At 67.4% G+C, this 56,203-nt stretch carries 55 protein-coding genes, 1 tRNA gene and 1 pseudogene (2 of these 57 running past the window's edge); 35 read left to right on the forward strand and 22 right to left on the reverse strand.

Annotated elements, in window-relative coordinates:
• A protein-coding gene (locus tag TEF_14080; GenBank protein ID ANK81797.1) for a hypothetical protein crosses the window boundary here: on the forward strand, nucleotides 1-693 show its 3' portion. It extends 180 nt beyond the left edge of the window; 693 of the gene's 873 nt are visible here — the last part of the coding sequence; the start codon falls outside the window, past its left edge; it ends in the stop codon at nucleotides 691-693.
• A gap of 88 nt (nucleotides 694-781) precedes the next feature.
• Nucleotides 782-1,333, forward strand: a complete 552-nt coding sequence (locus TEF_14085; GenBank protein ANK81798.1) for a hypothetical protein — start codon at nucleotides 782-784, stop codon at nucleotides 1,331-1,333.
• On the opposite strand, the gene TEF_14090 is transcribed toward TEF_14085, so the two are convergent.
• Entirely contained in the window at nucleotides 1,311-2,147 is an 837-nt protein-coding gene (locus TEF_14090; GenBank protein ANK81799.1) for a taurine dioxygenase, read from the reverse strand. The genes TEF_14085 and TEF_14090 overlap by 23 nt on opposite strands.
• Nucleotides 2,148-2,281: 134 nt before the next feature.
• Between TEF_14090 and TEF_14095 the strand changes: the two genes are divergently transcribed.
• From TEF_14095 to TEF_14105, 3 genes are all read left to right on the forward strand, one after another.
• Nucleotides 2,282-2,725, forward strand: a complete 444-nt coding sequence (locus tag TEF_14095) for a hypothetical protein (GenBank protein ANK81800.1) — start codon at nucleotides 2,282-2,284, stop codon at nucleotides 2,723-2,725.
• 72 nt (nucleotides 2,726-2,797) lie between these two features.
• On the forward strand, nucleotides 2,798-3,094 hold the full coding sequence (locus TEF_14100; protein ANK81801.1) for a hypothetical protein: 297 nt from the start codon (nucleotides 2,798-2,800) through the stop codon (nucleotides 3,092-3,094).
• A 5-nt stretch (nucleotides 3,095-3,099) separates the two neighbouring features.
• Nucleotides 3,100-3,519, forward strand: a complete 420-nt coding sequence (locus TEF_14105) for a hypothetical protein (protein ANK81802.1) — start codon at nucleotides 3,100-3,102, stop codon at nucleotides 3,517-3,519.
• A gap of 9 nt (nucleotides 3,520-3,528) precedes the next feature.
• Here TEF_14105 and TEF_14110 read toward each other — a convergent pair whose 3' ends face one another.
• Nucleotides 3,529-3,993: a glutathione S-transferase gene (locus tag TEF_14110; protein ID ANK81803.1), complete on the reverse strand. Its 465-nt coding sequence runs from the start codon at nucleotides 3,991-3,993 to the stop codon at nucleotides 3,529-3,531.
• 43 nt (nucleotides 3,994-4,036) lie between these two features.
• A complete protein-coding gene (locus TEF_14115; GenBank protein ANK81804.1) occupies nucleotides 4,037-5,026 on the reverse strand; it encodes an AraC family transcriptional regulator in 990 nt (329 codons plus the stop codon).
• 355 nt (nucleotides 5,027-5,381) lie between these two features.
• Here TEF_14115 and TEF_14120 point away from each other — a divergent pair, with 355 nt between their 5' ends.
• From TEF_14120 to TEF_14150, 7 genes are all read left to right on the forward strand, one after another.
• Nucleotides 5,382-6,632 (forward strand): sarcosine oxidase subunit beta, encoded by a 1,251-nt coding sequence (locus TEF_14120; protein ANK81805.1) that lies wholly within the window; start codon nucleotides 5,382-5,384, stop codon nucleotides 6,630-6,632.
• Between the two features lie 16 nt (nucleotides 6,633-6,648).
• Nucleotides 6,649-7,020, forward strand: a complete 372-nt coding sequence (locus TEF_14125) for a sarcosine oxidase subunit delta (GenBank protein ANK81806.1) — start codon at nucleotides 6,649-6,651, stop codon at nucleotides 7,018-7,020.
• Nucleotides 7,017-10,037 carry a sarcosine oxidase subunit alpha gene (locus TEF_14130; protein ANK81807.1) on the forward strand — a complete coding sequence of 1,007 codons (3,021 nt, stop codon included), beginning with the start codon at nucleotides 7,017-7,019 and terminating at the stop codon, nucleotides 10,035-10,037. Before TEF_14125 ends, TEF_14130 begins: the two co-directional genes overlap by 4 nt.
• A complete protein-coding gene (locus TEF_14135) occupies nucleotides 10,034-10,657 on the forward strand; it encodes a hypothetical protein (protein ID ANK81808.1) in 624 nt (207 codons plus the stop codon). Before TEF_14130 ends, TEF_14135 begins: the two co-directional genes overlap by 4 nt.
• 68 nt (nucleotides 10,658-10,725) lie before the next feature.
• Entirely contained in the window at nucleotides 10,726-11,769 is a 1,044-nt protein-coding gene (locus TEF_14140; protein ANK81809.1) for a hypothetical protein, read from the forward strand.
• 4 nt (nucleotides 11,770-11,773) lie between these two features.
• Entirely contained in the window at nucleotides 11,774-12,871 is a 1,098-nt protein-coding gene (locus TEF_14145) for an S-methyl-5-thioribose-1-phosphate isomerase (protein ID ANK81810.1), read from the forward strand.
• A complete protein-coding gene (locus tag TEF_14150) occupies nucleotides 12,864-13,508 on the forward strand; it encodes a fuculose phosphate aldolase (GenBank protein ID ANK81811.1) in 645 nt (214 codons plus the stop codon). The genes TEF_14145 and TEF_14150 overlap by 8 nt, the downstream gene beginning before the upstream one ends.
• Here TEF_14150 and TEF_14155 read toward each other — a convergent pair whose 3' ends face one another.
• Entirely contained in the window at nucleotides 13,509-13,946 is a 438-nt protein-coding gene (locus TEF_14155) for a hypothetical protein (GenBank protein ID ANK81812.1), read from the reverse strand.
• 1 nt (nucleotide 13,947) lies between these two features.
• On the reverse strand, nucleotides 13,948-14,376 hold the full coding sequence (locus TEF_14160; GenBank protein ID ANK81813.1) for a thioesterase: 429 nt from the start codon (nucleotides 14,374-14,376) through the stop codon (nucleotides 13,948-13,950).
• Between the two features lie 126 nt (nucleotides 14,377-14,502).
• Here TEF_14160 and TEF_14165 point away from each other — a divergent pair, with 126 nt between their 5' ends.
• On the forward strand, nucleotides 14,503-15,066 hold the full coding sequence (locus TEF_14165; protein ID ANK81814.1) for a hypothetical protein: 564 nt from the start codon (nucleotides 14,503-14,505) through the stop codon (nucleotides 15,064-15,066).
• A 117-nt stretch (nucleotides 15,067-15,183) separates the two neighbouring features.
• Here the strand turns inward: TEF_14165 and TEF_14170 are convergent, their stop codons facing one another.
• From TEF_14170 to TEF_14180, 3 genes are all read right to left on the reverse strand, one after another.
• Entirely contained in the window at nucleotides 15,184-16,158 is a 975-nt protein-coding gene (locus tag TEF_14170; GenBank protein ID ANK81815.1) for a dimethylhistidine N-methyltransferase, read from the reverse strand.
• Entirely contained in the window at nucleotides 16,155-17,429 is a 1,275-nt protein-coding gene (locus TEF_14175; GenBank protein ID ANK83492.1) for a hypothetical protein, read from the reverse strand. Before TEF_14175 ends, TEF_14170 begins: the two co-directional genes overlap by 4 nt.
• A 466-nt stretch (nucleotides 17,430-17,895) precedes the next feature.
• The gene (locus TEF_14180; GenBank protein ANK81816.1) at nucleotides 17,896-21,501 is read right to left on the reverse strand and encodes a 5-oxoprolinase; all 3,606 of its coding nucleotides are present in this window, start codon (nucleotides 21,499-21,501) and stop codon (nucleotides 17,896-17,898) included.
• 205 nt (nucleotides 21,502-21,706) lie between these two features.
• Here TEF_14180 and TEF_14185 point away from each other — a divergent pair, with 205 nt between their 5' ends.
• Entirely contained in the window at nucleotides 21,707-22,399 is a 693-nt protein-coding gene (locus tag TEF_14185) for an oxidoreductase (GenBank protein ID ANK81817.1), read from the forward strand.
• On the opposite strand, the gene TEF_14190 is transcribed toward TEF_14185, so the two are convergent.
• Nucleotides 22,396-23,901 carry a hypothetical protein gene (locus TEF_14190; protein ID ANK81818.1) on the reverse strand — a complete coding sequence of 502 codons (1,506 nt, stop codon included), beginning with the start codon at nucleotides 23,899-23,901 and terminating at the stop codon, nucleotides 22,396-22,398. The genes TEF_14185 and TEF_14190 overlap by 4 nt on opposite strands.
• A 149-nt stretch (nucleotides 23,902-24,050) precedes the next feature.
• On the opposite strand from TEF_14190, the gene TEF_14195 reads away from it, so the two are divergent.
• The 4 genes from TEF_14195 to TEF_14210 all read left to right on the forward strand — a co-directional run bounded on the left by TEF_14195 (nucleotide 24,051) and on the right by TEF_14210 (nucleotide 27,206).
• Nucleotides 24,051-24,641 (forward strand): hypothetical protein, encoded by a 591-nt coding sequence (locus TEF_14195; GenBank protein ID ANK81819.1) that lies wholly within the window; start codon nucleotides 24,051-24,053, stop codon nucleotides 24,639-24,641.
• A gap of 118 nt (nucleotides 24,642-24,759) precedes the next feature.
• Nucleotides 24,760-25,530 (forward strand): amino acid ABC transporter, encoded by a 771-nt coding sequence (locus TEF_14200; GenBank protein ID ANK81820.1) that lies wholly within the window; start codon nucleotides 24,760-24,762, stop codon nucleotides 25,528-25,530.
• A gap of 123 nt (nucleotides 25,531-25,653) precedes the next feature.
• Nucleotides 25,654-26,367, forward strand: coding sequence for an ABC transporter permease (locus TEF_14205; GenBank protein ANK81821.1), 714 nt, complete (start codon nucleotides 25,654-25,656; stop codon nucleotides 26,365-26,367).
• Complete coding sequence (locus tag TEF_14210) at nucleotides 26,364-27,206, forward strand: amino acid ABC transporter permease (protein ID ANK81822.1); 843 nt, start codon at nucleotides 26,364-26,366, stop codon at nucleotides 27,204-27,206. The genes TEF_14205 and TEF_14210 overlap by 4 nt, the downstream gene beginning before the upstream one ends.
• Before the next feature lie 2 nt (nucleotides 27,207-27,208).
• Here TEF_14210 and TEF_14215 read toward each other — a convergent pair whose 3' ends face one another.
• Nucleotides 27,209-28,216: an NADP-dependent oxidoreductase gene (locus TEF_14215; protein ID ANK81823.1), complete on the reverse strand. Its 1,008-nt coding sequence runs from the start codon at nucleotides 28,214-28,216 to the stop codon at nucleotides 27,209-27,211.
• Between the two features lie 32 nt (nucleotides 28,217-28,248).
• Nucleotides 28,249-29,397, reverse strand: a complete 1,149-nt coding sequence (locus TEF_14220; protein ID ANK81824.1) for a glycosyl transferase — start codon at nucleotides 29,395-29,397, stop codon at nucleotides 28,249-28,251.
• Between the two features lie 79 nt (nucleotides 29,398-29,476).
• Here TEF_14220 and TEF_14225 point away from each other — a divergent pair, with 79 nt between their 5' ends.
• Nucleotides 29,477-30,244, forward strand: coding sequence for a hypothetical protein (locus TEF_14225; GenBank protein ANK81825.1), 768 nt, complete (start codon nucleotides 29,477-29,479; stop codon nucleotides 30,242-30,244).
• On the opposite strand, the gene TEF_14230 is transcribed toward TEF_14225, so the two are convergent.
• On the reverse strand, nucleotides 30,236-31,102 hold the full coding sequence (locus tag TEF_14230; protein ID ANK81826.1) for an NAD(P)-dependent oxidoreductase: 867 nt from the start codon (nucleotides 31,100-31,102) through the stop codon (nucleotides 30,236-30,238). The genes TEF_14225 and TEF_14230 overlap by 9 nt on opposite strands.
• Before the next feature lie 53 nt (nucleotides 31,103-31,155).
• On the opposite strand from TEF_14230, the gene TEF_14235 reads away from it, so the two are divergent.
• Nucleotides 31,156-31,899, forward strand: coding sequence for a hypothetical protein (locus tag TEF_14235; protein ID ANK81827.1), 744 nt, complete (start codon nucleotides 31,156-31,158; stop codon nucleotides 31,897-31,899).
• On the opposite strand, the gene TEF_14240 is transcribed toward TEF_14235, so the two are convergent.
• Together TEF_14240 and TEF_14245 are read right to left on the reverse strand one after the other, a co-directional pair.
• Nucleotides 31,896-33,029, reverse strand: coding sequence for a tRNA epoxyqueuosine(34) reductase QueG (locus TEF_14240; GenBank protein ID ANK81828.1), 1,134 nt, complete (start codon nucleotides 33,027-33,029; stop codon nucleotides 31,896-31,898). The genes TEF_14235 and TEF_14240 overlap by 4 nt on opposite strands.
• Nucleotides 33,010-33,681 carry a glutathione S-transferase gene (locus TEF_14245; GenBank protein ANK83493.1) on the reverse strand — a complete coding sequence of 224 codons (672 nt, stop codon included), beginning with the start codon at nucleotides 33,679-33,681 and terminating at the stop codon, nucleotides 33,010-33,012. Before TEF_14245 ends, TEF_14240 begins: the two co-directional genes overlap by 20 nt.
• Before the next feature lie 102 nt (nucleotides 33,682-33,783).
• Between TEF_14245 and TEF_14250 the strand changes: the two genes are divergently transcribed.
• Together TEF_14250 and TEF_14255 are read left to right on the forward strand one after the other, a co-directional pair.
• Complete coding sequence (locus TEF_14250) at nucleotides 33,784-34,590, forward strand: undecaprenyl-diphosphatase (GenBank protein ID ANK81829.1); 807 nt, start codon at nucleotides 33,784-33,786, stop codon at nucleotides 34,588-34,590.
• 116 nt (nucleotides 34,591-34,706) lie between these two features.
• The gene (locus tag TEF_14255; protein ANK83494.1) at nucleotides 34,707-35,231 is read left to right on the forward strand and encodes a hypothetical protein; all 525 of its coding nucleotides are present in this window, start codon (nucleotides 34,707-34,709) and stop codon (nucleotides 35,229-35,231) included.
• A 4-nt stretch (nucleotides 35,232-35,235) separates the two neighbouring features.
• Here the strand turns inward: TEF_14255 and TEF_14260 are convergent, their stop codons facing one another.
• On the reverse strand, nucleotides 35,236-35,946 hold the full coding sequence (locus TEF_14260; GenBank protein ID ANK81830.1) for a haloacid dehalogenase, type II: 711 nt from the start codon (nucleotides 35,944-35,946) through the stop codon (nucleotides 35,236-35,238).
• 128 nt (nucleotides 35,947-36,074) lie between these two features.
• Between TEF_14260 and TEF_14265 the strand changes: the two genes are divergently transcribed.
• The 5 genes from TEF_14265 to TEF_14285 all read left to right on the forward strand — a co-directional run bounded on the left by TEF_14265 (nucleotide 36,075) and on the right by TEF_14285 (nucleotide 43,210).
• The gene (locus TEF_14265; GenBank protein ID ANK81831.1) at nucleotides 36,075-37,328 is read left to right on the forward strand and encodes an alkane 1-monooxygenase; all 1,254 of its coding nucleotides are present in this window, start codon (nucleotides 36,075-36,077) and stop codon (nucleotides 37,326-37,328) included.
• 153 nt (nucleotides 37,329-37,481) lie between these two features.
• Complete coding sequence (locus tag TEF_14270; protein ANK81832.1) at nucleotides 37,482-38,813, forward strand: hypothetical protein; 1,332 nt, start codon at nucleotides 37,482-37,484, stop codon at nucleotides 38,811-38,813.
• 2 nt (nucleotides 38,814-38,815) lie between these two features.
• Nucleotides 38,816-39,979, forward strand: a complete 1,164-nt coding sequence (locus TEF_14275) for a hypothetical protein (protein ID ANK81833.1) — start codon at nucleotides 38,816-38,818, stop codon at nucleotides 39,977-39,979.
• 202 nt (nucleotides 39,980-40,181) lie between these two features.
• Nucleotides 40,182-41,864, forward strand: coding sequence for a glycine/betaine ABC transporter permease (locus tag TEF_14280; protein ANK81834.1), 1,683 nt, complete (start codon nucleotides 40,182-40,184; stop codon nucleotides 41,862-41,864).
• Between the two features lie 8 nt (nucleotides 41,865-41,872).
• Entirely contained in the window at nucleotides 41,873-43,210 is a 1,338-nt protein-coding gene (locus TEF_14285; GenBank protein ID ANK81835.1) for a Na+/H+ antiporter NhaA, read from the forward strand.
• A gap of 288 nt (nucleotides 43,211-43,498) precedes the next feature.
• On the opposite strand, the gene TEF_14290 is transcribed toward TEF_14285, so the two are convergent.
• The 3 genes from TEF_14290 to TEF_14300 are packed head-to-tail and all read right to left on the reverse strand — an operon-like array spanning nucleotide 43,499 to nucleotide 45,341.
• Nucleotides 43,499-44,362 (reverse strand): hypothetical protein, encoded by an 864-nt coding sequence (locus TEF_14290; protein ANK81836.1) that lies wholly within the window; start codon nucleotides 44,360-44,362, stop codon nucleotides 43,499-43,501.
• Complete coding sequence (locus tag TEF_14295) at nucleotides 44,359-45,129, reverse strand: hypothetical protein (protein ANK81837.1); 771 nt, start codon at nucleotides 45,127-45,129, stop codon at nucleotides 44,359-44,361. The genes TEF_14290 and TEF_14295 overlap by 4 nt, the downstream gene beginning before the upstream one ends.
• Before the next feature lie 5 nt (nucleotides 45,130-45,134).
• Nucleotides 45,135-45,341 carry a hypothetical protein gene (locus TEF_14300; protein ID ANK81838.1) on the reverse strand — a complete coding sequence of 69 codons (207 nt, stop codon included), beginning with the start codon at nucleotides 45,339-45,341 and terminating at the stop codon, nucleotides 45,135-45,137.
• A gap of 128 nt (nucleotides 45,342-45,469) precedes the next feature.
• Between TEF_14300 and TEF_14305 the strand changes: the two genes are divergently transcribed.
• On the forward strand, nucleotides 45,470-46,489 hold the full coding sequence (locus TEF_14305) for a farnesyltranstransferase (protein ID ANK81839.1): 1,020 nt from the start codon (nucleotides 45,470-45,472) through the stop codon (nucleotides 46,487-46,489).
• A gap of 78 nt (nucleotides 46,490-46,567) precedes the next feature.
• Nucleotides 46,568-46,644, forward strand: a tRNA-Pro gene (locus TEF_14310).
• A 294-nt stretch (nucleotides 46,645-46,938) separates the two neighbouring features.
• On the opposite strand, the gene TEF_14315 is transcribed toward TEF_14310, so the two are convergent.
• The 4 genes from TEF_14315 to TEF_14330 all read right to left on the reverse strand — a co-directional run bounded on the left by TEF_14315 (nucleotide 46,939) and on the right by TEF_14330 (nucleotide 51,110).
• Entirely contained in the window at nucleotides 46,939-48,654 is a 1,716-nt protein-coding gene (locus TEF_14315) for a hypothetical protein (GenBank protein ID ANK81840.1), read from the reverse strand.
• A gap of 40 nt (nucleotides 48,655-48,694) precedes the next feature.
• Nucleotides 48,695-49,144 (reverse strand): hypothetical protein, encoded by a 450-nt coding sequence (locus tag TEF_14320; protein ID ANK81841.1) that lies wholly within the window; start codon nucleotides 49,142-49,144, stop codon nucleotides 48,695-48,697.
• A 244-nt stretch (nucleotides 49,145-49,388) separates the two neighbouring features.
• Nucleotides 49,389-49,916: a hypothetical protein gene (locus TEF_14325; protein ANK81842.1), complete on the reverse strand. Its 528-nt coding sequence runs from the start codon at nucleotides 49,914-49,916 to the stop codon at nucleotides 49,389-49,391.
• 384 nt (nucleotides 49,917-50,300) lie between these two features.
• Nucleotides 50,301-51,110 (reverse strand): transposase, encoded by an 810-nt coding sequence (locus tag TEF_14330; GenBank protein ID ANK81843.1) that lies wholly within the window; start codon nucleotides 51,108-51,110, stop codon nucleotides 50,301-50,303.
• 1,066 nt (nucleotides 51,111-52,176) lie between these two features.
• On the opposite strand from TEF_14330, the pseudogene TEF_14335 reads away from it, so the two are divergent.
• The 6 genes and pseudogenes from TEF_14335 to TEF_14360 all read left to right on the forward strand — a co-directional run.
• Nucleotides 52,177-53,399: pseudogene (locus TEF_14335) on the forward strand (copper oxidase).
• 33 nt (nucleotides 53,400-53,432) lie between these two features.
• Nucleotides 53,433-53,885, forward strand: a complete 453-nt coding sequence (locus TEF_14340) for a hypothetical protein (protein ID ANK81844.1) — start codon at nucleotides 53,433-53,435, stop codon at nucleotides 53,883-53,885.
• A 235-nt stretch (nucleotides 53,886-54,120) separates the two neighbouring features.
• Nucleotides 54,121-54,711 (forward strand): thiol:disulfide interchange protein, encoded by a 591-nt coding sequence (locus TEF_14345; protein ANK81845.1) that lies wholly within the window; start codon nucleotides 54,121-54,123, stop codon nucleotides 54,709-54,711.
• 70 nt (nucleotides 54,712-54,781) lie between these two features.
• Entirely contained in the window at nucleotides 54,782-55,429 is a 648-nt protein-coding gene (locus TEF_14350; GenBank protein ANK83495.1) for a hypothetical protein, read from the forward strand.
• Between the two features lie 148 nt (nucleotides 55,430-55,577).
• Entirely contained in the window at nucleotides 55,578-55,892 is a 315-nt protein-coding gene (locus TEF_14355; protein ID ANK83496.1) for a hypothetical protein, read from the forward strand.
• A gap of 104 nt (nucleotides 55,893-55,996) precedes the next feature.
• Nucleotides 55,997-56,203: the 5' portion of a hypothetical protein gene (locus TEF_14360; protein ID ANK81846.1), read on the forward strand. 81 nt of this gene lie beyond the right edge of the window; only the first 207 of its 288 coding nucleotides appear in the window; it begins with the start codon at nucleotides 55,997-55,999; its stop codon lies off the right edge, out of view.

The following is a 56,203-nucleotide window of genomic DNA, read 5'->3' on the forward strand; positions in this document are numbered from 1 at the left end:
GACCTCTCTGACGCGGCGGGCGCCTACCCCTTCGCCATCGCGCCGCAGGACCGGATCGACCGCGTTCTCTCGGAAATCGGGATCGAACGCGGCGACACGGTGGTGCTCTACGGCGCCGGCACGCCGGTCGCGGTGACGCGGGCCTGGTGGGTGCTGACGGTCTCCGGGCTGGACGACGTCCGCATCATGGACGGCGGCTGGCAGCGCTGGATCGCCGAGGGCCGGCCGGTCGCCACGGGCGAGGAGCGCTTCACGCCCTCCCGATTCCGGGGCGCGCGCGACGAGGCGGCGGTCGCCGGCCGGGCGGATGTCCGGCAGGCCATGGAGACCGGCGACGCCCTGCTGCTCAATGCCCTCTCACGACCGCAATTCGAGGGCACGGGCGGCACCCATTACGGCCGGCCCGGCCGCATCCCCGGCAGCGTCAGCCTGCCCGCCAACGAACTGCTGGACCCGGCGACGGGGGCCTTCGCCAGCCCGGAGCGGATGCGCGAACTGCTGGGCGGCATCGACCCGGACCGGCCCGTGATCACCTATTGCGGCGGCGGCATCGCGGCGGCGGCGGCGCTGTTCGCGCTGCGCGTGGCGGGACACGGCAATCTCCGTCTGTATGACGATTCCCTGCTGGAATGGTCCGCCGACCCCGACCTTCCGATGGAGACCGGTGCGGCCGGCGACCCGGCGGCGGAATAGGCGGCATCCGCCTCGTCTTCTTGCATTCCGGCGGGCGCTGGGCGAGGAAGAGTGTGAACGACGCAAAATCAGGCGGAGAAACGCGCTCATGTCCGCGCAGTTCCGGGCCCGCCTACAGGATCCGATCCTGGAGCGGCTCTATGACTACTGGTCCGGAAAGCGCTCGGCGGAGCAGCGGCCGGGCCGCCGCGACATCGATCCCGTCGAGATGCGCGACCTCCTGCGCTATGTGGTTCTGGCGGACCTGATCGACGGAGAACGCATCCGCTTCCGGCTGGTGGGCACCAACATGGTCGACCGCTGGGGCAGCGACTTCACGGGCCGCCACCTCGACGAGATCATGTTCGGCGACTACCGGAGGTATCTGGAACAGCTGTTCCTCGAGACCGCGCGGGATGCCCTGCCGATCTTCTCGACCGGCCGTTTCCGCTGGGACGTCGGCCGGGCGGCCGAGACCAGGCGGCTGTTCCTGCCGCTGGCGAGCGATGGCCGGACCGTCGACAAGATCCTGGTCGGTCAGACCTTCACCGACGAAATCGCGCCGCCCGATTCCCTGAAGATCTCCGAGGCCCGGCCGGAGGAGGGCGAAACCTTCCGCGCCCGCGACGACGGCGACGCTATCGCGGCCGGTCGCCCTTGAGGGTGATCCGGTGCATCAGACGCCGGAAGCCGTGATAGTCGTTGATCGGGTTGTGCATCGCGCAGCGGTTGTCCCAGAAGGCGATGGTGCCCGGCTGCCAGACCAGGCGGCAGGTGAACTCCGGCTTGACCTGATGTTGATGCAGGTACTGCAGGATCGGCTGGCTCTCGGCTTCGGTCATGCCGTCGAAACGCACGGTGTGGGCGGTGTTGACGTAGAGCGCCTTGCGCCCTGTTTCCGGATGCGTCCGCACCGCCGGATGATGCGAGAGATATTCCTTGCCGGCTTCCGCCGTGCCCGACGTGCCGATCCGGTCCTCCCGGGTCTTGGAGACGTCGGCCCGGGCCGACGAGTGCACCGCGACCAGCCCGTCGAGGATGTCCCTGAACCGTTCCGACAACGCCTCGTAGGCGAGATACTGGTTGGCGAACAGCGTGTCGCCGCCATAGGGCGGAATCTCCCGGGCGAGCAGCATCGAGGCCATCGGCGGCTCTTCGAGATAGACCGTGTCGGAATGCCAGACGCCGCCGAAATTGGTCTTCTCGTGCGCCAGCTTCATCACCTCGATGATCTCGGGGTGATCGTCCAGGCCCTTCACGAAGGGATAGCGGTCGGCTTCCCCGAAGGCCTTCGCGAAGCGCAGGAACTGCTCGGCGGTAAGGTCCTGGTCGCGGAAGAAGATGACCAGATTGTCGAGCCACGCCTGACGGATGGCGCGTGTCGTCGCCTCGTCCAGCGGTTCCCTGAGGTCGACGCCGGTGATCTCCGCGCCGAGCGCGCCGGCGACCCGGCGAACATCCAGATTGGCGATCATCGACGCGGCCTCCGGATGACGGTTTTCGAAACAAGTGGCATCGAACCCTCCCCTAAATGTCCGATGGCTGGATAATAGGGGCCGCTAGGGGAGGACGCCAAGCAATGCCAGTGAGCCAAATCGTCATCCGTCCCATGCGCGACGAGGACGTCCCGGTGGTGCATGCGATTCACGAACGCGCGGTCTCGATGACCTGCGCGCCGTTATTGCCCGAGGCGGTGGTCGCGGCCTGGCTCAGGGACCGCACGCCGGAGGGATATCTGCGCGCTCGCGACGAGCGCGGCGAGCGGTTCTGGATAGCGGAACACAGAGGTTTGCGGGCCGGCTTCGCGAGCTGGCGCGGCGAATGGCTGATGGCGCTCTTCGTCGATCCCGACCATCAGGGCAATGGCATCGGGCGCCTGCTGCTCGACGCCTGCGACCGGGACGCGGCGGATGGCGGCGGGAAGATCGCACGGCTCGATTCCACCCTGAACGCCCGGGACTTCTACGAACGCCTGGGCTTTCGCGTCACCGGCGAAGGCTACGAGGAGAAGTTCGGCGAACGCGTGCCGCATCTGGAAATGCTGCGCCTGTGAAGCATGGGAAGATTTCGGTCCGGGGGCCGATTCGGGCTATACGGTGCCAGGGGCTGCAAAGCGGAGAACGGCATGACGAGCGATACCGACGTGACCGACGCACAGATTGCGGGGCTGCTGCTGGCAGTGGCGGCGCTGATGGGCGAGATCCGCCGTAAGGGCGTCCTGGATGGCGGCGAGATCGACGGCGCGCTGCAGCGCCTGGCCGACGACATCGGCGGCTCGAAGCTGGCGCAGGCCACGCCCGAGGATCCGATGATCCGCGCGACGCTGGCGCCGCTGGAGCAATTGCGCCGCATGAATACCCTGTTCAACGAGGAATCGGGCCGGTTTCCCGGCTGGATCTCGAAAGGTGATGAGGACGCGTAGAGACCATGGCGTTGATCGGCTTCACTGCGGCCTGGTTCGTCGCCGGCGTCATCGGCACGCTGCTGGGCCACCAGATACTGCTCACCCTTCTGCACGGCATCGGCTTCGCGCCCTTCGCGCCGTGGCAGATGCAGCCGGTCCAGCCTTTGGGCGTCCCGCAACTCGTCTCGACCGCCTTCTGGGGCGGTGTCTGGGGCATTGTCCTGGGGTTGGTTTCGCCGCTGTTCGGCAAGGGCCTGCGCTACTGGCTGCTGACCGCCCTGTTCGGCGCGGTGGCGCCGACGCTGGTCGCAGTGGCCGTCGTCCTGCCGCTCAAGGACATGCAGCCATCCGGCGATCCCGTCGCGGGGCTGGTCACCGGTCTCGCCGTCAACGCCGCATGGGCCCTGGTCACGGTGGTCTCGCGCCGTGTCTTCCGGCGATAGATCGCCGCCTCAGATTCCCAGCGCCGCCAGCAGGGCGCTGACGGTCATGTAGATCAGGATCAGCGAGCCGACCGTCCAGAGCGTCGCCCGCATGTCATGGGTCTGCGCCGTCAGATAGGCCGCGAAATGCAGCAGCCTGGAGACGACATAGCCATAGAGCAGGAGCTGGGCGAGCAGCAGCGGCGGTCCGCTGAGCACATAGAGGAACCCCGCCGCCAGGAAGAAGGGAAGGTTTTCCAGGTCGTTCTGATGGATCCGCCGGATGCGCTCGACCCGCTCGTCGGGCTCGATCTGCTTCGGATCCGGATCGGGATTGAGCGGGGTCTTCCTGATGTCTTCAGGCGCGCGGAAACCGCCCTTGACCTGCATCATCCGCGCGACAGTCAGCCAGGACATGGCCACCGCCTTCAGGATCATCAGTGCCGCGGCGACAGCGTACGTCGCGAATACCGGGTTCTGGAGACTGAGTTCCATGGCAATACCCCCCTTGCGCCCGCGCACCGAGCCGGCGTCAGACTCAGAGATAGGCCTCGGCCTGCGCCCGCTCCATCTGCGGCGAGCGCCCGTACATCTCCCGATAGCACTTGGAGAAGTGCGACGCCGAGACGAAGCCGCAGGCGATGGCGACGTCCACGATCGGCATGTTCGACTGCAGCAGCAGGTGCCGCGCCCGGTCGATGCGGATTTCCAGATAGTAGCGCGCAGGCGAGCGGCCGAGATGGCGGCGGAACAGACGTTCGACCTGCCGCCGGGACAGGCCGACATATTCCGAAATCTCCGCCAGCGACAGCGGCTCGGAGACGTTCGCCTCCATCAGTTCGATGATCAGCAGCAGCTTGGCGTGATGCAGGCCGAGCCGCGCCTGCAGCGGCAGACGCTGGCGGTCGCGCTGGTTCCGGATGCGGTCGATCAGGCAGTATTCGCAGACCTTGGTCATGACCGACTGACCGAAATGCTCTTCGATCACGTGCAGCATCATGTCGAGCGCGGCAGTGCCGCCGGCGCAGGTGTAGATGCCATCGTCGATCTCGCAGAGGTCGGCGTGCACCTCCGCCATGGGAAATTTCTCGGCGAAGGCCGGCAGCGTCTCCCAGTGGATCGAGCAGCGCTTTCCCTCGAGCAGATCCGCCTGAGCGAGCAGCCAGGCGCCGGTGCACAGACCCCCCACGGCGATGCCGCGCCGGTGCATGGATCTGAGCCACCCCTCGAACTGCGCGTTGCGGAAGTTCTCCACCTTCACGCCGGAGCAGACCAGAACCATCTCGGGCTTCATGTCGTCCAGCATGCGGTGCCGGGCCTGGTCCAGGGACAGATCAACGCCCACCGCGAGACCGTTCGACGCCTTCACGGGCTCCCCGTCCGCCGAAACCACGGTCCACTCATAGGCGGTCTTGCCCAGGGTGCGGTTGGTCAGCCTCAGCGGCTCGAGCGCCGAGGCGAAGGCGATCATCGAGAAGTTGGGGACCAGGAAAAAGACGATCCGGTGGGGGATTATCGACTGGTCCATTCGGGCGACTCGCGTCCTACCGTCGGCCATGCGCGGCTGAGATATGGTTTTACCGTCAAGGGCCTAGAACCGCATACCGCGCCCTCGGATTCGGGGCATCTTGCTCAGAATTCAAGGCGGCGTCTCCCCATTTTTTTCAGCCATGTGACAAAACCATATCGACCGTCACTTCAGGGCCGCGCGAAGGGCCGGTGTCGCGGCTGGAAAAGACGGCGTCGCGGCGCGCGCTCCCGCCGCGCGGCCGTTCCGCGAAACTCCGCGACTTCCGGGGTCCGCGGGGCCGCGGCCGGCCCTTGCGCGAACCGTCCGAACCGGTTTCGCTGGGACAAGGTCAAACGCGTTCGGGGGGCGCCGCATGAAACGCTATTCTGCCCTGGAGCTGCTGCGCGAGGGCCTGCGCGGCCATACCGGCTGGCGGAAGGTCTGGCGTCATCCGGAACCGAAGCCGTCCTATGACGCCGTCATAATCGGCGGCGGCGGGCACGGCCTGGCGACCGCCTACTATCTGGCCAGAGAGCATGGCATGACGAACATCGCCGTGATCGAGAAGGGCTGGATCGGCGGCGGCAACGCCGGGCGCAACACCACGATCATCCGCTCCAACTATCTCTTCGACGAGAGCGCGGCGCTCTACAACCACGCCTTCGGGCTGTGGAAGACGCTTGGGCGGGAGCTGAACTTCAACATCATGATGAGCCATCGCGGCGTTCTGAACCTCGCCCATGACGATGGCGAGATGCGGCAGCTCAAGCGCCGCGTCGAGTCCAACCGGCTGAACGGCGTCGAGGCCGAATGGCTGGACGCGAAGGAGGTCAAGGGCTTCTGCCCGGCGATCAACATCTCCCCCGACATCCGCTATCCGGTGCTCGGCGCGACCCTGCAGCGATCGGGCGGCGTCAATCGTCATGACGCCGTGGTCTGGGGCTATGCCCGCGCCGCGGACGCCATGGGCGTGGACATCATCCAGCAGACCGAGGTCACGAACATCCTGACCGAGAACGGCGAAGTCACGGGCGTGGAGACCACGCGCGGGACCATCCGCACGCCCAGGGTCGCGTCCGTCACCGCCGGCCATACCTCGGTGATCGCGAAGATGGTCGATCTGAGACTGCCGATCGAGAGCCACCCCTTGCAGGCGCTCGTTTCGGAGCCCATCAAGCCGGTACTCGACTGCGTGGTGATGTCCAACGCGGTCCATGTCTACTGCAGCCAGTCCGACAAGGGCGAACTGGTCATCGGCGCCGGCATCGACGCCCAGCTCTCCTACACCCAGCGCGGCAACCTCGACATCATCGAGCACCAGATGGCCTCGCTGATGGAGCTGTTTCCGATGTTCTCGCGGCTCAGGATGATGCGGCAGTGGGGCGGCATCGTCGACGTCTGTCCGGACGCCAGCCCGATCATCTCGAAAACGCCGGTGAAGGGCTTCTACGTCAATGGCGGATGGGGCACCGGCGGCTGGAAGGCGACCCCGGGCTCGGGTCACGTCTTCGCCGACCTGATCGCCCGCGACGAACCCAACGCCATCGCCGCGCCTTTCGCCGTCGAGCGTTTCGTCACCGGCGCGCTTGTCGCCGAGCACGGCGCCGCCGCCGTGGCGCACTGAGGGAGCCCGACCGCCCATGTTCGTGATCGATTGCCCCCATTGCGGCCCGCGAGACCAGGCGGAATTCGCCTATGCCGGCGAGGCCCATATCGCGCGCCCCGCCAACGCTGACGAACTCACCGACGCGGAATGGGCCGGCTACGTCTTCATGCGCAGGAACGATAAGGGGCTCTACGCCGAGCGCTGGTGGCACGCGGCCGGATGCCGGAAGTTCTTCAACATGTTGCGCAATACTGCGACCGACCAGATCCACGCCGTCTATCGCATTGGAGAACGGCCGCCCGAGGTGAGGGCCGACCTGCCGCGGACGCCCTCGGGGGAATCCTCGATCGGCTCCGGCAACGACGCGGTGAAGCTGGTGCGCGGAACAGAGGCTGAAGACGCATGAGCCAGTCGCACCGCATCGAGGGACGCGGCCTGATCGACCGCGCCCGCCATGTCAGCTTCCGCTTCGCCGGGCGGGACTATTTGGGCCATCAGGGCGACACCATGGCCTCCGCGCTGCTCGCCAATGGCGAGATCATGGTCGCCCGCAGCTTCAAGTATCACCGCCCGCGCGGCATCGTCGCCGCCGGCGTCGAGGACCCGGCAGCCATGGTCCAGCTCGGCGGGGGCGCGGCGACCGATCCGAATGTCCTGGTCACCGATCAGGAAATTCACGACGGCCTGGTCGCCGAGGCGCAGAACGCCTGGCCCAGCCTGAAATACGACATCGGCGCCGCCAACGACGCGCTCAGCCGCTTCTTCCCGGCCGGATTCTACTACAAGACCTTCATGGGCGGGCCTGGCTGGATGCGCTTCGAGCCCTTCATCCGGCGCGCCGCGGGCCTGGGCCGGGCGCCGGAAGGACCCGATCCGGACCGCTACGAGGCGGTGAACCGCCATTGCGACGTGCTGATAGCGGGCGCGGGGCCGGCGGGCCTGATGGCGGCGCTTTCGGCCGCCCGCTCCGGCGCGCGGGTGATACTGGCCGAAGGCACACCGCATGCCGGGGGCAGCCTGCTGTCGGCGGCGCCGGAGAGCGTCGCCCTCGACGGCCAGCCCGTGTCTCAATGGCTGTCGGCGGTCCTGGAGGAGCTTCGCAGTCACCCGGAAGTGACCATCCTCACGCGGACCACGGCCTTCGGCTATTACGCACAGAATTTTGTCGGCCTGCTCGAGAAGGTGCAGGACCACCTGCCCCGCCGCGAACGGGACGGCCGCCTGCCCCGTCAGCGGGTCTGGCGGGTGCGGGCGAAACAGGTCGTGCTGGCCACCGGCGCGCTGGAGCGCCCGCTGGTGTTCCACGAGAACGACCGCCCCGGAATCATGCTGGCCGGTGCGGCGCGGACCTTTCTCAACCGCTACGGCGTCATTGCGGGAAAGCGCGTTCTGATCTTCGCCAACAACGACACGGCCTGGCAGACCGCCTTCGACCTGCACGACGCCGGCGCGGAGATCGCCGGGATCGTCGACCTCCGGCGAGATCTCGACGAGCGGCTGGCGCTGGGCGCGCTGAAAAAGGGCATCGCCGTCCATCCCTCGACCGCCGTGGTCGGGACGACGGGCCGCCATCGTGTCAACGCCGCGTGCCTTGCGGGACTCGACGGCCAGCAGCGGATACGTGGTTCCGTCTCCCGCATCGACTGCGACCTGATTGCGGTCTCCGGCGGCTGGAACCCCAATGTGGCGCTCTTCGCCCAGTCGCGCGGCCAGCTCCGCTGGGACGAGACGCTGACGTCCTTCCGGCCGGGCCGGTCCTGGCAGGCGGAACGCTCCGCCGGGGCCTGCAACGGCGTCTTCGACCTTGCCGAGGCGATGGCGGAGGGCGCCCGCGCCGGCGTCGATGCGGCCCGCGCATCCGGCTTCACCGTGCGTCCGAAGAAGCAGCCGGAGGTGGAAACTACCAACGTCCAGAGCCTGAATGTCAGGGCGTTCTGGGAAGTGCCGGGATTGAAGTCGGGCGTGAAGGCCAAGGCCTTCGTCGACCTGCAGGACGACGTGAAGACCTCCGATCTGAAGCTCGCCATTGCCGAAGGCTATGACAGCGTCGAGCATGCCAAGCGCTACACCACCCAGGGCATGGGCACCGACCAGGGCAAGATCTCCAACGTCAACGCTTTCGGGATCATGGCCGAGGCGCGCGGCATCTCCATCCCGGAGGTCGGCACCACCACCTTCCGCCAGCCCTATCGGCCGGTGACGATCGGCGCGCTGGCGGGCCAGCATGTCGGCCCGCATTTCGTGCCGCGGCGGACCACGGCGATGCACGACTGGCACGTGAAACGCAAGGCGGTCTTCGAGCCGGTCGGCGACTGGCTGCGCGCCCGCGCCTACCCGAAGACGGGCGAGAGCTTCCACGACGCCGTGCAGCGGGAGGCGCTGGCCGCACGGACCACGGCCGGCATGCTCGACGCCTCGACGCTGGGCAAGATCGATATCAAGGGACCGGACGCCCGGACCTTCCTCAACCGCGTCTACACCAACGCCTGGAAGAAGCTGCCGGTGGGCGCGTGCCGCTACGGCCTGATGCTGGGCGAGGACGGCATGATCGTCGATGACGGCGTCACCGCCTGCCTGGCCGACGATCATTTCCACATGACGACGACCACGGGCGGCGCGGCCGGCGTGCTGCGCACGCTGGAGGACTATCTGCAGACCGAGTGGCCGGACCTCAAGGTCTGGCTGACCACGACCACGGAGCAATGGGCGGTCTGCGCCGTCTGCGGCCCGAACGCGAAGAAGATCGTCGAGCAGGTGGTCGACGGCGTCAACCTCGATCCGGAGACCTTCCCCTTCATGACGTGGCGCGAAGGCAGCGCGGGCAGCGTGCCGGTCCGGGTCTTCCGCATCTCCTTCTCGGGCGAGTTATCCTACGAGATCAACATTCCGGCGACCTACGGCCTCTGGCTGTGGGAGCGGCTGATCGAAGCCGGCGAGCCGCACGGCCTCGTGCCCTACGGCACCGAGACGATGCACCTGCTGCGCGCCGAAAAGGGCTTCATCATCGTCGGCCAGGAGACCGACGGCACCAACACGCCGCAGGACCTCGCCATGCCCTGGGCGATCGCCTGGAAGAAGGGCGACTTCATCGGCAAGCGCTCGCTCAGCCGGCCGGACACAGCGCGCGACGACCGCCGGCAGCTCGTCGGTCTGTTCACGGACGACCCGGCCTTCGTCGCCATGGAGGGCTCCCAGATCATCGAGACGCCGGAGGAACCCAAGGCCCGGCCCATTCCGATGATCGGCCATGTCACCTCGAGCTACATGAGCCCCAACCTGAAACGCTCGATCGCCCTCGCCGTGGTCAGGGCCGGTTCGCGGCGCATGGGAGAGACTGTCTATATCTCCCGCGATGGCGACAGACCCATGCCGGCGAGGATTGTCGGGCACGACTTCCTGGCGGCGAAGGAGAGCAGCCAATGAACGCGCCGGTCCGCCGCTCCCCCCTCGCCCATCGCGAACCGCTCGACGCCGCCGACGAACTGCTCCGTCTGCGGGAGCGGCCCTTCGAGGCGAAGCTGATCCTCCGCGCCCACGCCGGCGACGCCGAACTGGCGTTGAGAGCAGTGGCCGGCCTCGATGCGCCCGGCAACTGCCGTTTCCTCGATGCCGACGGAATCACCGCCGCCTGGCTGTCGCCGGACGAGTTTCTGGTTCTCGGCGGGGAGGGCAAGGAACACGAGCTGGCGGAAAGTCTCGCGTCAGCGCTCGACTGGCGGCATCACCAGGTGGCGAACGTCACCGACTACTACACGACGCTGGAGTTCGCCGGGCCGAAGGCGCGCGAGGCGCTGATGAAGCTGACGACCCTGGACATGCACGCCCGCAGCTTCGTTCAGGGCGACGCCCGGGGCACCGTTTTCGGGCACTGCAACGCCTGGATCCTGCAGCGCAGAGATGACGGCGCGGCGGGCGGGCCGTCCTTCGATCTGATCGTGCGCTGGTCGCACGCGGACTACCTGTTCTGCGCCCTGGCCCATGCGGGCCGCGAATGGGGCATGCCGGAGGCAACGCCGCGCGGTGGCGAAAACCTGCTGGCCTGACAGTCCGAGTTGCGCGAACCCCGGCCGGGCGGCAGACTCGCCGCCCGCATCCTGGGGAGGACAAGTACATGCGCGCAGCCATCTTCCGCGAACCCGGCCGGCCACTGGAGGTCGGCGCCATCGAGGATCCGACACCGCAGGCCGGCGAACTGATCCTGAAGGTGGAGGCCTGCGGCATCTGCGGCTCCGACCTGCACATCTCCGACAACCATGACGGCTCCGGCGGCATGCCGCCGCTGAAGCCGGATTCGGTGATGGGCCACGAATTCTGCGGCGAGATCGTCGCCATCGGCCCGGGCACCGAGACCGCACTGAAGGAAGGCGACCGCGTCGCCGCGCTGCCGACCATCGGCTGCGGGACCTGCGACAAGTGCCTGACCGGCGACGTCAAGCGCTGCCGCACCGCGCGCGGCATCGGCCTGGGCGACGTGCCGGGCGGTTACGCCGACTATGTCCGCGTGGGAGCCAGGGAGAGCCTTCGTCTGCCGGGTCATTTCGGCAAGGGCGATGGTGCACTGATCGAGCCGCTGGCCGTCGGCCTGCGCGCCGCCGTGCGCGCCCGCCTGCAGCCGGGCGACAGCGTGCTGATCATCGGCGCGGGCCCCGTCGGGCTCGCCACCGCGATCTGGTGCCGGCACTTCGGCGCGCGTCATGTCGTCGTCTCCGACCTCAACCACAACCGCGCGGAGATGGCCGCGAAGTACGGCGCGACCGACGCCATCGACGCCTCGAAGGAGGACGTGATCGAGCGCTACAAGCAGATCGCCGGCGGCCGGCCGGAGGTGGTCTTCGACTGCGTCGGCGTGAAGGGCTCCATGCAACTCGCCATCGACTACGCCGCCTTCGACGCGAAGGTGGTCATCGTCGGCGTCTGCATGCACCTGGACCACATCCTGCCGGTCAAGCCGGTGACCAAGGAACTGGACCTGATCTTCGCCTATTGCTATCTGCGCCAGGAATTCGGCCTGTGTATCGACATGCTGGACCAGGGCCGGATCGAGGCGGCGGGGCTGATCACCGACCGGGTCGGCTTCGACGGCTTCTCCGAGGCCTTCGAGGCGCTCAAGACGCCGAACAGGCAGGTCAAGGTGCTGCTCGAACCCGACAGGTGAGATCATGCTGGTGAATGGCGTTCCGTGGCGGCCGGTGCAGCTGGCCGGAAATGGCTGGGCGGTGACGATCATCGACCAGACGAAACTGCCGCACGCCTTCGAGACCGTGGACCTGACGACCGTCGAGGAAGCCGCGCACGCCATTCGCGCCATGCTGGTGCGCGGCGCACCGCTGATCGGGGCGACCGCCGCCTATGGCGTCGCGCTGGCCATGCGCGCCGACCCTTCGGACGACAGTCTTGCCACCGCCATCGAGACGCTGCGCAAGACGCGCCCCACGGCGGTGAACCTGTTCTGGGCGCTGGAGCGCATGCGGGCCGCGCTGCACAACCGCCCCGTCGAGGAGCGCGCCGGGGCCGCCTACGAGGCCGCCGCCGAGCTCGCCGACGAGGATGCGGCGATGAACGAGGCCATCGGCAATCACGGGCTGGAGATCATCCGCGACCTCGCGGCGAAGAAGCCCGGCGAGACGGTCAACATCCTGACCCACTGCAATGCCGGCTGGCTGGCCACCGTCGACTGGGGCACGGCGCTGAGCCCGATCTACAAGGCCCATGACGACGGCATCAACGTCCATGTCTGGGTCGACGAGACCCGGCCGCGCAACCAGGGCGCGTCGCTGACGGCCTGGGAGCTGGGCGCCCACGGCGTGCCGCTGACGGTCGTGGTCGACAATGCGGGCGGGCACCTGATGCAGCACGGCCAGGTCGACATGGTGATCACCGGCACCGACCGGACGACGCGCCGGGGCGATGTCTGCAACAAGATCGGCACCTATCTGAAGGCGCTGGCGGCGAAGGACAACGGGGTGCCGTTCTACGTCGCCCTGCCCGGCCCCACCATCGACTGGCAGGTCGCCGACGGCGTCGCCGAGATCCCGATCGAGGAGCGCGGCGCCGAGGAGGTCGGCCGCATCTCGGGGCGGACCGAGAGCGGCGAGATCGTCACCGTCGACGTGTTGCCGGAGAACGCGAAAGCGGGCAATCCGGCCTTCGACGTGACGCCTGCGCGGCTGGTGACCGGCCTGATCACGGAGCGCGGCGTCGCCCCGGCGACCGAGGAAGGCCTGCTTTCGCTCTATCCGGAAAAGAACGATGGCTGACGCCGCTGCGACGTTGCTGGCCGCCTGCCGGGCCATGGAGACCGCGCGGCTCTCGCCTGGCACATCGGGCAATCTCTCGGCCCGGGACGGCGACGGTTTCTGGATCACGCCCTCGGGCCTGGCCTACGACGCGCTGGACGAGAGCATGATGGTCTTCATGAATCTCGACGGCGGCTGGAAGGGCGATCTGAAGCCCTCCAGCGAATGGCGCTTCCACCTGGACATCTACCGGGCGCGGCCGGACGCCGGCGGCATCTGCCACACCCATTCGCTGAACGCGACGGCGCTTGCGACGCGGCGGGAGGGCATCCCCGCCTTCCACTACATGGTCGCCGCCGCGGGGGGGCGCGATATCCGCTGCGCCCCCTACCGCACCTTCGGTACGCAGGAACTGTCCGACGCGGCGCTGAAGGCCCTGGAGGACCGCCGCGCCTGCCTGCTCGCCAATCACGGCGTGATCGCCCTGGGCGAGACCGTCGAGAAGGCGCTGAAGCTCGCCCAGGAGGTCGAGAACCTGGCCGCCCAGTACATCCTGGCCCGCCAGCTCGGCGGCCCGGCGATCCTCTCCGACGGGGAGATGGACGTGGTGCTGGAGAAATTCAGGACCTACGGCCAGCAGCCGGCGCGGACTGGCTGATCAGACCGGCTCGATCAGGCGGCACGTGGCGAGACAGGTCGCGGCCAGTGTCCACTCGTCGCCCGTGACGGCGTAGACGTCCGCGCGGCTGGACGCGCTGGTCCGCGACCGGCCGGCGATCCGCCCCAGCGCCACGAGCCGTTCGCCCGCGGCGGGCGCGATATTGTGGACGTTGTAGCCCGTCGTCGACGCCCGCCAGCCGTCCGGACAGGCCGCAGTCGCGGCGCTGACCGCAGCATAATCGGCCAGCACGCCGACGACCGCGCCCTGCACGATCCGCCCGTCGAAGGTGATCTCGGGCCGGATCGGCATCTCGATGGCGGACCGCCCGTCGGCGAAGCCGATGCAGCGCAGCCCGAGCCAGACCGAGCTCGGCATGGCGTGGATGCCGGCGGCCAGCGCCGCACGGAACCCGGTGCTGTAGGGCGAAAGATCCATATCAGGCGGCCGCCGTTTCCGGACGCGGCCGCGTGGCGCGGAAGGTCGCGTTGCCGCGTGCGATCGCCTCTCCGTCGGCGCGGACGAAGCACTGTGCAAAAGCCAGGTTGCGGCCGGGCCGGACGAACTCCGTCTCGAAGCTGAGCCACTGGCCCTGCTGGCCGCTGGCGAGATAGTCGAGGTAAAGGTTCACCGTCACCAGCCGCGTGCCTTCGGGCAGATGCAGCCGCATGGAATGGCCCATGGCGTTGTCGGCCAGCGCGCTGATCAGGCCGCCATGGACAAAGCCCCGCGCGTTGCAGTGCGCAGCCGCGGCCCGAAGCCCGATGATCAGCGCCTCGGGTGTCTCCCGCACGTAGATCGGCTCCCACGGATCGGTCAGTCCGCTTCGTCTCGTGTTCGGCGCGAAGCCCGCTGGTACATCGGTCATTCTGTCCTCCCGTTCGAGCCGGAGGATGCAGGATTTTATTAGACAGGTCTACATAATTTTGTATTGATGCTAGCTTCCGCGCGGCAATGATGGAGCAAGGCAGTGGGCAAGAGAGCGCAGCATGAAATGGCCCTGCTGACGGAAGCGGCGAAACTGTTCCGGCGCCAGGGCTACGCCGCGACCGGTACGAACGAGATACTTGCCGCCGCCGGCGCGCCGCGCGGCTCGCTCTACTACTACTTCCCGGGCGGCAAGGAAGAGATCGGCGCCCGCGCCATCGAGGCCGCGGCGAAGCGGGTCACGCTGACGCTGAGGGCGCTCGCGGCGGAGGCTTCGGATCCGGCGGATTTCGTCGACCGCTATGTGGCGAAGCTGATCGGCTGGATGGCGAAGTCCGGCTGGCGCGACGGCTGCCCCATCACCACGGTACTGCTGGAGAACGCGCCGGGCTCGGCGGCGATCACCGCGGTCGGCCGGGAAGCGCATGAGCGCTGGCGCGGGGAAGTCGAGACCATGCTCCTGCGCCATGCCTGGCCCGAAGACCGTGCGCCGGCCACGGCCCGGACGATCCTGATGGCTTTCGGCGGCGCGCAGATTCACGCCCGCGTCGCCGCCTCCCCCGCTCCGCTGGAGGATTGCGCCGCCGAACTTCGCCGCCTGTTGGCGGGTTCCGAAACCTCCGAGTTCTGACCGGCGTCCTGGGGCTTGACCCCAGGACCCAGTCCTTCAGTTCGCTGGGCCCTTGGATCGAGCCTGCCCCGGACACGATCCGGGGTCCAAGGGCGTCAGATCTCCGGGACGCTACAGCTACGCCGCTTCCAGGACGTGCACGCTGAACAGGCCGTTGGCGTCGGTCAGGCTGCGCCGCGCGCGGAAGCCGGCGTCCTCCGCCATCGCCCGGAATTCATCGAGGCCGTACTTGTGGGAGTTCTCCGTGTGCAGGGTCTCGTCCTCGCGGAAGTCGAAGCGCCGGCCGGCGACGGTCACGGCCTGGTCGCATCCGCTGACCAGATGCATCTCGATCCGCCCCTCGTCATCGTTCCAGACGGCGCGGTGGCTGAAGGCGTTGAGCTCGAAATCGCCGTCCAGTTCCCGGTTGATGCGCCGAAGCAGGTTGAGGTTGAAGGCCGCCGTCACGCCCTCGGCGTCGTCATAGGCCGCCTCCAGGATCGCCGGGTCCTTCTTCAGGTCGACGCCGATCACCAGAAAGCCGCCCTGCCCGACGGTCCGGCGCGCGCCGCGGAGGAACTCGGCCGCTTCGTCCCGGCTCAGATTGCCGATCGTGGAACCGGGGAAGAAGCCGATGCGCGGGCCCTTCGGCACGACATCGTCCAGGCGCACCGGGTCGGTGAAGTCGGCGCAGACCGCGACCACCTCGATCGCCGGGTTCTCGGCCGCGAAGGCGCCGGCATTGTCGAGCAGATGGTCGCGTGAGATGTCGATCGGCACGTAGCATTGCGGCCGCCCGAGCGCCTGCACGAACAGGCGGATCTTGTCGGCGGAGCCGCTGCCGAACTCGATCACCGTCGCGCCTTCGGGCAGCAGGCGGCGCAATTCGTCGGCATGGTCGCGCAGGATGCCGCACTCGGTACGGGTGGGATAGTATTCCTGCAGCTCGCAGATGCGCTCGAACAGGCGCGAACCCTCCTCGTCGTAGAAGAACTTGGCGGGCGTCGCCTTCCGCGGTTTCGCCAGCCCCTCCAGGATGGCGGTGCGAAAGTCCTCCAGTTCCGGCTCCAGGTCGAGAAAGCCCCGAAGGTGCGTGTCGGCGGCGATGTTCATGACAGGTCCTCCGCGAGGCGCAGGCCGGAGAACTGCCAGCGCTGATGGGGATAGAAGAAGTTGCGGTAGCTGGCGCGGACATGGCCCGGCGGCGTGACGCAGGAGCCGCCGCGCAGCACGAACTGGTTGGCCATGAACTTGCCGTTGTATTCGCCCACCGCGCCGGCCGGCGGACGGAAGCCGGGATAGGCGCCGTAGGGGCTGGCGGTCCATTCCCAGACTGCGCCGAACATCTGCCTGAGCCCCTCGCCCGCCGCGGCGGGACGCGGCAGCAGGGCCTCGGGTTCGGGCCCGGGCGGGACGAGACCTTCCGCCGCGAACTCCCATTCGGCCTCGGTGGGCAGGCGTTTGCCGGCCCAGCGGGCGAAGGCGTCGGCCTCGTAAAAGCTGACATGGGCCACGGGCGCGGCAGGCTCGACGGGGCGCAGCCCGTAGAGGCCCATGACCTCGATGCCGCCCTCGGCGTCCCGCTCCCAGTAGAGCGGCGCGCTCCAGCCCTGGGCCTGAACCGTGGCCCAGCCGTCGGCCAGCCACAGTTCCGGCCGCCGGTAACCGCCGTCGGCGATGAAATCGAGCCACTCGCCGCAGGTCACCGGCCGGTCGGCCAGACGGAACGGCCGCAGCAACACCTCGTGGCGCGGCCCCTCATTGTCGAAGGCGAAGCCGGGGCCTGCATGGCCGATCTCCCGGATACCGCCCTCGAAGTCGATCCAGCCGAACGGCGGCGCGGCGGCCTCGGCGAGGGGCGGCGCGCCGTCGGTCGCGTAGGCCGGCCTGAGGGGATTGCGCGACAGCAGATTCAGCGCGTCGGTCAGCAGCAACTCCTGATGCTGCTGTTCGTGGTTGAGGCCGAGTTCCGTCAGCCCCGCGACCGCGCCCGACGGATCGTTCGCAACTTCCAGCAGCGCCGCCATGGCTTCGTCCACATGGGCGCGGTAGGCCATGACCTCGTCCAGCGGCGGCCGGGTCAGCATGCCCCGCTGCGGCCGGGGCTGGCGGGGGCCTTCGGCCTCGTAATAGGAATTGAAGATGTAGTGGTAGCGCTCGTCGAAGGCGCGGTAGTCCGCCGCGTGCGGGCGCAGCACGAAGGTCTCGAAGAACCAGCTCACATGGCCCAGATGCCACTTGGTCGGGCTGGCGTCTTCCATCGCCTGCACCACCTGGTCCTCGGGCGAGAGCGGCGCGGCCAGCGCCTCGCTCCGCTGCCGCACGGCCCGGTAGCGCTCAGGGGTCAAGGCCGCCGTTTCCGGGTCAGGACCCCCGTGCGGCAAGGCCGTGGCATCGTCTGGCATGTTGTCCCTCGTGGTTCTTCTTGTGCCTGCGGACGCGCCCGGGCGCGTCATCGCCACGCCCGAAATCAGACATAGGAATGCGTCACCGGGATGAAAGGGACGAATTGCCGCCGCACCCTGCGGAATAAACCTCCGCGCATGAATTGCGTCATCGCCCGGCCCGGCCGGGCAAGCCATGCGGACAGGTCACCGCGATCCGGCGCCTGCCTCACGGCAATGTCAGCAGCGCCGCGTCACCGGATCGGCTCAGGCATGGGTCCCGCGCCGGCGCTGTGCGCCGCGCAGGACTCGGCACCTGTTTCCAGTGGAGTCCTGGGGCCGGCGAAGCCCCCCCGGCGTCCCGGGACTCGATCCCGGGACCCTGTTTGTTGGCGACGCGGCGCTGGACCCCGCACGATTCAGCAGGCCCGCTGGCCGGCCCAGCCAACCCCAGCGGGCCATGCGGCTACGCTGGCTTGCCAAACCCGCCGCCACTTGGCGTCGAAATGACGATGGCGTCGCCGGGTTCGAGCTTGGCGATGGCGCGGCCTTCCAGTTCCTCCGTTGAGCCGTCCCGGCGCTCGACCCAGTTGCGGCCGACCTCGCCGTTCGCCCCGCCTTCCAGGCCGAAGGGCGGCACGACGCGGTGGGAGCCGAGCAGCGAGGCGGTCATCGCCTCCCGGAAGCGCATCCGGCGGAAGGTGCCGTCGCCGCCCCTGTGCCGGCCCTTGCCGCCGGAGCCGCGGCGGATGTGGAAATCCTCCAGGATCACGGGGAAGCGGAACTCCAGCACCTCCGGGTCCGTGAGCCGGGTGTTGGTCATGTGGGTGTGGACCGCGTCGGTGCCGTCGAAGTCCGCGCCGGCGCCGGAGCCGCCGCAGATGGTCTCGTAGTACTGGTAGCGGTCATTGCCGAAGGTGAAGTTGTTCATCGTCCCCTGCGCCGCCGCCATGACGCCCAGCGCGCCAAACAGCGCGTCGGTGATGCACTGGCTGGTCTCGACATTGCCGGCGACCACGGCGGCCGGGTATTCGGGCCGGAGCATGGACTTCTGCGGGATCTTCACGTGCAGCGGCTTCAGGCAGCCGCCGTTCAGCGGGATATCCGAGTCCACCAGGCAGCGGAAGACGTAGAGCACCGCGGCCATGGCGACCGACGTGGGCGCGTTGTAGTTGGTCGGATGCATCTCCGAGGTGCCGGCGAAGTCGATCTCCGCCGAGCGGTCCTCGCGGTCGATGGTCACCTTCACCCGGATGACGTAGCCGTCGTCCATCGGGTATTCGAACTCGCCGTCCTTCAGGACGTCGATGACGCGGCGGACCGACTCCTCGGCGTTGTCCTGGACGTGGCCCATATAGGCGCGGACGACGTCGAGGCCGAAATCGTCGACCATGCGTTTCAGCTCCCGCGCGCCCTTCTCGCAGGCGGCGATCTGCGCCGAGAGGTCGGCCAGGTTCTGCTTCGGGTTGCGCGCCGGATACCTGCCCGAGGTCAGGATCTCGACGACTTCGCCTTCGCGGAAGCGGCCGCCGTCGACCAGCAGGACATTGTCCAGCAGCACGCCCTCCTCCTCGACCGTCTTCGAATCCGGCGGCATGGAGCCCGGCGTCTTGCCGCCGATGTCGGCATGGTGGCCGCGGCTGGCGGTATAGAACAGCACCTCGGTCTCCGCCTCGTCATAGACCGGCGCGATCACGGTGACGTCGGGCAGGTGCGTGCCGCCATTGTAGGGCGCGTTCAGCATGTAGACGTCGCCGGGCTTCATGGTGGCCGCGTTTTCCCGGATCACCGTCTTGATGCTCTGCGACATGGAGCCGAGGTGGACCGGCATGTGGGGCGCGTTGGCGATCAGCTCGCCCTCCGCGTCGAACAGGGCGCAGGAGAAGTCCAGCCGCTCCTTGATGTTGACCGAATAGGCCGTGCGCTCGAGGACGACGCCCATCTGCTCGGCGATGTTCATGAACAGGTTGTTGAAGATCTCCAGCATCACCGGGTCGGCCTCGGTGCCGATGGCGCGCGCGCCGGAGCGGGCCTCGACGCGGCGCAGCACCAGATGGCGCTTGCCCGTCATCTCGGCGCGCCAGCCGGGCTCGACGATGGTGGTCGCCGTGGCCTCGGTGACGATCGCCGGGCCGTCGATGGCCTCGCCCGGCTGCATCGCCTCCCGGTCGAAGACGCCGGTGTGGCGCCAGTCGCCGTCCATCCAGGCCTGCACTTCGGCCAGCGCCTCGGGCGCGCCCTCGCCCGTCTCCGATTCAGCGTCCTCGATCACCTCGCCCGGCGCCACGGCCTCGACGGTGGCGGCCTCGACGATGATGGTCTTCTCCGGGCTCTCGAAGCCGAACTGCTGGCGGTGGGCCTCGGCGAAGCGCCGCTCGACCTCCTCCAGCCCACCGAAGGCAATGGCCAGCGCGGTATCCGACCCTTCGTAGCGGATCAGCGCCCCCAGATGGATCTCGATCTTCGCCTCGGGCACGTCCTGGTCCAGCAGTTCCCGACGCGCCTGCCCGGCCAGCTCGTCGTGGACCGCCTTGATCGCGTCCATGTTCTCCGCTGCCAGCGGCTTCTCGACGGTCTTCTCCCTGAGCGCGCGGGTGTCGGCGAGGCCCATGCCATAGGCGGAGAGCACGCCCGCATGGGGGTGCAGCAGCACGGTCTCGATGCCCAGCTTGTCGGCCACCAGGCAGGCATGCTGCCCGCCCGCGCCGCCGAAGCAGTTGAGCACGTATTTCGAGACGTCATAGCCGCGCTGGATCGAGATCTTCTTGATGGCGTTGGCCATGTTCTCGACCGCGATATCGAGGAACCCGGCCGCGACCTGTTCGGGCGTGCGGCGGTCACCGGTCTCCTCGGCGATGCGGTCGGCCAGTTCCGCGAACTTCTCCCGCACGACCTCGGCGTCCAGCGGCGCGTCGCCGTTCGGGCCGAAGACGGCGGGGAACTGCTCCGGCTGCAGCTTGCCCAGCATGACGTTGCAGTCGGTGACCGCCAGCGGGCCGCCATTGCGGTAGCAGGCGGGACCGGGATGGGCGCCGGCCGAATCGGGGCCGACCTGGTAGCGTCCGGCCTCGAAATGCAGAACCGAGCCGCCGCCCGCGGCGACGGTGTGGATCAGCATCATCGGCGCGCGCATGCGCACGCCCGCGACCTCCGTCTCGAAGGCGCGCTCGAACTCGCCGTTGTAGTGGCTGACGTCGGTGGACGTGCCGCCCATGTCGAAGCCGATGACCCGGTCGAAGCCCGCCATGGCGGCGGTGCGGACCATGCCGACCACGCCGCCAGCGGGCCCCGACAGGATCGCGTCCTTGCCCTGGAACAGCCGCGCGTCGGTCAGCCCGCCATTCGACTGCATGAACATCAGCCGGGCGTCGCCCAGTTCGCCCGCCACCTGGTCGACATAGCGGCGCAGGATCGGCGAGAGATAGGCGTCGACCACCGTGGTGTCGCCGCGGCTGACGATCTTCATCAGCGGGCTGGTGCCGTGGCTGGTGGAGACCTGGGTGAAGCCGGTCTCGCAGGCGATCTCCGCCACCCGTTCCTCGTGGGCGGTGAAGCGGAAGCCATGCATGAAGACGATGGCGACGGCGCGGATACCGTCGTCGAAGGCGGCCTGCAGCGCCTGGCGCGCCGCGGCCTCGTCCAGCGGCTCCAGCTCTTCGCCGTTGGTGTCGACGCGTCCCGGCACCTCGGCCACGCGTTCATAGAGCATTTCCGGCAGTTCGATCTTCAGCGCGAACAGCTTCGGTCGGTTCTGATATCCGATACGAAGAACATCGGAGAAGCCCTTGTTCGTAATGAACAGACAGCGGTCGCCCTTGCGCTCCAGCAGCGCATTGGTGGCGACCGTGGTGCCCATCTTGACCGCCTCGATCCCGGCGTCGGGTATCGGATCGCCGGCCTCCAGGCCCAGCAGGTCGCGGATGCCCTGCAGCGCGGCGTCCTTGTAGCGGTCCGGGTTCTCGGAGAGCACCTTGTGGGTGACCACCGAACCGTCGGGCCTGCGGCCGACGATGTCGGTGAAGGTGCCGCCCCGGTCGATCCAGAACTGCCAGCGGTTCGCCATGTCGTTCATCGATGCCCTCCCGAACGCCTTGCGTTCAACCTACGCCGGCGGCGCGGGCGATCAAGTGGCGGGCTGCGCGTGACAACGGGACGGGCCGCGATACATCGGTCCCGTTCCGGGGCTCGACCCCGGAACCCAGTGCAGCGGCGATGCCGGACTGGACCCCGGGATCAAGTCCCGGGGCGGGCCGGCGTCAAACCGGAGGGATGGAATCATGGACGTGAAACGGGCGCTGATCGTCGGCGCGGGCAAGGGCATCTCGGCCAGCTTCGCCAAGGGGCTGGCCGCGCGCGGCGCCAAGGTCATGCTGGCGGCACGGAACACGGACAAGCTGGCGGATCTCGCCGCGGAGACCGGTGCGCTGACGGAAAGCTGCGACGCCGGCGATCCGGCCTCGGTCGCGGCGCTGTTCCAGGCGGCGGACCGGGAGATGGGCGGCGTCGATCTCGTCCTCTACAACGCCTCCAGCCGGGCCCGCGGCGGCATCGCCGAACTCGATCCGGCGGATGTGGAAATGGCCATCCGCATCTCCGGTTTCGGCGGTTTCCTGGTGGCGCAGCAGGCGGGAAAACGCATGCTGGATCAGGGACATGGCGCGATCTTCTTCACCGGAACCTCAGCCAGTGTAAAGGGCTATCCCAACTCGTCGAGCTTCGCCATGGGCAAGTTCGCCCTGCGCGGTCTCTGCCAGTCGCTGGCGCGGGAACTGTCGCCGAAGAACATCCACATCGCTCACTTCGTTATCGACGGCGGCGTGCGCTCCGACACGCGGAAGGAGCCGGAGGGCAAACCCGACTCCTTCCTCGATCCCGACGCGATCGCGCAAACCTATCTGGCCGTGCTTGACCAGCCGCGCAATGCCTGGTCCTGGGAGGTGGAACTCAGGCCGTTCGTCGAGAATTTCTAGGCTGCGCTGCAGTCCATCTGTGCGCTCTGGCGGGCCGATGCTGGCCGGTGCTCCCGGAAGCCGACGGTTACCGCCGCCTCCGCTCCGTCCGCCCGCGCGGTGTCATAGGCCAGGCTCGCCCGGCGCAGGCGGCGGTCGACAGCCTCCGCAATCGCCGCCAGACGCGGCTCCACGTCGGCACGGCGCTCCAGCAGCAGCCGGAAGGTTCCCTTGCGCGGGCCGCCCAGCAGGGTGAAACGCGGCGGATCGCCGAAGGCGGCGTCCAGCGCTTCGCCGGCCGCGGCGTTGGCCTGGGAGACCTGCAGCCGCGCCTGTTCCGCCAGCCCGGTCTGGAGATCGTGGCGGCGCACCCGCAGCGTCGGGCAGCGGCCGAGATGGCCGTCGACCCGCACCGTGGCCTTGAGGCGATAGCGGTAGAGCCCCGACATGGTCGTCACGAAGACCTGGTAGTCCTGTCCGGGGCGGATCCCGTAGAGACCCAGGAACGCCGCCGGCGCCGGGTGCTCGGCATCGACCTCCGCGAACTCGAAATAGGCTTCCGTGAGCAGGGGCAGGAAGGTCTCGCCCAGGCCCATGGCGACGGTGGCCCGGACCTCGCTCAGCTCGCAGCCGGTATCGACGATGCGCACCCGAATGGGCAGCCAGGCCGGGCGGCCGGAATCGTCGGCGGTGAGGTCCGCGGCGACGACCGTCAGCGACGGCCAGACCGACGCCACGCTCAGAACGCCTTCCTGTGCCGTCACCAGCGAGAGTTCTTCGATACGCCCGTCGTCCGGCGCGATCGCATCGCGCGCAGCGGCGGCGAGACCCGATGGCAGACGGTCGGCGATGCTCAACTCGCCGCCCTCCAGATCCGCCAGCAGCCGCTCGCCATGGCGCCCGAGCACATCCTGCAGCAGATCCAGGCTCTCCAGACGGCCGGCGTCGATGCCGGTGACGTCGCGATGGCCGAGCCAGAGCAGCGCGACGACATAAGCGCGCGCTTCCAGGTCGAGGATCTGGCGCAGGCCCGGAACGGGGTCCGCCCCCGCCGTCCCTGCGAGCGCGCCGAGATCCAGCACGCGGCCGGCGGCGAACCCGCTTTCCCGCGCCAGCGCCCGGTGCGCCACCTCGCGGGCCCGCGCCCTGTACGCCAGATCGCCGGCGACGAGCGGAACACGGTCGCAGCGCCGGACGGCGCCGGACGCCGGCAGGTGGGTGACGGGGCGGTCCGCCGAAAGCACGGGCTGACCGGAGGCGCGCTGCATCTCGATCATCGGACGCAGGGCGTGGAACTCGTGCACCGGCACGGCGCGGCGGTAGGCCTCGACGTCGCCGATGGCCGCAAAGCCGTGGCGGCGACCCATGACGGTCTCCGCGTTGCGCGCAAGGATCCGGCGCAGAACGTCGGCCTGTGCGGTCTCGGGCTGCCGGGCGGCCTTGCGCAGCCCGGCTTCGAAGGTGTCGGCCGAACCGGTGCTACCGGCCTGGCCCATGGTGTCGTTCGGCTGAAGGTTCATCATATCCCCCCGGATATTTAACAGCGTTCAAAACGCAAGATAGGCATTTTTGAACGACGTTCAATAACTTTTTTGAACACTGTATATTTTTCCCGTGAAATTTTCCGCCGCGCGTGGCACACAACGCCCCGGAACCGAAACGGAGGCACGCCATGGCGCGCAGGTCCGACCATACCCACGACGAAATCCGGGCGATGGCGGTCGACGCCGCCCGCGCGAAGATCGGGAACGCCGGACTGGACAAGGTCACGCTGCGGGGCATCGCCCGGGACATCGGCTATTCGCCGGGCACGCTCTACAACGTGTTCGACAGCGCCGACGAGCTGATGATGCGGGTCAACGCCGGCACCATCGACGACCTGGTGGCCGCCCTCTCCGCGGCCGAACGGAACGGCGCCGAGCCCGACCTTCGCGCCTTGCTGGCCATCTACCGGGACTTCGTTGAACAGAACCGGCATCGCTGGCAGGCGGTCTTCGACTACTCCCTTTCCGACCCGGGGGCGGCGCCCGACTGGTACGTCGCCAAGCTGAACGACGGCCTGGCGGTGGTGGAACGCGCGGTCGCGCGGTTGCCCGGCGACTTCCCCTACCCGCCCGCGGTGGTCGCCCGCGTGATCTGGGCGGGACTGCACGGCATCTTCTCGCTGGGCGCCGAAGGCAACCTGAAGTTGGTCACCGACCGCGATGCCGCGGACCTTGCCGAAGCGCTCATCGCCCTGATCGACCGGGCAATCCGGCACTGACGCCACGTCATCGCGGATTTCGGTTGTCAACGGGCCGGAAAGTTCATGGGATAGCCGCCAATGGCGCGCGTCGCCAAGGCTCGCGCCGGCCACCTCGAACCGGAAGGAATTGCGAGACATGAGAAGGTTCCTGACCCTCACCGCCGCCGCCGTCGCCATGACGGTCGCCGCCGGCGCGTCCCAGGCCGAACCCCTGCGCATCGGCACGGAGGGCGCCTACCCCCCGTTCAACAACCTCACTGCCGACGGCAAGCTTGTCGGCTTCGACATCGACATCGCCAATGCGCTCTGTGACGAGATGAAGGTGGAATGCGTCTTCGTCACCCAGGACTGGGACGGCATCATCCCGGCCCTGCAGGCCGGCAAGTTCGACGCCATCATCGCGTCCATGTCGATCACCGACGAGCGCAAGAAGAAGGTCGACTTCTCGGAGAAGTACTACAACACCCCGCCCGCCATCGCGGTGCCGAAGGATTCCGACATTACCGGCGTCGACGCCCGGGCCCTGGCCGGCAAGACCGTGGGCGCGCAGTCCTCGACGACGCATTCCAACTACGCCGAGACGACCTACACCGATTCCGACCTGCGCATGTACCCGACCGCCGACGAGTACAAGCTGGACCTTGCCAATGGCCGGCTCGACGCCGTGACCGACGACGTCACGGTGCTCGAGGAATGGGTCAACAGCGAGGACGGCGCCTGCTGCAGGATCGTGGGCACCATCAAGCCGGTGCCGGAGATCCACGGCGAGGGCGCTGGCATCGCCGTGCGCAAGGGCGAGACCGAACTGGCCGAGCGCTTCAACGCCGCCATCAAGGCGATCCGCGCCAATGGCAGGTACAAGGAAATCAACGACAAGTACTTCACCTTCGACGCCTATGGCGGGTAAGCCCGAACAGAGGGGTGGGGGATGGCCTGGCGGGCCATCCCGCCCTGCTCATCCAGGCGCATGATGACTGGCCGACAGCTCAACCGGGCCCCGGGTTCCAATCCCGGGGCGGATCGGTGCTGATTGCCTGAGAAGCTCGAGCTTCTCGCCTTCGGCGCCGACGGCTGGGGCGACGAGATCCTTTCCGGCGTCGGCGTTACCGTCTCGCTCGCGCTCGCGACGCTGCCCCTGGGCCTCGCGCTCGGATTCCTGGTCGCGCTGGCGCGTCAGTCGAGCGAGGCGACGCTCCGCCTGGCCGGCGGAATCTACACCACCGTCTTCCGCGGCCTGCCGGAGTTGCTGACGCTGTTCCTCGTCTATTACGGCGCCCAGATCGGTATCCAGGAACTGGCCCGCCTGTTCGGCGCCGAAACGGCCATCGAGATCAACAGCTTCGTCGCCGGCATGGCAGCGCTGGGCATGGTATTCTCCGCTTTCGCCTCGGAAGTCTTCCTGTCGGCCTTCCGCGCCATCCCGCGCGGCCAGTACGAAGGCGCCTATGCCTTGGGCCTGGGGCGCGTCACCACGATGCGGCTGGTGATCCTGCCGCAACTGATCCGCATCGCGCTGCCCGGCCTCACGAACCTGTGGATGATTCTGTTGAAGGAAACCGCTCTGGTCTCGGTCATCGGGCTTTCCGACATCATCCGACAGACGGGAATAGCCGCCCGCGTGACCAAGGACGCCTTCCTGTTCTTCGGCACGGCATGCCTGCTCTATCTCGTTCTCGCGCTGCTCTCTTCTGTCGCCATCGGCGGGATCCACCGCTGGGCAACGCGGTCGGAGCAGCGGACATGAGGGGCGCCTGGACGAATGACACCATCGCGCCCCGCCCTGCGCCGCCGCCCCGGCGACGCCACGCGCGCGGCGAACGCGCCCTGGGCTACGCTGTCATCACGCTGCTCGGCCTGTTGGGCCTTGGAATCATTGCGTTTCTGGCCGACAGCTGGGACACGGCGTTCTTCGCCAGATACGCGCCGAAGTACCTCTCCGGTCTCTGGGTGACGGTCCAGCTCGTCGGCCTGTCGGTGGTTCTGGGCGCGATGCTGTCGCTGCCGGTCGCGCTCGGGCGCATGTCGCCGAACCGCGCCGCCGGCTGGGCGGCCTTCGCCTATGTCTACTTCTTCCGCGGCACGCCGCTGCTGGCGCAGATATTCCTCGTCTACTACGGCGCGGGCGTCTTCGTGGACGAGCTGCGGCAGGCCGGTCTGTGGACATTTTTCCGCGAGCCCTGGAATTGTGCGGTCTTCACCTTCACGCTGAACACGGCCGCCTATCAGGCGGAGATCCTCCGCGGCGCCATCGAGAGCGTGCCGAAGGGGCAGTGGGAAGCGGCCCAGTCCATGGGCCTGCGGCGCTGGGCGACCTTCCGCAAGATCATCCTGCCCCAGGCGCTGATCGTGGCCCTCCGGCCCTATGGCAACGAGATCATCCTGATGATCAAGGGCTCCGCCATCGTCGCGATCATCACCGTACTGGACCTGATGGGCGAGACCCGGCGCGCCTTCTCGCGCACCTACGACTTCCAGACCTATATCTGGGCGGCCCTGTTCTACCTCGCGATCGTCGAGTCCCTGCGGCTTGTCTGGGACCGGCTGGAACGGCGGCTGACGCGGCATATCCGCCGCGACGACTGAACCTAGGCCGGGTCCGGCGCGACGCGCACCATGCGCTTGCCGCGGTTCTCGCCGGCCAGCAGGCCGATCAGCGCACCCGGGGCGTTCTCCAGGCCATCGACGATGTCCTCCACGACCTTCACTTCGCCGGCCTCGACCCACCGGCGCAGGTCGGCCAGCGCGCGGGCATCGTCGTCGGCGAAGTCCATGACAATGAAGCCCTCCATGCGCAGGCGCTTCACCACTACCAGGCCGGGCAAGTTGCGCGGCCCGCTGGGCGCCGTGGTGTCATACTGGCTCACGGCGCCGCAGCAGACGACCCGGCCCTTCTCGTTCATCTGGAACAGCACCGTCTCCAGAATCTGTCCGCCGACATTGTCGAAATAGATGTCCACGCTATCCGGACAGGCGGCCTTCAACTCGCGGAACAGGTTGCCGGCGCGGTAATCGACGCAAGCGTCGAAACCCAGTTCCTCGACCACCCAGTCGCATTTCTCCCTGCCGCCGGCGATACCGACCGCCCGGCACCCAAGCGCCTTCGCGATCTGGCCGACGAAGATGCCGACCGATCCGGCGGCGGCGGAGACGACGACGGTCTCGCCCGCCTTCGGCCGGCCCACGCCCACCAGCCCGTGATAGGCGGTCTTGCCAGCAATGCCGTAGACCGACAGCAGGTGCGAGAGCGGCCGCAGGGCCGGCAACTTCTCGGCAGCGCCGGCGCGGACCGCGGCATACTCCGCCCAGCCGGACTCCGTCGCAACGATGTCGCCGACGGCGAGCGAGTCCGCCTTCGATTCGACCACCTCGCCGATGGCATAGGTGTGCATGACATCGCCCGCCTTTACCGCATCGCGGTAGGTCGCGCCCTGCATCCAGGCCCGGTTCGCCGCGTCGATCGACATCAGGATCGTCTTCACCAGAACCTCGCCCTCGGCGATCGAGGGAATTTCGCTTTCGCGGCTCTCGAAATGCTCCGGCTCCAGCTCGCCCTGCGGCAGTTCACGGATAACCACCTGCCTGTTCACGCTCATCGAATGCTCCCTTCTCGCCGGCGACGCGGCGCCTAATCCCGCTGCGCGAGCAGGTCCCGGTAGAGGTCCAGGGTCCGGCGGCACATCAGTTCCTTGGTGTAGTTGGCCTTCACGTGCGCGACCGCGCGTCCGGCCAGTGCGTCGCGCTCGGGCTGGGTCATAGCCAGCGCCTCGTCCAGTGCGGCGGCCATGGCGCGCGCGTCGCCCGGCGGCACGCGCCAGCCGGTCTCGCCGGGCGCCACGGTTTCGCGGCTGCCGCCATGATCGGTGACGATCACAGGCCGGCCCATGGCCTGCGCCTCGACGGCGATGCGGCCGAAGCCTTCGGGCTGGGTCGAGGCCGAGACCACCACGCTGGCGATCGAATAGGCCGCGGGCATGTCGCGGCAGGCGCCGACGAACCAGACCCGATCGGCGACCCCGAAGCGTTCCGCCATCTGCCGCAGTTCCGCCTTGTAGGCGTCGCGGCCCAGGTCGCCGCCGACGAAGACCGCCACCCCGTCCCGATTGGCGATCAGCGACAGGGCCTCGATCAGCACGGGCTGTCCCTTCAACCGGGTCAGCCGGCCCGGCAGCAGGATCACCGGCGCCCCATCGGGCAGGGACCAGAGTTCCGAGAGCTGGATCAGCCGCGCCGCCGGCACGTCGCCCGGATGGAACAGGTCCAGATCGACGCCGCGCGGGATCACCACGACGCGCGCGGGTTTCGATTCCGGGTACCGCTCGATGACATAATCGCGGATGAACTCCGAAATCGCGATGACCCGGTCGCCGCGCACCATCACGCTGTTGTAGGCGCGCTTGAAACGGTTGCCGACGCCATAGGCGCCATGGACCGTGGTCACGAAGCGCCTCTTCGTGCGGCGGGCCGCGTACATCGCACTCCAGGCCGGCGCGCGGGAGCGGGCGTGCACCAGATCCACATTCTCGGTCTCGATCAGGCGGGCCAGCCGCCCGATGTTGCGCCAGATTGCCAGCGGGTTCTTGGAGCGCACAGGCAGTTCCACGTGTTCGGCGCCCACACGCGTCAACTGGCGGACCATCGAGCCGCCTGTGGACACGACCAGCGCACGGTGCCCTGCAGCGACCAGCGCCTCGGCCATATCCACCGTGCCGCGCTCGACGCCGCCGGTCTCCAACGCCGGCAGCACCTGGAGGACCGTCAGGCTGGGGTCAGTCATCGCTCGGCCCTTGCGGCGGATTCCCGGACATGCTTCGGTCCCGGCACTCTGACAGCAACATGACAACGGCCCCAATCCGATGAACGAACGCGCGCCCGGTCGACTGGCGAGGCCCGACGGCGAGAGCATCGCCTATCACAAATTGAATGGGAATAACCCTGGCGTGTTGTTCTGCGGGGGTTTCATGTCGGACATGACTGGCACCAAGGCGACGGCCCTCGAAGCGCATTGCCGGGCGAGCGGACGGGCTTTCGTACGCTTCGACTATCTCGGCCATGGCGAAAGCAGCGGGGACTTCGCCGCAAAGGCCTGCATCACCCGCTGGGCGGAGGATGCCGCCGCCGTGCTGGACGAACTGACCAGCGGACCGCAGATCGTCGTCGGCTCCTCCATGGGCGGCTGGATCGCGATGAAGCTTGCCCTCGCGCAGCCCGAACGGGTCGCGGCCATGGTCGGCATCGCCGCCGCGCCCGACTTCACGCCCGGCATGTGGGACGGACTTAGCCCGGAACAGCAGGCCGAATGCCGCGAGACCGGCCGGGTCCGCATCGCTTCCGACTACGACCCGACGGGCTATGTCATCACCCGCCGGCTGATCGAGGACGGCGAGGCGAATTTCGTCATGGCCGAAGAGCCGGTCGACATCGCCCAGCCGGTGCGGCTGCTGCACGGCATGGCCGACCCGGACGTACCCTGGCAGCGCTCGCTGGACATCGCGCGGCAGGTCCGCAGCCAGGATGTCCGCATCAGCTTCTCGAAATCGGGCGATCACCGCCTGTCCGAACCGGGCGACATCGCCCTGCTCTGCGCGACGGTCGACGAACTGGCGGCTGCGATCTCAGTCTGAGCGCTGCTCCGCCGCCAGCACCGCCGGCAATCCCTCGCGGTAGGTCGGGTAACGTAGCCTCACGCCAAGCTCCTGCTTGATCAGGTCGTTGCGGACCTTCTTGCTTTCCCCGTAGAAGCTTCGTCCCATCGGGCTCATCTCCGCCTCCTCGAACGGCACCTCGGGCGGCGGATCCGTCCCCAGAAGTTCCGCCGCGAATGCCACCACGTCCTGGGGCGGCGCGGCCATGTCATCGCAGACATTGTAGACGCCGCCATCGCGCGGTTGTTCAATCGATGCTTCAAGAACAGCCGCTATGTCATCGACGTGAATGCGGGAAAACACCTGTCCCGGCTTGACGATCCGGCGCGAGGTGCCATCGCGCAGGGCATTGAACTGACTCCGGCGCGGCCCGTAGATACCGGCCAGCCGGAAGATCTGCACCGCCGGTCCGTCGATGCCGCCCGAAAGGCCCAGCCAGTCCAGTTCCGCCTGCACCCGCCGCGCGCCGCGCTCGCCCGCGGGGCGCAGTGCGCTGCGTTCATCGACCCAGCCGCCCTGGCGGTCGCCATAGACCCCGGTGGTCGACAGATAGCCGATCCAGCGCAGCCCGGCGCAGGCCCTGATCTGTTCGGCGCAACAGCGGACGACCGGATCCCCGTCCCCGTCGGGCGGAACCGAGGCCAAGACGTGCGTGACGCCGTCCAGGGCCTCGTCGGCCAGCGCCTTGGCGCCGTCGAAGTCCCATGCCGCGATGCCCTCGGCTTCCAGTTCCTTCCGGCTTTCCGCCGTCCGCGCCGTCGCGCTCCAGCGCACATCGGGCAGGCGCCGGCGCAGCGCGCGCGCCGAATAGCCGTGGCCGAAGGAGAATATGTGCATGGCGGCCTCCGCCGGTTGTTGCGAGCGGTTCCCCTCTTCGCTATCGGTTTCCGATGCTTCGCACAATCGCCATCCTCGCCGCACTCGCCCTGCCCGTCGCGCCCGCACTGGCGCAGCAGGTCGACAGCTACACCCGCTGCCTCGAAGCCGTCAGGGCCGACGCCGAGAAGGGCCTCCAGTCCGCATTGCAATGGCGCGACGTGGGCGGCGGGGTTCCGGCACGGCACTGCACCGCAGTGGCCTACGCCGCCAATGGCCAGCACCGGATCGCCGGCGCCCAGCTGCAGACGCTGGCCGACGATCTGGCCAAATCCGACAGCCGCGCCGCTGCGGAGGTCATGGGCCAGGCTGCGGCCATGTGGACGCTGGGCCAGGCCGAGGACAAGGCGCTCAGGGCGCTGGAGCAGGCGCTGGCATGGCAGCCCAAGAACCCTGCGCTCCATCTGGACCGCGCGCTGCTGCTGGCCGGTCAGGACCGCTTCGGGCCCGCCGAGCAGTCGGCGAGCCGCGCCATCCAGCTCAACGACCTGATGGTCGAAGCCTATGCCGTACGCGCCATGATCCGGCGGAGCAGCGGCAATTTCGCCGGCGCCGAGGAGGACACGGCCACCGCCCTGGCGCTGGCGCCGGACAATCCGCACGCCATCATGGAGCGCGCCCGGGCGCGGGCCCGCGGCGGCGACATGGACGGCGCGCGCGACGACCTGACCGGCCTGGTCGCCCGCGATCCCGAAGCCTCCTGGGCCGAATCGGCGCGGCGGCTGCTCGAAGAACTCGAACTGGAACACGGCGGCTAGAGCCGCGACCACTCCGCCAGAACGTCGGCGTCACGCTCACCGGGTTCGCAACGGGCGCGGGCGGCGGCCAGGCGATCCGGATCGACGATGCGGGACAGCGCCCAGACCGCCGCGCCGCGCACCAGCGGCGAAGCGTCGTCCAGCAGGCCTTCGACCCGTGCCGACAGCGACTCGTCGCCGGCATTGCCGACCGCCATCAGGACATTGCGCAGGAACCGGTCCCGCCCCAGCCGCTTGACCGGCGTCTGAGCGAACATCCGCCGGAACGCGGCGTCGTCGAGTTCCAGCAGTTCCGCCAGCGGCGCGTTCAGAATTTCCTCCCGCATCGCCAGCCGGTCGTCGCGGGAGGCCCGGGCGAACTTGTTCCACGGACAGACCGCCAGACAGTCGTCGCAGCCAAAGATCCGGTTGCCTATCGCGGTGCGGAATTCATGCGGGATCGGCCCGCGGTGCTCCACCGTGAGATAGGCGATGCAGCGGTTCGCATCGAGTTGATAGGGCGAGGGAAAGGCGTCGGTCGGGCAGACGTCGAGACATCGCCGGCAGGCGCCGCAATGGTCGCCCCCTGCTTCGTCCGCCGGCAGGTCGAGGGTCGTGAAGATTGCGCCGAGAAAGGTCCAGGAGCCGGCGCTGCGGCTGACGAGATTGGTGTGCTTGCCCTGCCAGCCGAGGCCCGCTGCGGCGGCCAGGGGTTTCTCCATCACGGGAGCCGTGTCCACGAACACCTTGATTTCACAGCCTGTTTCATCGACCAGCCAGCGGCCCAGGGTCTTCAGGCGTTTCTTGACCACGTCGTGATAGTCGCGGCGCGCGGCATAGGCCGAAACCGCGCCGCGGCCGGGATCGTTCAGCAAGGCCAGAGGATCGTGGTCGGGCCCGTAGTTCGTCGCCAGCATCACGATCGATCGCGCCGCGGGCCAGAGCGCCGCAGGATCGCGCCGCCAGGCGGCCCGCTCGGCCATCCAGTCCATGTCGCCCTGCCGGCCGGCCGCCAGGAACGCATCCAGGCGTTCGCCCGCCCCGGCAATTCCGGCAGGCGCGGTGACGCCGGTCCCGGCAAAGCCGAGGTCGAGCGCGCGCGTCCGGATCGCCGCCTTCAGACCAGCCGGATCAGAAATCGAGATCGTCATAATGCGCCGGCGGCGCCAGCCCCGCGATGCGGTCCGCCAGCAGCGGACGGAACGACGGCCGGGACTTCATCCGGCTGTACCACTGCCGTGCCTCCTGAAATTCGTCCCAGGGCGCCTCGCCCAGATAGTCGACGACCGACAGATGTGCCGCCGCCATGAGGTCCGCAAGACTCATCTCGTCGCCAGCAAGCCAGCGCCGCCGCTCCGAGAGGTGGCCGATATAGTCGAGATGGAAACGGATGTTCGTGCGCGCGGTCCGGATCGCCATCGGATCCGGCGCGCCGGCGCGGATCATCCCGCGGTAGTGCCGCTCGAACAGCAGCGTGTCGGAGACCTCGACGGCGAACTTGTAGTCGAACCAGCCCACCAGCCGGCGCACTTCGGCGCGGGCGACGGCGTTCTGGCCGAGCATGACCGGCTGAGGGTGACGTTCGTCGATATATTCGGCGATGGCGCGGGCGTCCGCCAGAGCCGGCACGCCGCCCCCCGGAGCCAGCACCGGCGGCCAGCCCGACGGATTCAGCGAGAGGAAGCTCTCGCCCGGCGCCCACGGCTTGGTCAGAGCGAGATCGAATCCGATTCCCTTCTCCGCCAGCAGCAGCCGGATGAACCGGCTCCCCTGCGACAGCCAGTAGTGATAGAGGGTCGTCATCCAGGATCGCCGATTCCGCCGCGCAAAGACCTTCGCCATTCAGTGGCGCTCTGATAAGACACGTTCCGGCCATCTCAGGCAATCGACCGCGGGATCGAAGCGTTGACCGACCTTCAACTCATCATCATCGCCCTGGTCCAGGGGATCACCGAGTTCCTGCCAATCAGCTCATCGGGCCACCTGTATCTGACGTCGAACCTGCTGGGCTGGCCCGATCAGGGCGTGAAGGTGGATGCGGCCGTCCATGTCGGCACGCTGGCGGCGGTGATCATCTACTGCTGGCGGGAGGTGGGCCGCGTGATCGGCGGATTCTTCCAGGCGCTGGCGCTGCGCAACACCGCGAACAGCCGCCTGTTCCTTAACCTGCTGGTCGGCACGATTCCGATCGTCCTGGCCGGCGGCGTGCTGGTGTGGCTCGACCGCACGGCCATGTTCCGCTCCCTGGAAATGGTTGCCTGGGCGACCATTGTCTTCGGCCTGCTGCTCTGGCTGGCCGACGGCGTCGGCATGACCATCCGCAAGATGGAGCACATGGGCTGGGGCAGCGCCCTCATGATCGGTCTGTTCCAGGTCATCGCCCTTGTGCCGGGCGCCAGCCGCGCCGGCATGACCATGATGGCGGGGCGCCTGCTCGGCTTCGAGCGGGCCGAAGCGGCGCGGTTCTCGCTCCTGCTCTCGATCCCGGCGATTCTGGCCGCAGGCGGCCACAGCCTGAAGGAGATCTACGAGAGCGGCGACCTGTCACTGGGCCGCGGCGTGCTGATGGCCATGGGCATCGCCTTTCTGACCGCCCTCCCCGCCATCGCGCTGATGATGGCCTGGCTCAGGCGTTCGGGCTATGCGCCCTTCGTGATCTACCGTCTGGCGCTCGGCGCCGTGCTGCTGGCGGTGGTCTACGGCGTCGTCTGAGGTCGCGCCTTGCGACCCGGGGGCCGCGTCGCCACGTGCCCGGGGAGCCGGGACACGCGAATGCCGCGGCGGCCCGGCTGCATGATCCAGATCGACGTGGAGCAACAAGCATGAACCTGAAAGGCACGCTCATCGGCCTGTCGGCGGGCATCCTGCTGGCGGCGTCGCCGGCGACCGCCGACGAGGCGCGCACCGCCGACCTCGTGAACGGCGACGGCCAGCGAATCGGCCAGGTCATCGTGAAACCGGTCTCGGGCGGCGTCCTGTTGACGGCGAAGGCCCAGCGACTGCCGGCCGGCGCCCATGGCTTCCACATTCACGAGACCGGCAAGTGCGAGCCCGGCGAGGGCTTCAAGACCGCAGGCGGCCATCTGGCCGACGGCGCCAGCCACGGCTTTCACGTGGACGGCGGCCCGCATCCGGGCGACATGCCGAACGTGCATGTCGGCAGCGATGGCGTCCTGAACGTCGAGGTCCTGAACAGCCGCGTGCAACTGACGGAATCCGGCGACGGCGCACTGCTCGACCGGGACGGCTCGGCCCTGATGATCCATTCAGGTCCCGACGACTACGAAAGCCAGCCATCCGGCGCCGCAGGGGCGCGGATCGCCTGCGCGGTGATCGCCGAGGGCGGTTCCTGAACGTTCAGCAGTCGAGCTGTTCGGCCAGGTCGCGGAAATCCGCCGCGACCCAGTCCCAGTCACCGGTGGCGGGCCGCGGCTCGCCGCCCGACGACTGGAACTCGTCGCGGCGTTCGACATAGGCAGTCTTCAGCCCGAAGGACTGCGCCGCGGCCAGATCCTCGTTGTGGGCGGCGACCATGCAGCATTGTTCCGGCGCCAGATCCAGCGCGGCGGCGGAGTTCAGATAGGCCTCCCGCTGCGGCTTGTAGGCCCGGGCGACCTCCGCGCCCAGGATCACGTCCCAGGGCAGTCCGGCGCGCCTGGCCATGTTCACCATCAGCGAGATATTGCCGTTCGAACAGGTCGCCAGGATGAAACGGCTTTTCAGGCGGTTCAGCCCGCCCACCGCGTCGGACCAGGGGTCGAGCCGGTGCCAGACCCGGTTCAGCTCGGCCTTCTCCGCTTCGGTCATGTCATCGATGCCGAAATCCTTCAGCACCTGCTCCAGGTTCTCGCGGTGGAGCACATCGAGCTTCACGAAGCCGCGGCCGCCCTCGCGGATGCGCGCCATGGCCGGCTGGTAGAAGTTGCGCCAGGCGGTCGCGAAGTCGTGGCCGCTGACGCCCCAGCCCCGCGCCGCGTTCATCAGGTCGACCTCGGCGGCGATCGAGCCGCGCCAGTCCACCACCGTGCCGAAGACATCGAAGAGCAGCGCTCTGGTTCGATCGGTCATTTGCAGTCCCTCCCGTTTTGCGAAGATTGGTTCCGGCCGAGGGCGACTGCAAGCGCACGCTTCTACCCAGGGGTCAAGGTTGATACCTTCGCGTACAAAGCTTTCAGGACATACCGGGAGGAGAAACGATGGAATTCGGGGTTTTCTACGAGCTGCAACTGCCCAAGCCCTGGAACGAGGGCGACGAGCACCGGCTGTTCCAGGAGGCATTGGAACAGGTGGAACTCGCCGACCGGCTGGGCATCGACTACGCGTGGGCGGTGGAGCATCACTTCCTGGAGGAGTATTCCCACTGCGCTTCGCCGGAGGTCTTCCTGGCCGCCGCCGCCGGGCGGACGAAGAACATCAAGCTGGGCCACGGCATCCGCCAGGTGATCCCGAACTACAATCATCCGGCCCGCACCGCCGAGGGCATGGCCTCACTGGATCTCGTCTCCAGCGGCCGCGCGCAGTTCGGCATCGGCGAGGGCGCCACGCGGCTGGAACTGCACGGCTTCGGCATTCCGGCCAAGAAGAAGCGCGCCATGTCGCTGGAGGCCGCCGAGCAGGTCGCCAACATGATGGTGATGACGCCCTATCCCGGCTACGAGAGCGAGAGCTTCTCGGTACCCTGCCGCAATGTCGTGCCGAAGCCGCTGCAGAAGCCGCATCCGCCCATGTGGATGGCCTGCACCAACCGCGACACCATCAAGGTCGCGGCGCAGAACGGCATCGGCGCGCTGGCCTTCTCCTTCGTCGACCCGGACGAGGCGAAGACCTGGGCCGATATCTACTACGACATCATCAAGTCCGATCAGTGCGTGCCACTGGGCCATGCGGTCAACGCCAACATCGCCATGGTCAGCGCCTTTTCGCTGGACCATGACCGTGGCGAAGCGATCCGCAAGGGCCAGGAGGGCTTCGAGTTCTTCTCCTACGCCATGCGCAAGCTGATTGCCGAGGACACGATCCCCGGCCGCACCCGGATCTGGGAGGACTTCCAGGCCGAGCGCAAGGTGGGCAGCGAGGAGATGATCGACGCCGCGAAGAAAGGCCGCGATCTGATGCACGCGCCCGGCATCGGCACGCCGGACGACTTCCGCAAGCACATCCGCAACTACGAGGATGCGGGCGTCGACCAGATCATCTTCCTGCAGCAGGCCGGCCGGAACACCCACGACGAGATCTGCCGGTCGCTGAACATGTTCGCCGAGGAGGTGCTGCCGGACTTCAAGGGCCAGGCATCGGAACGCATGGCCCGGAAGGCCGAGGAACTGAAGCCCCACATCGAGGCCGCAATGAAGCGGAAACGCTACATGCCGGAACTGGCCGACGACGAGATCCCGCCGGTCCGGGCATCCAAGCCGCAGGTGGAGGTCAACCGCTCCGGCGACGCCGCCTGACAATCGGCGTCAATTTCATCGGATGAGATCGGGGGCGGCCGCCGGAAGGTTGCCGCCCTCTTTCGATTCCAGCACTTCGTCGGCGGGCATCGCACTATCGACATCGCAAAGCCGTTGGGATTCAATCGCCCGCAGGCGTGAGGGGTTGAATTCATGACGGTGCCCATGGGCGCGGTCGCGGCCATCCGGTTCGGATACGGCCCGCGTCCTGGCGAGATCGAACGGCGCGCGGGCGACCCCCAGGGCAGCCTGCTGGCCGAACTCGCGCCGGATCCCCCAACGCCGGAGCCGCTCACCGGCCTGCCGCAGAGCGCGGCCATGCTGACCCGCTTCATGCGCGCCCGGCGCAGCGACGGCGATCCGGGCGTCATCCGCCTGTTCAAGAACGATTTCCGCATGCTGTTCCTGCAGGAGGCGATGCTGCGCACCCGTGCGGCGGTATTGACGGACACGCCCTTCCGGGAGCGGCTGGTGCACTTCTGGTCGAACCACTTCACCGTTTCGGCGCGCAAGGCGGTCCTGCTCGGCCTGGCCGGCGGCTTCGAGCGGGAAGCCATCCGCCCCAACATCATGGGCCGATTCGAGGATCTGCTGGTGGCGGCGGTGCGCCATCCGGGCATGATCTTCTACCTCGACAACGTGCTTTCGATCGGTCCGCGTTCCGAGGCCGGCCGCCGCCTTGGCAAGGGCATGAACGAGAACCTGGCGCGCGAGATCCTGGAGCTTCACACCCTGGGTGCGGGCGGCGGCTACACCCAGGCCGACGTCGAGGCGCTGGCGTTGATGCTGACCGGCTGGAGCGTCGGCCGGCCCGACCGGGAACGGCAGCCCGGCGCCTTCTGGTTCTACGCCCGCGCCCATGAACCGGGCCCCCGCGCGCTTCTCGGACGGCGCTATGCCGACGATGGCGCCGGCCAGGCGGAGGCGGCGCTGCGCGATCTCGCCCGGCATCCGGCGACCGCCCGTCACGTCTGCGCCCGGCTGCTCCGTCATTTCGTCGGGGACCGGCCGGAACCGGCGGACCTCGACTACCTCGTCCGTGTCTGGTCCGAAAGCGGCGGCGACCTGCCGACCGTCTATCGCGGTCTGATCGGGCTGCGCAACGCCTGGACGCCGCTGACCAAACTGAAGACACCCAATGACCTGCTGATCTCCAGCCTCCGCGCCACGGGCATCCGCAAGGTCAACCAGTGGGTGGTCAGCGCGCTGGAGCTTCTCGGCCAGGCGCCATGGTCCGCGCCGACGCCCAAGGGCTGGCCCGACCGCGCCGACGCCTGGCTCAGCGCGGATCAGGCCATGCGCCGCATCGAGTACGCCGGCGCGCTGGGCGAGCGGATGACAGGCTGGCTCGAACCGGAGCGGACCGCCATCGACGCGCTGGGACCGCTGCTGCCTCGCGACATGGCAGTCAGCGTCGGACAGGCCGAGAGCGAAGCGCAGGCGCTGGCGGTGCTGTTCGCCGCGCCCGCGTTCCAGAGGAGGTGAGCATGACGGAACTCTCCCGCCGCCGCCTTCTCGCCTCATCCGGGCTCACGCTCGCCGCGGGCCTGACGCCTGCCCTGCCCGCCTTCGCCGGCGCCGACGAGCGCCGGCTGCTGGTGGTCATTCTGCGCGGCGGCATGGACGGACTGGCGGCATTGCCCCCGCTGGGCGACCCCGATTTCGCCGGTCTGCGCACGGCCGGGGCAGCACCGCTACCGCTCGACGGCTTCTTCGGTCTCCACCCGGCCCTGCCGACGCTGGCGCGGTTGTGGGCACGGAAGGAGATGATCGGTTTCCACGCCGTAGGCACGCCATACCGGGAACGGTCGCACTTCGACGCCCAGAACGTACTGGAATCGGGTCTGGACGGCCCGAGCGGCAGCGCCGACGGCTGGCTCAACCGGGCGGTCGCCGAGCGCGGCGCGCCGGCGGGCTACGCCATGGGCGTCGGCATCCGCCCGCCGCTGGTGCTGCGCGGCCGGGTGACCGTCGGCTCCTGGGCGCCCAACGCCCTGCCACAGGCCGACGAATCCACCCTCGCCCGGATCGCCGCGCTGTGGCGGGAAGACCCGCTGCTGGCCCCGCACATCGCAAGCGCCCTGGAGCAGCAGCGCATGACCGCCGGCCTCGACGAGGGAATCGAGGGCACGCGTCAGTCGCGCAGGCGGCTGGAGCCGCTGATGAAGGGCGCGGCGGAACTGATGAGCACGCCGGACGGCCCGCGCGTCGTGGCGATGGACGACACCGGCTGGGATACCCACACCAACGAGGCCAATCGCCTGGACCGGAAGCTGGCCGAACTGGAGGCGGGGCTGGAGCTTCTGGTCGGCGGCCTGCAGCCGGTCTGGCGGCACACCGCCGTGCTGGTCGTCACCGAGTTCGGGCGCACGGTGCGGATCAACGGCAACCAGGGCACCGATCATGGGGTCGGCGGCGCGGCCTTCCTGTTCGGCGGCGCGGTGGACGGCGGCCGGATCGTCAGCGAGTGGCCGGGTCTCGCCCCGCGTGACCTGATCCAGGGCCGCGACCTGCGGCCCACGATCGACCTGCGCAACCTCTTCCGGGCGCTGCTGCACGACCATCTGGGCTACGCCTCGGCGGCGCTGGGCGAACGCGTGCTGCCCGGCGTCCGCCGCGATCGCCGTCTCGACGGCCTGATCCGGGGCTGAGCCGCTATTCGATCGAAGCGCCCCTGCGCCACCTTCCAATCGACTGACACTAAGGAACATTTCCCCCTGGAAAGTGTCGAAACTCGAGACTCTTTCCCGGAAGTCAGTCGGACAAGTGTCTTTCGCCGATGTTGGTGGTCCCACAAAGTTTGTGCTTGGGTTCGCCGTCCCTCCCGGAGGAGCCACCCGAGCCGAGGATTGCATGAACCGACCATTGAACTTCGTTGCGGGGCTGTTGGGCGATGTCGGGATCGTCTTCTATCTGTCGATCCTGATCATCGCTGGTTTCGTTGCCACAGCAGCGCTCATTCCGGAAGTTGTCGGACAAACAGCACAGCAGATCCTCGACGCAACCGCGACGAACGTTGGCTGGATGTACCTGCTGGTGACGAGCGGGTTCGTCGTCTTCACGCTTTCACTCGCTCTTTCCAGGTACGGCAGCCTCCGGCTCGGTCCCGAGGACGAAGCCCCGGAATTCTCGTTCAATAGCTGGATCGCCATGATCTTCTCCGGCGGGATGGGGGTCGGATTGGTGTTCTGGGGCGTTGCGGAACCCATGACGCATTTCAACGCCCCGCCGCTGGGCATCGGCGTCCCCAGAACCGCTGACGCAGCCCAGACCGGAATGCGGTACGCCTTCTTTCATTGGGGGCTTCACCAGTGGGCGAGCTTCGCCGTCGTGGGCCTCGCCATCGCGTATGTCCGTTTCCGCCACAACAGTCATGGCCTGATAAGCGAAACCTTCCGCCCCCTCCTCGGCGATCGTGTCGATAGGGGCTGGGGCAAGGCCGTAGACATCCTCACCGTCGTCTCGACGGTTGTCGGCGTCGCCACGACTCTCGGGCTGGGTGCTCTGCAGATAAACAGCGGCGTCGCACGCCTTGCGGATGTCCCGTACGGCCTTCTCCCACAGTTCGTGATCATCGGCGCCGTAGGCGCGCTGTTCACGATCTCGGCAATGACCCCACTCGACAAGGGCATCCGCTACCTCAGCAACGCGAACATGGTACTCGCTGCCCTGCTCCTGGTGTTCGTGCTCACGCTGGGGCCGACGGCCTTCATATTCGGCGTGATGACCCAGACCCTTGGTGAATACCTGGGAAGCATCATACAGATGAGCCTGGTAACCACGCCGTACTCCGGCGAGCACTGGGTGGAACAGTGGACCATGTTCTACTGGGCGTGGGGGCTCAGCTGGGCGCCGTTCGTCGGCAGCTTCATTGCCCGCATCTCGCGCGGACGTACCATCCGCGAGTTCGTCCTCGGCGTGATGATTGTGCCGGTCGTGCTCAGCATGCTCTGGTTCGCCACCTTCGGCGGCTCGGCCCTCCATTTCGAATTGTTCGACCATGCCGACATCGCCGATGCGGTCGCCCGGGAGATGCCGTCCGGTCTATACGTGATGCTCGACCAGCTTCCGTGGGGCGACGTTCTGGCCATCGCGGCTATCGCGTTGGTGTGCATGTTCGTGATCACGTCCGCCGACTCGGCGACATTCGTCCTCGGCATGTTCACATCGAAGGGCGTCCTTAATCCGACACGTTTCGTACGCGTCCTCTGGGGAGGATTGCAGTTGCTGATGGTTGCCGTGTTGTTGCTGAGCGGCGGCCTCGATGGCCTGCGCACCGTTTCCATCATTGCCGCCTTTCCGTTCATGTTGCTGATGGTGCTGATCGCCTTCGCGCTCTACAGGGACCTCTCGCGGGAGTTCCAGCAACGAGACGAGAAAGCCCGGCTGCTCAACACACGTCTCGAACGCCTGCTGCTGAGGGAATCGGAACGCGAAGCGGAATTACTGGCCGAAGAGGAAAGCCACCCGTCGGCACCGGAGGAGGCGCCAACTGTAGGTCCAGGTGACGATCCATCTCAGGCGTATCCAAGGTAGAATTTGCAATGACAGGTCAGGATAGCACCAATCTTCCACCTGCAATTACCGACCGGATTACCAGATACTTTGCGCGATTGCTGAAAATCAAGGCCGCGACCGGCGGCATGTTGTTCGCCACAACATTCATGGCCCTCATTCTATCGAACTCGGCATGGTCCGAGCCTTTCCTCGCGTTCTGGGAGACGCCGATCGGGCTCCACGCGGGTTCGGTGGATTTCACCCGTTCGTTGCGCCTCTGGATCAACGACGGCTTGATGACGCTTTTCTTCTTTCTGGTGTCCCTGGAATTGAAGCGCGCGCTTGTTCTGGGTGAATTGCGGAGTTTACGCGTCGCCGCGCTTCCATTGTTCGGAGCTCTCGGCGGCATGCTGGTTCCCGCAGCCCTCTATCTTGCGCTCATGCACGGCCAGTCTGGAAGCAATGGCTGGGGAACCGTGGTGGCCAGCGATACAGCGTTCGTCATAGGATGCCTCGCGCTCCTTGGCGGCCGTGTTCCGCCGAGCCTCCGCCTGTTTCTCCTGTCCTTGGCCATCTTTGACGACGTGGGAGCGATCCTGATTGTTGCCGTCGTCGGCCATGAGTACTCGCTGAACTGGACGGCCCTTGCTCTTGCGGTACTCGGCCTCGCCGCCGTGTTAGGGGCCAGGGGCTTGGGAATCAGGAGCGCCCCGATCTATTTCGTGCTTGGGGGAATGATCTGGTTCTGTTTTGACGCATCGGGGATACATCCGACGATTGCCGGCGTCATTCTGGGTCTGATGACATCGACACACGGATGGGTCAGCGACCACCGTCTGCGCTCCATACTTGGGCGTGTGCTGTCCTATCCGACGGGCGACCATTGGAGTGGAGACACCACGGATCGCGACGACTTGAGGCGAGTGCGCATCGCAGCAACGGAAACCCTCTCTCCCGAAGAACGGCTGGAGATGGCGCTTCGCCCCTGGGTGGGTTTTGTGGTCATGCCGCTCTTCGCGTTGGCCAATGCCGGAGTTGTCATCTCCGGCGTCGACTTCGCCCAGCCTGTCTCCGTGGCGATCATGGCAGGTCTTGTCATCGGCAAGCCGGGCGGCGTACTGATCTTCAGCTGGGTCGCTGTACGCCTCGGCCTCGCAATCCGGACGGCCGGTTTGAGTTGGCCCGTCCTGATAGCCGGTGCGCTCCTGACCGGCATCGGCTTCACCATGTCGCTGCTCATCGCCAGTCTGGTCTACGATCCAATAATGCTCAATGCGGCCAAACTCGGGATTTACACCGGCTCCGTTTTTTCCGCCGCCGCAGGACTTCTGATGTTGCTCTGGCTGACATCTTCGAAACGAACAGTTCGAGACACGGCACGCTGAACTCGAGGGGACAGCATGGGGGATTGCGCTGATCTGCCATAGACGCAGATTGACCGAACCGGCGCGCTGGCGCACCCAGGGCGGATCCGAACAGGATGCGAGGATGGATGGAAACGCTTCCTGTTGCTGCGGCCGCTGGTGTGGCGACAAATCGAGCATTCGAATTTTCTTAAGAGATTCAGCACGTCACGTGGTGTGATGCTTGATTGCATCTTGAGTTTGCGTCCCTCTCCCCCTCCTGCAAGGAGAGAGGGACGCAAACGCGGTACGGCCAAATGCTGTAAAACTCTAAAGCCCGAAACGGTTCCAGGCGAGCCGGTCGTCGATGCTTGCGAGGGCGTCGGCGGCGATGTCGCGTCGGGCGCCGCCCAGCAGGCGGCGCAGCGGCGAACTCTTCACCGAGATCCGCTTGAGGATGAGGTGCTCGCCGAACTTCTCGCGCAGCACCTGGTCCATCACGCCAAGGCCGTCCACCAGCCCGAGACGCACCGCCTCCTCGCCGACGAAGACGTCACCGGAGAAGATCTCCTTGTAGCGGCGGCGGTTCAGCTTGTCGGAGCGGCGCGCCTTCACCTGGTCGATGAACTGCTGGTGGATCTGTTCCTGCATGCGGCCCAGCCGCTCGACGTCCTCCTCCCGCTCCGGGCTGAAGGGGTCGAGCATCACCTTGCGCTCGCCGGCGGTGTGAATGCGGCGCTCCACTCCGTGGCGCTGCATCAGTTCCTGGAAGCCGAAGAAGGCGTAGATGACGCCGATGGAGCCGACGATCGAAGCCGGATGGACATAGAGCTCGTCGCCCGCCGTCATCAGCCAGTAGCCCCCCGAGGCCGCCACGTCCTCGGCGAAGGCGAGCACCGGCACGCCCTTCTTCGCGGCCTTGCGGCGCACCGCATCGGCGATCAGCGCCGACTGCACCGGCGAACCGCCGGGGCTGTTGATCTGCAGCGCGACAGCCGAAAGCCGCTTCGGCCTGAATGCCTGCTCGATCTGGGAATTGAGCGCGGCGAGGTTCAGCGAACCGGGCCGCAGGGGACCGCCGCGGCCGGTGGCGATGACGCCCTCCAGACGCAGCACGGAGACGACGGGCCGGCCGCGCTGGAACTTCAGCCACGCGCCCGGATCTCGGTATATCTTCGGTTTCTCTTCGGTCATGAGGGCCTATGTATCCGTGTGGCACCGCGATACAAGGTGGAATGCCAGCGGATCGGCGCGCCATGGCGAAAAAGCGCCGGCGCCAGCGCGGTCTCCGATCCGTCGGCGCGGTGCAGAGAAAGTCCTTCGAGTTGGTTCACCCCGGTCAGTCCCGCGCCGGCGCGGGCCAGAACCCGCTTCGCCGGCCGACCCGGACGGCCAAGCAACGGCAGGACCTCGGCCCCGAAACCGGACGGCAGCGCGGCCAGGAATTCCGCCAGCCGCTCGCTCCTGAGAATGAAGACGCATTGGCCATCCGGCCGGAGGACGGCGGCGGCCGCGGCGACCCACTGCGCCAGACCGGCGGTGGTCTCGGCCCGCGCACGATCCCGCCCCGCGTCCGGCGAACGGCGGTGCCGGCCCTCCACGAAATAGGGCGGATTGGCCAGCACCAGGTCGAACGCGCTGGGGACCAGCGGCAGCGCCCCGACATCGCCGCAGACCACCGAGAGCCGGCGCGAAAGCCCATTGCGCCGCACGTTGAAGGCGGCCAGCGCCGCCGTCGGCGCATCCCGCTCCAGGCCGACGACGCGCAGATCCGGCCGCCGCCAGCCCAGGGCCAGCATGGGCATGCCCGTGCCGCAGCCCAGCTCCAGCGCCCGCCCGCCGTCCGGCGGATCGCAGGCTGCGGCGAGCAGCAGGGCGTCGGAGCCGCTGCGGAAACCCTGGCGGGGCTGGCGCAGCACGATCCGTCCCTCCAGCACCCGGTCGTCGGTCCAGCTCTCCATCCGGCTCAGAGCGCGCCGGCGTCTTCCAGCAGCCGCCGCGCCGGATGCTCGTCGGCATCCGCCACCATCAGCCGCCGGGGCAGGACGCCGAGCGAGCCCTCCATCACGCTCATGTGCTGGTCGAGGATGATGGCCTCGATCCCTTCCGCCTTCAGCACCGCCTCGGCGAAGGACAGTTGCACCGGATCGTTGCTGCGGAAGATCTCCTTCATGGCGGCTTTCCCGTCCCCTTCCCCACGGCCAAGCGACAAGTGGTCCCGCCGGGGGCGCTTGACCGGCCCCGGGCGAAATCTATTGTCGGCACCCTGCGCAACAGCAATCCGCACCCGGAGCAGCCGACTTGTCGAATGTCGTACCGCTGAAAGGCGATCAGGAAAACCCGCGCAAGGGTCTGGAGGCCCTGCGCCAGTTCGTCGGCGACGACATGGAGAAGGTCAACGCCGTCATTCTCGACAAGATGCAGTCGGACGTGGCGCTGATCCCGCAGCTCGCCAGCCACATCATCGCCGCCGGCGGCAAGCGTCTCAGGCCCATGCTGACCCTGGCCGCGGCGCAGCTCTGCGGCTACCGCGAGGAGCGGCACGTGGCCCTGGCCGCCTGCGTCGAGTTCATCCACACCGCCACGCTGCTCCATGACGATGTCGTGGACGAAAGCGATCTCCGGCGCGGCAACGCCACCGCCAACGCCGTCTTCGGCAACCAGGCGAGCGTGCTGGTCGGCGACTTCCTGTTCTCCCGCGCCTTCGAACTGATGGTCGCCGACGGCTCGCTGGAGGTGCTGGGCATCCTCTCGCGGGCGTCCGCCGTCATCGCCGAGGGCGAGGTGATGCAGCTCATCACCACCAACGACACCGAAACCACCGAGGACGCCTATCTGGACGTCATCTCGTCCAAGACCGCGGCGCTGTTCGCCGCCGCCGCGCGCGTGGGTGGCGTGGTCGCCGATGCCAGCCGGCCCGAGGTCGAGGCGCTCGATTCCTACGGCCGCAATCTGGGCGTCGCCTTCCAGCTCGTCGACGACGCCCTCGACTATTCGGCGCACAAGGCGACCCTGGGCAAGTCCATCGGCGACGACTTCAAGGAGGGCAAGATCACCCTGCCCGTCCTGCTGGCCTTCCGCCGTGGCGCCGAGGAGGATCGGGTCTTCTGGCGGCGCTGCCTGGAGAAGCTGGAGCAGGACGACGGCGACCTGGAGCATGCGCTGGATCTGATGGCGCGCCACAACGCGCTGACCGACACCATCGAACGCGCGCGCCACTATGGCGCCAGGGCCCGCGACGCGCTGGGAATCTTCTCCGACGGCGCGCTGAAGAGCGCGATGATCGACGCCATCGAATTCACCATCGAACGGGCGTATTGAGGCCTTGCGGGGGCGGCGGGCAGCCGCTATACAGCCGCTCGCCTCCCGGCGCGCCAAAGCGGGCGCGCAGGCACCGGTCGGGGAGTAGCTCAGCCTGGTAGAGCACCGTCTTCGGGAGGCGGGGGCCGGAGGTTCGAATCCTCTCTCCCCGACCAACTCGTCTTCAAAAATCGCCAGCCCCGATAGCCGGCCCCCGAAACGCCGGCTTTCTGGGACTTTCGGGCGCTCTCTGGACAAATGCCCACCACAAGAGACGGTGAATCCGGCGCTTTTCCCGCCCGTTTCGGCGATCGTCTCTTTTCGGCCATTTCGGTAGCCCCACCATCATTTCGCCGGCGGACCGGACACATGGTTCTGGAGTCGCGGACAGATGGTTTTACTGTAGCCGGACACATGGTTCTGGAGTCGCGGACAGATGGTTCTACCGGAGGCCGTCACCGGCTGCTTGATCAGGCGAAGCCCAGCGCCTTCCGCTGCTCGGTCCAGTCGAGCGGCAGGCCGGCCATGCGCTTCAGGCGATGCGCCGTGAGCTCGGAGGGCTGGCGGCCATCGAGGATGGCCTCGGTGATATCGGGGGCGAGATACGCCAGCTGCAGCACGCGTCCGATCTCGCTGCGGTCGATGCCGGCCTTGCTGGAGAGTTCCTGGAGCGAGCCCGACTCACCCGTCGCCAGCATGTTGTTCCAACGATGGGCGCGCGTGATCAGTCGGAGAAGCGCCGCATCAGGGGTTCCGGCACTATTGTCATCGGCGGCCAGCACGATGCGGCTTTCGACACCGCGGCGGGCGACCCGAACCGGCAGTTCGATGGAAAGCTCTTCCGGCCCGGTTTCGCCCCGTTCATCCAGTGTCGCCCGGTCGAGTACCAAGCCGAGTATGCCGTCGCGGAGTTCGATGCGCCGGACCAGTTGGCGAAGTAGGTCGCCGGCGGGTTCTGGCTGCCCGGGGTCGAGCCGGCTGGCCATCTCCGCGGCCCGGTCGATCAGTTCGGTGAGACGCGTGTTGTCGCGAGTGTCATCCTCCAGAAGGTCCATCAGGCGGATGGGATCGCGAAGCAGGGCCTGCAGCTGTTCGACCACCAGCTTCTCGAAGGCGGGCACCGCGATACGCCAGCCCTTGCCGGGACCTGCAGCTTCTTCCCTGCCCTCCACGAGCGCCTTCGACGTGTAGTAGCGATAGCGCTGGCCCTGCTTGCTGGCCTGGGTCGCGTAGAGCGGCGCGCCGTCTTCATCGAACAGAAGCCCGGCGAACAGGTGCTGGCTGGCCCCTCCGCCGGTGTCCCGCTTGCGCCGTGCCTGATGGGCCAGTTGCTTCTGGACGCGGGTCCAGGTTTCCCGGTCGACGATGGCCTCGTGCCGGCCATCAAAGACCTCGCCGCGATGGCGGACCCGGCCGATATAGACGGGATTACCGAGGATCGAATAGAGATTGCCCCGGCTGAAGTGTCTTCCACCGTGTTCCCGGCCGGCCTTGCTCTTCCGATGCGGCGTGCGGATGCCTTCCGCCTCCAGGACCTGCTGCACCGCCCTGACCGAGCCCAATTCGAGATAGAGGGTGAAGATGCGACGGACGAGTTCGGCCTGATCCTGGTCGACAACCAATTGCCGGTCCTCGGCGCGATAGCCCACCGGCACGCCGCCGCCCATCCACATGCCTTTCTTCCGGGAGGCGGCAATCTTGTCGCGGATGCGCTCGGCTGTGACCTCGCGCTCGAACTGGGCGAAGGAGAGCAGCACGTTGAGCGTCAGACGGCCCATCGAGCTGGTGGTGTTGAACTGCTGGGTCACCGAGACGAAGGAGACGCCTTGGCCCTCGAACAACTCGACGATCTTGGCGAAGTCGGCGAGCGACCGGGTCAGCCGGTCAACCTTGTAGACGACCACCGTGTCGATGCGGCCGGCCCGGATGTCGTCCAGCAGGGTGGCCAGCGCAGGCCGTTCCATCGAACCGCCGGAGAAGCCGCCATCGTCGTAGCGGGCGGGGAGTTCCTGCCAGCCCTCGTGCTGCTGGCTGCGGATATAGGCGGCGCAGGCCTCCCGCTGGGCATCCAGCGAATTGAACGCCTGGTCGAGCCCCTCCTCCGTCGACTTCCTCGTGTAGATGGCGCAGCGGACCATCCGGCCCGAGGCCCCGCTTCGGGCGACGGAGCCAGCCCTTCCCTTCATTTGCTGCGCTCGCGCGCCCGTAGCGCTGTTCTGCTGACGCTCAGACATCCGGACCGTCCTCGACGCAGGAATCGCTAGAATACGAGTTCGCCCCCGGCGCAACTGATTGCGCCCCTCTTGCTCTCTGCCCACTGCCGGAATCCGTCTTTGGTCGGTTGAGACCAAAGAACCGCGGTCCCGACCAGCGAGCGCCGGTGATCTCGAAGGCGATCGCCGTGAGCGAGCTGTAGGTCCGGCCGTCATAGCTGAAGCCGCCCTCGACCACGTCGACGATGTGAGTCCGCCCCTGCCACTGCCGGACCAGCCGGCTCCCCGGTCGCAGGGGCCGGTGCGAGACCTTCGGCCTGCTGACCGGCTCCTTTGCAGCGTCGTTCGCCCCGTTGTCATCTTCGTCGACCTCGGCCAGTTCGTTCAGGCGCCGCCGCGTGGCGGCGCCGACCCCGCCCTGCCCTTCGGCCTGGATCAACCAGGCGGCGTTGCATTCGAGCAACCGTCGGCTGATCCCTTTCGGCGGTGGCCGTCGCCAGCGACGCTGCCAGAAGACGACCAGCTGTTCCCGCGTTATCTCCCGAACCCGGTCGCCCACGTCCGCCACCGCTGGCACGGGCGCCGAGGCCGGCGGCGGGGACTCGCCGGGAACCCCGCCGCTGACCCCGGTGCGGACTGGACAGGCGGCGACCGGATCGCCGCCGCCTGCAGCCAATGCGCATTCGCCTCGCATCGTCGTCGCGCCCTCAGCCGGCGGCTTCGACAGCGTTCGTCGGCGCGAAGACGCGGTAGACGCTGACGCCGTTGCCCTCCTTCATGCGGGTCACCTCGACGCCGCGCTTGCGGAAGCCCGTCAGCACGGCCCGGACGCTGTGCGGTTGCCAGCCGGTAAGCTGCACCATCTCGTCGATGTCGGCACCCTCCTCCCGCTGCAGCAGGTCCAGCAGCTGCGCCTGCCGCGTGCCCGGCCGGAAGAGCGGCGTCGCGACGCCATCGCCGTCGCCCGCGTCCTCAGACGCACCCTGCGGCTCGGCCTTCTCGTCCTCGCTCTTGTCGCCCTCGACCACCCCGGCGACGGCCGCACGACCGGCGTCGGTAATCGCCCAGGCGTCTTCTGAGCGCTGTACAAGGCAGCGGCGTTCCAGGGCCTTCAGCATCGCAGCGAGCCCGCCGCCCTTCATCTGCATGTCTTCCGGCAGCGGCAGGACGTTGCCTTCCGGGCGGCTCACAGCGTTACCAAGAACCGCAATCTGCTTGTCGTTGAGCTTCGTCATGGTCGGTCTCCGTGGTTTGCATCCGCGCCGGCCCAATGCCGGCGCTGTCACCAGGAGAAGCCCGGACCGCGATGCGGGCGCCGGGCCGGGACGGCCACGCGTCTCTCGCGTGGCCAATCCCGCGACCATGCATGCTTGCGAGAAGGGGAAAGTCCAGCCGTTCTCAATGCTCCCGGAGGGCTTCTTTTGCGCGCGCCATATCTCAATACAACCGCATCGCCAGCTCGAATCCCGCTGTCGTCGCCAATCACCCTTGCAAGATTTGGCTCCTCATCCGGCTGCGACCCAATTTTTCAGTTGTTCGCAAGGGTCATGGGGGAGGAACTGTTCACCGGCTTCGACGCCAAGAGTGACCAGCCCCCAGCGATTGGTCCGGGTGGAATGTTAGTGCATGGCTTCTTTGGACTTCACCCCGTCTTTGGTCCGGGCTTCATGCGAGCTTTCGGACTGATTGGTGTTGACGCCGTCGCGGCTGTAGGCGTCGGAATGGTTGATCCGGTGAACATCGAACGTGGCCTCGAGAAGGTCCCAGTGTGCGACCTCGTCGGCGGAGACCGACGATCCCGGCGCGATCCTCTCCCGGGCAAAGGCGACCCCCTCAGCTTCACGCAGAAAGGTCCGCGCGAGCGTGCGGCCGCCACGCTGTCTGAGCGTGACGACGACGCGCCGCCTGCCGCTGCGGTTCTTGAGCAGACGGCGATCGACGCGGTCCGCGCGGACATTGGCGGGACGGACATGGCCGCCGAACGCGGCGCCGTCCACCTCGACATGGCCAGCGAGCTGCGCGTCACGCGTCTCCGCTGCCATCGCCTCGCGCAGCTTGTGCATCAGCACGAAGGCGGTCTTGTATTGGATATCGAGGTCGCGGGAGAGCTGGACCGCCGACAACCCCTTCGAGGCATTCACGAACAGGCAGACCGCGCCGAGCAGATCGACGAAGGTAAGCTTGCGCGAGGCGAAGATCGTACCCGAGGTGACGCTGAACTGGCGGTAACAGGCGGCGCACTTGAAGCGGCGGCGTGTCGTCAGATCGTAGATGTCGAGGCAATTGCAGACCGGACAGACCGGCGCCCCGTCTGTCTGCGGCCAGCGCAAACGTCGGAACCGCCGATACGCCGCGTCCTCGCCTTCGGAGAAGATTGCCTTGAGCGACAGGGTCCGCGCCGCCGCCGAAAGCAGGAAGTGCTGTGCCAAGGTCCTCTCCCGACCGCGAATCATTTATGTTGCCATAATGTTCTCAATCGTGCCGGATAGCAAGCGTGTGCCAGTCTCTCAAAGCCAAGAATCACAGCAACAGGATCAGGCTCGATCCAACCCATCACATGCCGAGACTAAACACCTAGGTAATTGGTGACAAGTCCTTTGAAAAATTGCGCCACTGAGCGTCCAAACGACGCAGAAGGCACATCTCCTTGCAAGTGGACCGCTTTTGGTCCCATCTTTAGTGTGCTATGAACCACTGGATGGCAAGACAGCTGATCGCGCTGGTGATGGGGGTAATGTTTACCCTCATGACCGCGTTGTCGACCGTTCAAGCCGCCGATATGGTGGCGAAGATGTCTGCTGATGCCGCCATGGGAACGGCGGCTGTCCCGGATAGCTGCGGCGGGTGTGGGGGCGATGACGAGGCTGCGAGCGAAGATCCATGTGTCATGGTCTGTCCCGGCCCCAGCTACGCCGTCGTCCCGCCTGCCGGCCCGATCCTCAAAGTAGAAATTAGAAACGGGCCGCCTTCAAGCGAAGTTGCAGTGGCCGGCCGTTCTTCGGCCCCCGACCCCTACCCTCCCAGATCCCTCCGCCTTGGCTGACGTGCGGGCGAGCGCGATTTAGCGCCGGCTCACCGCGTCGATGCATCGCCACCGGTCGATGACTGGGCGATGTCCCACGGAAATCGACGAGGCCGGTGGTCTCGCCGAGACAATCCGTCATCCGAGGATTCGCGAGGGATCAGAGCGTGGATATCGATTCGAAGCATGCCATCTCGCGCCGCGCCTTTCTGGCGGCGAGTGGCGGACTGGCGCTGACCGCGCTGATGCCGGCGAGCGCCGACAACGCGCGACACTATACCATCAAAGCTGCTCCCGGGCGCGTGCCGCTGGTCGGCACCGAACATCCCGAGACCGCCGCCTGGGCCTATAACGGCGCAGTGCCTGGTCCGGAGATTCGGGTCCAGCAAGGCGAGCGGCTGCGTGTCGCCATCGAGAACGGGCTCGACGAGGAGACCACCGTCCACTGGCATGGCATGCGCGTGCCGAACCGGATGGACGGCGTGCCGCATCTGACTCAGACGCCGATCGCGCCGGGCGAGATCTTCGTCTACGAGTTCGACTGTCCGGACGCCGGCACCTTCTGGTACCACCCACACCAGCGCAGCTTCGAGCAGGTGGGCCGCGGCCTTTATGGCCCCTCATCGTCGAGGAGCCGGAGCCGATCGCCGTCGACCGCGACGCCACCTGGGTGCTCGACGACTGGCGCCTGCTGTCGGATGCCTCGATCAGCAACGATTTCGGCAACAGGATGGATTCCGGCATGTCCGGCCGGGTCGGCAACACCGTCACGGTCAACGGCCGCGTTCCCGAGACCTTTGCCGTGCGCGCCGGCGGGCGCGTGCGCCTCAGGCTCATCAACGGCGCGAACGCGCGCATCTTCGACCTCAGGTTCGAGGATCACCAGCCACAGATCATCGCCCTCGACGGCCAACCCGTGGAGCCGCATGTCCCCGAGGGTAGCCGGATCGTGCTCGGCCCCGCCATGCGTGCCGACCTCGTGATCGACATGACTGGCGCCCCGGGCAACCGCTTCCGCGTGATCGACACCTTCTACCCCGACCTCGAATACCGGCTGCTCGACCTTGTCTATGGGGACAAGCCCCTGCGCGGCCGCCCGCCCGAGACGCCGACCCGGCTGCCGGACAACCCGCTCGCCGAGCCCGACCTCCCGGCCGCTGAGCGGCACGAGGTCGGCTTCGGCGGCGGCATGATGAGTGGGATGATGGGCAGCGGGATGCGCGGTGGAATGAGGGACCGCGGAACATCAAACGACGGCATGGGCGGAATGATGGGCGGCATGATGGAAGGAATGCGCGGTGGCGGCATGACCGGCCGGATGATGCAGGGGATGCGCCACGACGGCATCTGGACGATCAACGGGGTGAGCACCACCGGTCACGCGATGGACCCGCTACTGACGTTGGCCCGCGGAGGGTCCTACGTGCTGGCATTGAACAACGATACCGCCTGGCACCATCCGATCCACCTGCACGGCCACTCGTTCCGGGTGCTGAGCATGAACGGGACGGCAACCCGCCATCTCGAATGGCAAGACACCGTGCTGATGACGCCGCGCGAGACACCCGTGCTGATGACGCCGCGCGAGCGGGTCGATATCGCCTTCGTCGCCGACAACCCCGGCGACTGGATGTTCCACTGCCACATCCTCGAGCACCAGGCGTCCGGGATGATGGGCATGATCCGCGTCGCCTGACGCATGACCGAGCAACCAGAGTAGAGACCGAAAATGAAAGCAGCGTACATCCTCGGAGCCGCCATCGGAGCGATCCTAACGATTTCGCCGGCAGCGGCCAACGAAGCAAAGACCCCGACCCTGTACAAGCCCCTGCAATGCGGGTGCTGCGACGAGTACGCGAGCTATCTGGAGCGGCATGGTCTCGAGGTGGAGGTCAAGTCCGTCCCCGATCGGCAGTTCGAGACCGTCAAGCGCATGGCGGCGGTGCCGAAAGGCTTCGAAGGCTGCCACACCCTAGCGATCGACGGCTATGTCGTCGAAGGGCTCGTCCCGATCGACACGCTCAACAAGCTGCTGACGGAGAAGCCGAAGATCAGGGGCATCTCGCTGCCGGGGATGCCGGTCGGCGCACCCGGAATGCCGGGCCGCAAGGCTGGTCCGCTGATCATCTACGAGATCCCACAAGGTTCGGCGGTTTGGTCCAAGGAGTTTGCCAGAGAGTAGGTGGACATGTGCGTGAGGCTTTCAGCAGCTGATACGGCAGCGAGGAAGACTGACGGATACGGAAAGACGGAGCTAACGTTGCGATGATGCAGAACACTATGGATTGCGGCTTTGGCGGCTGGGTGATGATGGGAGCCGGTGTTCTGCTGCTCGCCGTGCTAATCCTCGGTGCCGCGGCCCTCATCAAATATCTGTTATTCACCGGCCGTAGGGGCCGGGGACGGAGTGAGCCGTTATGGTCGGACGCTCCTTAACTTCCGATGATCACGGCGCGGTCACCGACCGGCCGCACCGGCGGTTTCGCATCGCATTCTTGATACCAGTCGTCTTCTTCCTGAGTCTGGCGGTGGCCCTCGGCTGGGGATTGACCCGGGATCCGCGCGAGCTTCCCTCGGCGCTGATCGGCAAGGCCGTCCCCGACTTCAGCCTTCCACCCGTCCAGGGACGCACACTGGGCCTTTCGAGCGAAGACCTGAAGGGCGAGGTCTCTCTCGTCAACGTGTTCGCCTCGTGGTGCACGGCCTGCCGCTACGAGCATCCGGTGTTCATGAGGCTCAGTGAGCAAGGCGTCGTCCCCATCCACGGGATCAACTACAAGGACCGTCCCCAGGACGCCGCCAACTGGCTCGATGATCTGGGCGATCCCTATACGCGCACCGGCGCCGATCTTAACGGCCGGGTCTCGATCGAATGGGGCGTCTATGGCGTCCCCGAGACCTTCGTCATCGACCGAGACGGGCGGATCGCCTTCAAGCAGGTGGGGCCGGTCACACCAGACGTCTATCGGGATAAGATCGGACCACTGATCGAGGAGTTGCGTAAGTGAAGCTCGTTGCCCGCAAGCTCCAACCTTTCATTCGGCGACACGTCGAATGGAGTAGCCGCGAGTGTCGTTCATGCGCTTGAAATCAGCGATCATCACCGCAAGCGTTCTAGCCACCACGGCAGTCATCGCCGGCGGTATCTACCACCACTACAGCACGACCGTGCCAGAGGAGTCCGCCGGGTCGCCGGCACCCGATGGGCCGACCACGGCGACACATTCCGACAAGGGGTTTTCCTTTTCCGCGCTGGAGACCCCAAGGCCGCTACCGGAGCTAAAGTTCGTTGACGGCGAGGGCCGCGAGATGACGCTCGAGGGCTTCGAGGGGCAGATGGTGCTCCTCAACATCTGGGCCACGTGGTGCGTGCCGTGCCGTGAGGAGATGCCTGCGCTCGACCGGCTTCAGGCGAAGCTCGGCGGTCCCGATTTCCGCGTGGTTCCCCTGTCGATCGACCGGAAGGGGCTGTCGACGGTGAAGGCCTTCTATCAGGGGCTGGGCCTCGAGAACCTTGGCATCTACGTGGACCGGACCGGCAAGGCCTCGCGGCAGCTGGGTGCCGTCGGCATTCCGACAACGCTGCTGGTCGACTGGGAGGGTCGTGAGATCGGCCGAACCGTGGGACCAGCCGAGTGGGACAGCGACGAGGTCGTGAAGGTCCTCGAACAGTATGTGGAGCCCGAGGCCGGTGCGGCGCACTCGGCGCGGGGAGGCAGTCAGTGACGTGTGGAGCAACGGCGAGTGCGGGCGATTTCGCAAGCACGAAGGTGTTGACCTTCCAGTTACTAGAACCATTACGTTGGACCAACTGAACAAGCGAGGCGACGCAATGAGCACACCGAACGAACGGACGAAAGTGGCCGAGCCGTCCTTGGCAAAGGACGGGCTCAACCTGGGCCTATACTACCTCTGGCGCGCAACTAATTGGGCCCGACCATATCTGGGCGGACGGCGCGGCCTGATCTTCTTGGCCGTTGCCGTCCTAGGAGTCGGCGCTGCCCTCAACTGGGGCTGGCTGGTCGCCATTGGCCTCGCTCCGATCCTCCTGGCATTGGCACCTTGCGCCGCAATGTGCGCCCTTGGCCTGTGCATGAAGGGTGGCGGCAAGTCCTGCTCTTCGGGCGATCAGAGCGCCAAGGGCACGCCGGGAACGACCGTATCGGCAAAGCCTCGTGACGAGGTCTAGCCGTGGCACTCACCGTCGTGAGGCTGTTGCCCGACCACGGGCAGACAGTTGCGCCGGTCGAATGCCGTGATCCACGCACTGAGAAACGAAAAGGAGTTGAACCGATGCGCACGAACCTGAAGACGGTCTTGAGTGCAGCCGCTGTCGCCGCCGCACTGGCGGGCACGCCCGCCCTCTACGCTTACGCCGATACACCTGATCAAGGCCAGTCGGGCGGCATGATGCAAGGCGGCCAAGGCGGCATGATGAATATGATGGGCCAGATGAGCGAGATGATGGAGAACTGCAACAAGATGATGCAGTCCATGCAT

This window comes from Rhizobiales bacterium NRL2 (assembly GCA_001664005.1).
Classification (GTDB): Bacteria; Pseudomonadota; Alphaproteobacteria; order Minwuiales; family Minwuiaceae; genus Minwuia.

Excerpts from the sequence above, each read along its gene's own strand:
- TEF_14180 (ANK81816.1), bottom strand. The coding sequence starts at position 21,501 with ATGAACGACATGGCGAACCGCTGGCAGTTCTGGATCGACCGGGGCGGC.
- TEF_14130 (ANK81807.1), top strand. The coding sequence starts at position 7,017 with ATGAGCCAGTCGCACCGCATCGAGGGACGCGGCCTGATCGACCGCGCC.
- TEF_14170 (ANK81815.1), bottom strand. The coding sequence starts at position 16,158 with ATGAACATCGCCGCCGACACGCACCTTCGGGGCTTTCTCGACCTGGAG.
- TEF_14125 (ANK81806.1), top strand. The coding sequence starts at position 6,649 with ATGTTCGTGATCGATTGCCCCCATTGCGGCCCGCGAGACCAGGCGGAA.
- TEF_14165 (ANK81814.1), top strand. The coding sequence starts at position 14,503 with ATGGCCCTGCTGACGGAAGCGGCGAAACTGTTCCGGCGCCAGGGCTAC.
- TEF_14300 (ANK81838.1), bottom strand. The coding sequence starts at position 45,341 with ATGAAGGAGATCTTCCGCAGCAACGATCCGGTGCAACTGTCCTTCGCC.
- TEF_14235 (ANK81827.1), top strand. The coding sequence starts at position 31,156 with ATGCTTCGCACAATCGCCATCCTCGCCGCACTCGCCCTGCCCGTCGCG.
- TEF_14085 (ANK81798.1), top strand. The coding sequence starts at position 782 with ATGTCCGCGCAGTTCCGGGCCCGCCTACAGGATCCGATCCTGGAGCGG.
- TEF_14215 (ANK81823.1), bottom strand. The coding sequence starts at position 28,216 with ATGAGCGTGAACAGGCAGGTGGTTATCCGTGAACTGCCGCAGGGCGAG.
- TEF_14140 (ANK81809.1), top strand. The coding sequence starts at position 10,726 with ATGCGCGCAGCCATCTTCCGCGAACCCGGCCGGCCACTGGAGGTCGGC.
- TEF_14275 (ANK81833.1), top strand. The coding sequence starts at position 38,816 with ATGACGGAACTCTCCCGCCGCCGCCTTCTCGCCTCATCCGGGCTCACG.
- TEF_14190 (ANK81818.1), bottom strand. The coding sequence starts at position 23,901 with ATGATGAACCTTCAGCCGAACGACACCATGGGCCAGGCCGGTAGCACC.
- TEF_14220 (ANK81824.1), bottom strand. The coding sequence starts at position 29,397 with ATGACTGACCCCAGCCTGACGGTCCTCCAGGTGCTGCCGGCGTTGGAG.
- TEF_14315 (ANK81840.1), bottom strand. The coding sequence starts at position 48,654 with ATGAAGGGAAGGGCTGGCTCCGTCGCCCGAAGCGGGGCCTCGGGCCGG.
- TEF_14280 (ANK81834.1), top strand. The coding sequence starts at position 40,182 with ATGAACCGACCATTGAACTTCGTTGCGGGGCTGTTGGGCGATGTCGGG.
- TEF_14290 (ANK81836.1), bottom strand. The coding sequence starts at position 44,362 with ATGACCGAAGAGAAACCGAAGATATACCGAGATCCGGGCGCGTGGCTG.
- TEF_14115 (ANK81804.1), bottom strand. The coding sequence starts at position 5,026 with ATGGACCAGTCGATAATCCCCCACCGGATCGTCTTTTTCCTGGTCCCC.
- TEF_14260 (ANK81830.1), bottom strand. The coding sequence starts at position 35,946 with ATGACCGATCGAACCAGAGCGCTGCTCTTCGATGTCTTCGGCACGGTG.
- TEF_14120 (ANK81805.1), top strand. The coding sequence starts at position 5,382 with ATGAAACGCTATTCTGCCCTGGAGCTGCTGCGCGAGGGCCTGCGCGGC.
- TEF_14150 (ANK81811.1), top strand. The coding sequence starts at position 12,864 with ATGGCTGACGCCGCTGCGACGTTGCTGGCCGCCTGCCGGGCCATGGAG.
- TEF_14110 (ANK81803.1), bottom strand. The coding sequence starts at position 3,993 with ATGGAACTCAGTCTCCAGAACCCGGTATTCGCGACGTACGCTGTCGCC.
- TEF_14185 (ANK81817.1), top strand. The coding sequence starts at position 21,707 with ATGGACGTGAAACGGGCGCTGATCGTCGGCGCGGGCAAGGGCATCTCG.
- TEF_14245 (ANK83493.1), bottom strand. The coding sequence starts at position 33,681 with ATGACGACCCTCTATCACTACTGGCTGTCGCAGGGGAGCCGGTTCATC.
- TEF_14210 (ANK81822.1), top strand. The coding sequence starts at position 26,364 with ATGAGGGGCGCCTGGACGAATGACACCATCGCGCCCCGCCCTGCGCCG.
- TEF_14230 (ANK81826.1), bottom strand. The coding sequence starts at position 31,102 with ATGCACATATTCTCCTTCGGCCACGGCTATTCGGCGCGCGCGCTGCGC.
- TEF_14325 (ANK81842.1), bottom strand. The coding sequence starts at position 49,916 with ATGACGAAGCTCAACGACAAGCAGATTGCGGTTCTTGGTAACGCTGTG.
- TEF_14195 (ANK81819.1), top strand. The coding sequence starts at position 24,051 with ATGGCGCGCAGGTCCGACCATACCCACGACGAAATCCGGGCGATGGCG.
- TEF_14240 (ANK81828.1), bottom strand. The coding sequence starts at position 33,029 with ATGACGATCTCGATTTCTGATCCGGCTGGTCTGAAGGCGGCGATCCGG.
- TEF_14200 (ANK81820.1), top strand. The coding sequence starts at position 24,760 with ATGAGAAGGTTCCTGACCCTCACCGCCGCCGCCGTCGCCATGACGGTC.
- TEF_14225 (ANK81825.1), top strand. The coding sequence starts at position 29,477 with ATGAACGAACGCGCGCCCGGTCGACTGGCGAGGCCCGACGGCGAGAGC.
- TEF_14270 (ANK81832.1), top strand. The coding sequence starts at position 37,482 with ATGACGGTGCCCATGGGCGCGGTCGCGGCCATCCGGTTCGGATACGGC.
- TEF_14345 (ANK81845.1), top strand. The coding sequence starts at position 54,121 with ATGGTCGGACGCTCCTTAACTTCCGATGATCACGGCGCGGTCACCGAC.
- TEF_14090 (ANK81799.1), bottom strand. The coding sequence starts at position 2,147 with ATGATCGCCAATCTGGATGTTCGCCGGGTCGCCGGCGCGCTCGGCGCG.
- TEF_14265 (ANK81831.1), top strand. The coding sequence starts at position 36,075 with ATGGAATTCGGGGTTTTCTACGAGCTGCAACTGCCCAAGCCCTGGAAC.
- TEF_14135 (ANK81808.1), top strand. The coding sequence starts at position 10,034 with ATGAACGCGCCGGTCCGCCGCTCCCCCCTCGCCCATCGCGAACCGCTC.
- TEF_14145 (ANK81810.1), top strand. The coding sequence starts at position 11,774 with ATGCTGGTGAATGGCGTTCCGTGGCGGCCGGTGCAGCTGGCCGGAAAT.
- TEF_14285 (ANK81835.1), top strand. The coding sequence starts at position 41,873 with ATGACAGGTCAGGATAGCACCAATCTTCCACCTGCAATTACCGACCGG.
- TEF_14350 (ANK83495.1), top strand. The coding sequence starts at position 54,782 with ATGCGCTTGAAATCAGCGATCATCACCGCAAGCGTTCTAGCCACCACG.
- TEF_14295 (ANK81837.1), bottom strand. The coding sequence starts at position 45,129 with ATGGAGAGCTGGACCGACGACCGGGTGCTGGAGGGACGGATCGTGCTG.
- TEF_14160 (ANK81813.1), bottom strand. The coding sequence starts at position 14,376 with ATGACCGATGTACCAGCGGGCTTCGCGCCGAACACGAGACGAAGCGGA.
- TEF_14100 (ANK81801.1), top strand. The coding sequence starts at position 2,798 with ATGACGAGCGATACCGACGTGACCGACGCACAGATTGCGGGGCTGCTG.
- TEF_14340 (ANK81844.1), top strand. The coding sequence starts at position 53,433 with ATGAAAGCAGCGTACATCCTCGGAGCCGCCATCGGAGCGATCCTAACG.
- TEF_14095 (ANK81800.1), top strand. The coding sequence starts at position 2,282 with ATGCGCGACGAGGACGTCCCGGTGGTGCATGCGATTCACGAACGCGCG.
- TEF_14105 (ANK81802.1), top strand. The coding sequence starts at position 3,100 with ATGGCGTTGATCGGCTTCACTGCGGCCTGGTTCGTCGCCGGCGTCATC.
- TEF_14155 (ANK81812.1), bottom strand. The coding sequence starts at position 13,946 with ATGGATCTTTCGCCCTACAGCACCGGGTTCCGTGCGGCGCTGGCCGCC.